Below are 57,671 nucleotides of genomic sequence, written 5' to 3' on the forward strand. Positions count from 1 at the left end.
GGATCCCTGAAAGGCTGATCCTGCGGACAGGAGAGAAGTATTGCAAATAAAAAAATCATAAAGGAGAGATGATGATGAGAAAGAAAACGAAAATGGCCTGGAGCGTTGCTCTTTCGGCCGCAATGGCAGCCGGACTGCTTGCAGGATGTGGAAGTAATGGAGGAGCGGAAAGTACGAGTGGAAGCACTGCAGCAAGTTCTGCCAAGACAGAATCTTCTGCCGGCGATACAGCAGATACCAGTGACCGCCCAACCTACAAAATTGCAACGGTAAGATGGACCGATACCTGGCCGACCGATTTCCTGCATGAAGGCGTCATGAAAGAAATCGAGGACAAGATGAATATCAACATCGACTGGCAGGTTTATTACAACAGTGACTGGTCCGAGCAGAAATCTCTGCTGCTGGCTTCCGGAGACCTCCCGGATGCATTTCTTGGCTCCATCTGCTTAACACAGGCAGATATGGCACAGAACAAATCGGCATTCCTGGATCTGACAGATCTGATCGAAAAAGATATGCCGAACCTGAAAGCAGCCTTTGAGGCTGATCCGGAACTGAAAGCAGTCTGCACCAGCCGTGACGGAAGAATCTACAGCTTACCGAAGAAGCTTCCGCTTCGTCCGAAGGTTTGCGGCGATGTTATGTGCATCAACCAGGAATGGCTGGATAACTTAGGACTGGAAACACCGAAGACCTATAAAGAGCTGGAAGAGGTTCTTGTTAAATTTGCAACAGAAGATGCTGATGGTGACGGGGATCCTACCAACGAAATCGGTATCACAAATTCAGCAGGCAGCGGACTGTTAAGCGGTGATCTGCGCCACATTCTTTCCCCGTTCGGAACCATGGTAAGCCGTGACGGAAACTACATGGGACTGAATGGCGAAGGAAAACCGGTCTTCATGCCGATGGAAGAAAATTACAAAGAAGCAGTAAAATGGATGCGTCAGTTATGGGAAGAGGGCGTTGTTGACCCTGAGTACTTCACACAGGATGGCTCCATGAAGACAGCAAAACAGCAGGCAGATGGAGGTTCTCAGGTAGGTCTTATCTTTGGATGGACTGCAGATGCTGAGGTTGGCCCGAACGTAAATCAGTTTAAGACCCTTGAGGCAGTAGAAGGCTACGATGGAAACCACTACGTAGAAGCAGCAACCAATTACCTTGATATCTCCGACCGTGAGCTCATGATCTCCAAAGACTGTAAAGATCCTGACACCCTGCTGAAATGGGCGGATGAATTTTACACCGATCTTGCATCGTTACAGACCTTCTATGGTACGATCGGAAGCCAGATCACAGACAATGGCGACGGAACCTACAATGTAGATGTGCCAAGCGATGGATCTTCTCTGGATACTTCCGCATGGTCCAACTCCTTACGTGACTTCGGACCAAAATACATGAACGGGGATTTCTATGACAAAGTTTCTCTTCCGGAAGATCAGGGTGATGGTATCAAACTGGCAGACGATGCAATCAACGAGAAATATGTTGATACTGAGAAAAACTGCGGATTCCCGATGGTTCAGTATACCGACGAAGACCTTTCCAGAATCACGGCAATCGGAACCGATATCTATAAATATGTAGAAGCACAGTATGCACACTGGGTAGTAGACGGCGGCATCGATGATGAATGGGATTCCTACATCGATCAGCTGAAAGCTATGGGTATTGACGAGTTCCTCCAGATTCAGACAGATGCTTACAATGCATACAAAGAAAATCTGGCAAAATAAACAGAAAATAACATTACCTGTAAGAAGCAGGCGTTGATCCGGCGGATCAATGTCTGAGGTGCAAAACAGCAGGAGAAACGGCAGGCCAGAAATGACCTGCCGTTTTTGACAAAAGGAGGATTTTTACATGTTTTTGGAAAAAGAGGGTAAGTTAATTTATTCCTACGATGGCGAGACCGTCTGCATCGAAGCGTGGGGGAAAGATGCACTGCGTGTACGCGCGACAAAAAATCGAAGCTTTACCGGCCGTGACTGGGCGCTGGAAGCAAAGGACGCGCATGCGGGAGAGGTTGAAATCTTTGAGGATCCATCAGCAAAAGGCGGAGCCTTTGCCAATATGTATGAGGGAACGGATACTTCCTACGGAAAAATCACAAATGGAAAGCTTCATGCAGTGATCGATTCCGGCAGCGTCATTACGTTCTATCATGAGGATGGAAGAGTTCTGTTAAAGGAGCATTTCCGCCGTCTGCGCGATGAGGAAAGCATGCCGCTCAACATCATGGGACGCGAGTACAGCAACGGCGTCGGGGATAATTTCCGTATTGTAGCGCGGTTTGTAGCAAGAAAAGGTGAGAAAATCTTCGGAATGGGACAGTATCAGCAGCATGAGCTGGATCTGAAGGGCTGTATGCTGGAGCTGGCACAGAGAAACTCACAGGTCAGTGTTCCGTTCTATCTTTCCAGTATCGGCTACGGCTTCTTATGGAACAATCCGGGCGTCGGACAGGTGATGTTTGCAAACAATGGAACGGAATGGGTAACGGAATCCGGGAAAGAAATTGATTACCTTGTGATTGCAGGTGACACCCCTGCCGAGATCGAGGAGAATTATATGACGCTGACCGGAAAACCTCCGATGATGCCGGAATACGGCATGGGCTTCTGGCAGTGTAAGCTCCGCTACTGGAACCAGGAACAGCTTCTGTCTGTAGCAAGAAAATACAAAGAACTCGGTGTACCGCTTGATGTGATTGTCGTCGATTTCTTCCACTGGACGAAGCAGGGCGAGTTCAAATTTGATCCGAAATACTGGCCGGATGTGCCGGGTATGTGCCGCGAATTAAAGGAGATGGGAATTCAGGTTGTTGTATCGGTATGGCCGACCGTCGATATTTATTCCGAAAACTTTGAGGAGATGAAAGAGAAGGGCTATCTGGTTCGCACGGAGCACGGTGTACCGCTGACGATGCTCTGCGGTGGAAATGAAGTCTTCTTCGATGCAACCAACCCGGATGCAAGAACGTATGTCTGGGAAAAAATCAAGAAAAATTATTACGATCAGGGTGCAAAACTCTTCTGGCTGGATGTGGCAGAGCCGGAATACAGCGTTTACGATTTCAAGAACTACCGCTATCAGCTCGGAAGCGTACAGGAGGTCGGAAATATTTATCCGAAATATTATCTGAAAGCGTTCTATGATGGCATGACGGCAGAAGGCGATACTATGCCAATCAGCCTGATCCGTTCTGCCTGGGCAGGCAGCGCGAAATATGGTGCGCTCGTATGGTCAGGCGATATTGTAAGTACCTTCGAGTGCTTCCGGCGCCAGGTACAGGCAGGGCTTAACATGGCGATTGCCGGTATTCCGTGGTGGACCACCGATATTGGCGGTTTCCACGGCGCCAGAACCGACGACCCGGATTTCCATCGTCTGTACATCCGCTGGTTTGAGTACGGATGCTTCTGTCCTGTCATGCGTCTGCATGGAAACCGCAATCCACAGGAGGGCTACGGTGCAGAGCAGATCGGCTCCGGCAGCGATAATGAGATCTGGAGTTTTGGCGATAAGGCATATGAAATTTCAAAGAAATATATTTTCCTGCGTGAGCGCCTGAGAGATTATATCCGGACACAGATGAAGAAAGCACATGAGGACGGAACTCCGATGATGCGGCCTGTTTTCTATGATTTCCCGACAGATCAGGAAAGCTGGAATGTGGAGGATGCTTATCTGTTCGGACCGGATCTCTATGTTGCACCTGTGATGGAGGATCACGTAACGGAGCGCGAGGTTTATCTCCCGGATGGAACAGCATGGTTTAACGCATGGACCGGAGAAAAGTATGAGGGAGGACAGAACGTAACGGTTGCTGCACCGCTGGATACTATTCCGGTATTCGTAAAAGAAGGAGCGGATGCAGAAAAGCTGCTGAACATTTTCTCTGAATAAGAGAATGTTACCGCTCACCGGTAGCAGGCGAACGGCAACAAAGAATCCTGTTCTCACCATGTGAAACACGGACTTTGCATGCACAAAGCGAAAAAATGTGATATAATGGGCTGTGTTACAAAGAACATAGCTGCAAATATATTCTGTGAGTGTAAAATGACTGCCGGAGCTGCGCGGTAAGGTGCGGCGTCCGGCAGTCGCTCTGCAGACAGAAAAAAGGAGGGGTGGATGCGCTTATGAATCTCTGGCAGAAAGGAAAACGAAGGATGCTGCGCAGCGTTCGAATACGCAGTTTGAAGGATACGTCCCTGCGGCTTGGAACTCCGGTTTTTCTGGTCCTGATGGGGCTTGTTGTCTGCCTGCTCTGGGGCGTTTGGGAAAACCGCAAGCTGGCAGATAAATATATTGCCGATACGGCAAAGCTCTATGTCGATCAGATCAACCGTGATATGTCGCAGATCAACAGTGAACTGATCTATCTGCTGGATTCTGACAGCAACATCAAAGAAATCCCGGATCAGATAACATCGACAGATGCTCAGTATTATGAAATGGAGCAGACGCTGCGGGAGCGAAACCGTGTGCTGAAAATCCGTTACCATGAGGTACAGACCTTCTTCGTCTACGGTCAGAAAGCCAATGTTCTGATTACGGACAGTGGAACTATGTTTACCGAGAGTAAGGGAATGACAACGCTGAATCAGATGCTGATGTCATATCTGCAGATTATGACATCAAAGGATTCGATCAGCACACAATGGACTGTGATTACGTTTGGCGACGACGACTATATTGTAGGCTGGTACGCGAAAAACAAAAAAGTTATCGGCTGTGTCATCAATCTGAACCTGATTTTCCGAACCATCCGCGCCAAAACAGAGGAGTATGATGTCATTCCGTTTATGGTGGATGCCAGAGGCCGTGTCATGACGCAGGCAGATACGTCGGAAAAATATAAAAATGAGATTATCGATTTTTCCAAAGCGGGAAAGAAGAAGAAAAATGCGACGGTCTATTCCTACCAGCTTGGCACGGTCGGAAAAATCAATCTTATGGTTCTGCCGGGAGGAGGTATTCTTGAGAATGTACTGATTATGCAGATTGCATTTGTCGTCCTGATCGCGGTTCTTCTGATTGTCTGCGCATTGGAAATTACAGCATATTACCACCGGATTCTGGTACCGCTGGAAAAATTCGGACAAAAACTGGAGGAGCTGGAAAAAGAGCAGAGTCTGAATGACGATGGAAGCAACAATCTGTTAGAGCTGGAGTCTGTGAGCGGCAAATTCAAGGAACTGCTGCGGAAAATACAGGGATTGAAAATTGCGATCTACGAAAAAGAGCTTGCCGAACAGAAAGCCGAGCTGGAATACACGCAGGAACAGATCAAGCCACACTTCTTTCTGAACTGCCTGAGCCTGATCCATGGCATTGCGGATAAGAATAACGAAGGCGAGATCGTTGAGATCACAACGGTGCTGTCCGACTATATGCGCTACATTTTCCAGGATTCCAAGAAGCAGCGCGATGTGGAGGAAGAGCTGGAACACATTGAGGCATATATCCGCATCCAGAAGCTGCGGTACGGAGAAGAAGCCTTTTCCTTTGAAGCAACGACGGATGGTGATATCGGAGAATGGAAGGTTCCGTCTCTTCTGCTGCAGACACTGGTGGAAAACTCCGTAGTACACGGTGTATCCCTGGACCGGAAGAGTGAGATTTCCCTATATCTCACAAACGAGACGTACGAGGACGGTGAGTACCTCTACATCTGTATTTCCGACACCGGAAACGGATTTTCGAAAGAGGCACTGGATGCAATCGAAAACGACACGCCTATCATCTACCACGGCCGTCACCATGTCGGCATCTCCAATATAAAACGCCGCCTGGCGCTGATGTACGGCGAACGGGCGAGCATTACGTGCTCCAATATGGATGAAAATTACGGAGCCGTCGTAGAGGTGCGGCTGCCGAAAACAGAATAAAGCGAAAAGAAAAAAGGCGGGAACCCGGAGAAACATAGAGGGTTCCCGCCTTTTTGCGTGAAAAAACTGCAGGAGCTTCCGGAACCTGATGGCTCCGGGAAGCTCCTGCAAAGGGGGAGATGATTCAAAAACTGTTTTCTGTATCAGATACGGGAAACTCCGTCATCGGTATAACGCTCATAGGAAGCGCCTTCGTATCCGACCATGCGGATGCTTTCCTCTTTGATATCCGGTACGGATTCTGCAAAATCGGCAACCGGGATTGCGCAGCCTTTGCGGATGAAGAGAGGAACCTCATTCAGGGCAACTTCTACGTAGTGGATACCTTTCGGAAGAACCTCCTGGAACATGTTTCCATTGCCGAGGAATTTTACAAACATCATTTCTTCCGGCAGATATACATAACGGCCGATGGCATTCTGGGTGTAAACCGGTGCGATCATGATCTCATTACCGATCATCAACTGATCTTCTGTATTTCTTGCCAGTTTGTCGTCCGGATAAACGAAGGCAAGCGGTTTGAAGTACATATCGTCGTTTAAAGCAGCCTTCATGTACTCGCTGTACAGATACGGAACGAGGCGGTAGCGGACGCCGATGACGTTGCGGAAGTCCTCGATATGCTCAAACTGGTAAGGTTCCTGCTCACGTGTTCCGAGTGCAGCATGGTTTCTCATCAGAGGAGTGAAAACACCAAGTGCCAGCCAGCGGAGCAGCAGGTCTCTTGTGGTATTTGCACCGAATCCGCCGAGGTCGGCTCCGGTATAGAGGAAACCGCACATGTTGAGGGACGGCATCATCTTCAGGTTCAGCAGGATGTGTGACCACCACGAGCAGTTGTCTCCGGTCCAGATTCCGCCGTAACGGTGCATGCCGATGTAGGAAGAACGGGAGAACATCAGGATTCGCTTATCCGGGGAAATTCGTTCAAAAGCTTCACCGGCAGAACGTGTCATGTTGTAGCCAAACAGATTGTGTACCTTGTCATGGCGGACCTGTTCGCCGTTTACGTTGTGATAGAAGCGTTTATAGTCCTCATGGTTGTTTGCCAGTGCCTGAAGCTTTCCGCCTACCATGTAGTGCGGAACCTCCGGGTCACCTTCCACATATTTCTTTGCAGTCTCCTTGAAATCAGCAAGGCCTTCCTGGGAATAGAAGATGGATGGCTCGTTCATGTCATTCCAGAAGGCATCGATTCCCTTGGAAACGAGAACATCGTATTTGTCACCAAACCATTTTCTGGCATCTGCATTTAAGACATCCGGGAAATGAGTCCAGCCTGGCCATACAGTAGCTTCGAAGTAGGAGCCATCCTCACGGCGGCAGAAGTAGCCCTTTTCACAGCCCTCTTCGTAAATGTCATAACCCTCTTCGACTTTCACACCGGCATCGATGATCGGAACGAGATGGATCTTTTCTTTTTTCATATCCTGTACAAAGCCCTCGAAATCCGGGAAACGTTCTTCATTTACGGTGAAGTCCTTGTAATCCTGCATGTAGTCAATATCCATGTAAACCATATCGAGCGGCACATGGTTTTCGCGGTATTTTTTCACTACCGTGCGGAAATCATCCTCTGTTTTGTAGCCCCAGCGGCTCTGACCGTAACCGAAAGCAAACTTCGGAGCAATGTAGCTGCGTCCGATGATGCCGCGGAACTGTTTTACGATATCAAGATCGGAATCACCGGTGATCATGTAAACGTAGAGATCTGCGTTTTCGCAGGAAACGGTCATCGTATCGGAAGTTGTGTAGCCGATATCGAAACGCAGGGTGCCCGGATAATCGAAGAAGAATCCTACGTGTGTCTTGCCGGAGATGATGATGAAGTTGTGTGCTGCATACAGAGAGGTTTTGCTCTCTACGTGGTTTGGATCATCAGCGCAGTCACTGATGTAAAGAAAGCCGCGTTTGTTGATACCGCGGTTGGCTTCGCCAAGTCCGAATACCATGTCATCGTCAGTAAGTTTTGTGGTGAAGGAGAAGCCGTTCTCGGTGGAGAAGGTACCGTAATCCGGGTTTCCTTCGGAAGAGGGGATCTCTTTTACAACAGCTTCGGTTTCAAATGGGGTTCCGTAGACAAATTTTTTTACCATGTCATCCTCCTTGTAAAATAAATGGAAAATATAGTGTTTTGGTTAGGTTTAGCGCAACACCTTTGTGATTTTATTATAACAGGGATCGGAAAAATGTCTAGCAAAATTCTTCCTTTTTTTTAACAAAAAAACGTGTACAGAAAAAAATCCGGTTATGTTGGCAGGACTTCTGCGCGTTTCCGGAAATCTCTCGGCGTACAATGGTAAGTACGCAGAAAGATTTTGGAATAATAGCTCTGATGATTGAAACCGCATGCGGTACAGATTTCCGCGATGGACATTTTGGTTGTGTTTAGCAGATGACAGCTCACTTCCAGACGGTAATGATTCAGAAAATCAATCGGGCTCTGGCAAAGATAGCGGCGGAAAATCTGACAGCATTTATTGCGGCAGACTTTTCCGGCGGCGGCGATCTCTTCCAGATTGATGGATTCACTGTAGTGGCTGTAAATATAGGAAACCATATCGCGCTGGATCAGAAGATCTGGATCCTGTGAGACGGCGGTGTTGCCGTCCGGCATCATCGGATGCGTGCGCAAAAGACGGCACCACAAAAGGGAAAGCAGAGCAGCAGCCTCGATTTCGTAGGCGGTTGGCTGTTCCTTCTTCAGCCGGAGAATTTCCGGGAGGGTCTGCAGCGCTTTTGCATCTTCCGGATTTTCCGGCTTCAGATGAAGATATTCCAGAGCCGGATTCGAAAGAACCGGCGTAATATAAGACTGGTACAGAACGCTGTTCGCGGTGAGGATTTTCGGATGGCACAGGATACAGATAAAGTCACATTCCTGGCCGTTTTCAGAATATCCGTAGTGCATCTGGCGGGAATTGACGATAATCGCCTCCCCGGCGTTTAAAAGGACTCTTTTTCCATTGATATAGTAGTTCATCTGACCGGAGCGGATCTGTACCCATTCGATATCCTCATGCCAGTGGCAGAGCGCCCGGTGATCTGGATAGGAAGAAAGCAGTCCTTCCCGGATATAAAGCGGAATGCCGACTTCATCGTAGCGGACGATCTCGGATGCGTCCTGCATGACTTTTGTAATTGGGTCATTCATCATAAAAACCTCCGTGAAAAAGTACAATTATTATAAAAAATAAGGAATATTGTCGTAGAAAAAACGCAAAACCTAAGATAATATGATTATAACATATACGTGTATGGAATAAAACAGAAAAAAGGAAAAAGAAATGAAAAATCAGAGGGAAATCAAGAAAAAAGATCCAGAATTCTACCGGAAACTTCTTGCACTGCTGATCCCGATGGTTGTACAGAATCTGATGAATGCACTGGTAAGTGCGTCCGATGCGTTAATGGTCGGTACGCTGGACCAGAATTCCCTGTCTGCAGTTTCGCTTGCCACACAGATTTCTTTTGTCCTGAATCTCTTTTATGCGGCGATTACGATCGGAACAACGGTCATGGTCGTTTATTTCCTGCTGAATCTGGATGAAATGATTAAGCTTCCTGGCGTATACAGACACTATAAAAAATATCAGTGGGTGAATAATATTACCAGGGAGGATACAGAATAATGAAAAACGTAGAGAGAAGAGACAGACAGTTACCGTACATTTCCGATGCAGAGGTCATGGAGCAGCAGATGAATGCGAGAAGACTGACGCAGAAACTGAACACCATCGACCGTTCGGATTTTGACGGAATCGCAGCCATTGTAAAAGAACTGTTTGGAAAATCCGAGGGTGCATTTGTCAATCCGCCATTTTACTGTGACTATGGCTTTCATATTGAGGTTGGAAAAAATTTCTTTGCAAATTATAACTGCACCATTCTCGATGTGGCAAAGGTAAAAATCGGAGACAACTGCCAGATGGCGCCGAACGTTGCCATCTATACTGCAGGTCATCCGGTGCATCCGGCGGCAAGAAACAGTGCGTATGAATACGGCATTGAAGTTACCATCGGAGATAATGTCTGGATTGGCGGAAATACCGTTATTTTACCAGGCGTACATATCGGAGATAACGTTGTTATCGGCGGCGGAAGTGTTGTAACAAAGGACATTCCGGACTGGTCGATTGCAGCAGGAAATCCGTGTAAAGTCATTCGGAAGATTACCGAAGAAGATAAACAGTACTATTTCAGAGATAGAAAATTTGATGATGAAGCATGGGAGGTCATCAAAAATCTGTAAAAACGAAAAGCTTTCTTGGGCAGTTATGCGATGAAAAAAACTCTGTACCGTATCCATCCGGGAATTTCCGGGGATGCGGTGCAGAGTTTTTTTGCGATAGGGAGACAGGAGATTCTGCCAGATTTTGCTGTGGCAAAAAAATGTGAATCCTGCTTTTGTGCAGCAAAAAATGCCCAGAGCCGGAATCGAACCAGCGACACGAGGATTTTCAGTCCTCTGCTCTACCAACTGAGCTATCTGGGCATTTTGATTTCCTGTTGGAAACCTCTGTTAATATAACATGGATTCGCGAAAATTGCAACTGTTTTATCGAAAATCGCGAAAAAATTGTGCTTTTGGAGGAATGGCGGTGTATTTTCGTTCGAGAATGTGGTAGTATAAAAGATATGCAAAGAGATGTACTCTCGGAATCTTTCTGCAAAAATCATCTCTCAAAATCAAGCACAGAAAGGCTCCGAGAGTACAGAGAGGAACAAAGGAGAAATGGTAAAAATAGTATGAAAATGATTCTGACTGCGGTCAACGCAAAATATATTCATTCCAATCTCGCAGTTTACACGCTGCAGGCGAGCGCGGAGAAAGCCGGTGTGTTCCCGGAGATCCGTGAGTTTACGATCAACCAGTCAAAAGATTCCATGCTGCGGAGTCTGTTTCTGGCGCATGCGGATGTCGTCTGTGTGTCGTGTTATATCTGGAACATATCTATTGTGGAAGATTTGATTACAGAATATCACAAAATCAGCCCGGAAACGAAGATCTGGCTTGGCGGGCCGGAGGTGTCGTACCACGCGGAGGAGATGCTGGAGCAGTATCCGTTCCTTGACGGAATCATGAAGGGTGAGGGCGAAATTACCTTCCGTGAACTGGCAGTGTATTACCAGAATCAGGAGAACGGCACGGAGGGGAAAACGCTTGAAGAGATCCACGGCATTACATACCGTGATGCAGAAGGAGCCATCAAAAGCAACCCGTGGCGTCCGGTCATGGATCTGTCCGAGGTGGATTTTCCGTATGCGAATCTGAAAAAATTCGAGAACCGCATCATTTATTATGAGTCAAGCCGCGGTTGCCCGTTTTCATGCAGTTACTGTCTTTCTTCTATTGATAAGCGGCTTCGGTTCCGAAATCTGGATCTGGTCAAAAAGGAACTCGCCTTTTTCCTGGAACAGAAAGTACCGCAGGTCAAATTTGTGGACCGTACGTTCAACTGCAAGAAAGACCATGCAATGGCGATCTGGAAATTCATTGCGGAGCATGACAACGGCGTGACGAATTTCCACTTTGAGATTGCCGCTGATCTGATTACTGAGGAGGAACTGGAACTCTTAAATACCCTGCGCCCGGGGCTGGTACAGCTTGAGATCGGCGTTCAGTCTACGAATCCGCAGACGATCAAGGCGATCCACCGGAAGATGGATTTTGGAAGAGTCACAGAGATTGTAAACCGGATTGCGAAGGGAAGAAACATCCATCAGCATCTCGACCTGATCGCGGGCCTGCCGTATGAGGATTATGACAGTTTCCGCCGTTCGTTTGCGGATGTCTATGCACTGCGTCCGCAGCAGTTACAGCTGGGATTTTTGAAAGTGCTGCGCGGTTCTTTCATGTATGAGCATACCGAGGAATATGACTGTCATTATCAGGAGCGCGAACCATATGAGGTACTGTACACGAAATGGCTGCCGTATGACGATGTGCTGAAGCTCAAAGACGTGGAGGAGATGGTGGAAGTCTACTACAACAGCGGCCAGTTCGTCCACACACTGCCGATGATCGAGCGTCTGTATGAGAACCCGTTCGATTTCTTCCAGGAGCTCGGCGATTTCTACCGGGCAAAGGGCTACAGTGAGGCGGCACATAACCGGATTCAGCGGTATGAAATTCTGCTCGGGTTTTTGCAGGACGAAAAACAGCAGGACGAAGCATTCTTCCGTCAGATGATGGTGCTCGATCTGTATGCGCGTGAAAATATGAAGACACGGCCGCGCTTTGCAAAAGATCCGTCCGAATGGAAAAACGAGTCGCGTGACTTTTATCAGAAAGAAGCCGAAACGAGAACGCTTCTGCCATCGTATACGACATACGATTGGAAGCAGCTGCAGCGCATGACGCATGTGGAAGTTTTTGATTACGATGTGCTCGGAAACGGGGAAAAGGCGCGTACGGTACTCCTGTTTGATTATCAGAAGCGCGATCCGCTGACGGGAAATGCGGAGATGATCGACTGCAGTGAGCTTTTTTACGCTTGACATTTCAAAAGAACATGAGATACTAGAAAAGGTAATAAAAGATGAAAATACAAGATTTTGTAGTGCTCGATCTTGAGACAACGGGTCTTTCTGTAAAGGAAGACCAGATTCTGGAGATCGGTGCAGTAAAAGTGCAGGGCGGAGAGGTCACGGCATCGTATGAGACTTTCGTCAATCCGGGCAGAAAAGTGCCGGAGCGGATCACGGAACTCACCGGAATCCGGGATGAGATGATTGCGAATGCGCCCGATGTGGAGACTGCTGTCCGCGGCTTTCTGGATTTCTGCGGCGGCCTGCCGCTTCTGGGGCACAATATTCTGTTCGATTACAGCTTCATCAAGCAGGCAGCGATAAATGCCCGTCTGGACTTTGAAAAAGAAGCGTGGGATACGTTGAAAATTGCACGGAAAGCCCTCCCGGATCTGGAGAGCAGAAGCCTTGAAGCACTCTGCGGCTACTATCAGATCCCGCGGGAACACGCACACCGTGCAATGGACGATGTGCTGGAAACGCTGGCACTGTTCCGAAAACTGGAAGAAGGATTTTCGGAAGATCACCCGGAATGGTTTGCCGCAGCGCCTCTGAAGGCCAAAATGAAACGTGAGGTTCCGGCGACGGAGGCACAGAAAAAATATCTGGCGGATCTGATTCGGTACCATGAGCTGGATCTCGAACCGGAGTGGGGAGCACTCACAAAAAGCCGTGCATCCCGCATGATCGATCAGATTATTCTGGCACATGGAAGAATGGAAAAACGACAGAGAACTGAGAAAAAATAGAAGAGAAAAAGAAAGGATGGAACGATGAGTAGTAAAGTCAATCGAAAAGCCCCGACAGAGGCACAGAAAAAGAAGAAAGATCCGCTGGCAAAGAAGAGAAATGCAGCAAAGATACTGGCATTGATTCTTGCAGTGGTTATGGTGCTTGGTATGGTTCTTCCAGCACTTTTATGGCTGGTGTAAAGAGATTCTGTAAAAGACAGAGTGAAATGGGAAACGGATCAAGAAGAGGCACAGTATGAAAAACAGCAGAAAAATGAGAGGCCTGCTGGTGATGCTTATCGCATTCGCATTCTGCTTTCTGGCAGAACCAGTCAAAGCGGATGACCGGACAGCGCTGGACGGAATCTATGTAGAAGACATTTCCGTCGGCGGTATGACCGAAGAGCAGATCACACAGGCAGTAAACGACAAAATTGAACAGTTAAAACCCTCGGTTATCAACCTGTTTGCCGGAGAGCAGAATGCACAGGTGACAGCAGGGGATCTCGGACTTTCCTGTGCCAACCCGGAGGTGGCAAGAGAAGCCGTCACAATCGGGCAGGAAGGCAATGTACTGAAGCGGTTCCTGACACAGAACCGGCTCAAAAATGGAGAGACGGTGACGTTTTCCCTGAAATATACAGTCGATGGCGAGGCAGCGCGCCAGGCGGTAGAAAACAACACAGCCGTGCTGAACCGCGAGGCAACAGATGCAACGCTGACCCGCGAAAACGGCGAATTTATCGTCAATCCGGGTCAGACCGGATGCAGCGTCAACGTGGATGAGTCCACGGCGAAGGTTGTCAATTACCTGACGACAAGCTGGCGGGGCGGCATCGGCGGCGTAGAACTGGTAACAGAAGAAACACCGGCAGGCGGTAATTCGGAGCAGCTTGCACTTGTCAAAGATCTGCTCGGCGAGGGTACGACGGAGTATGGCAACGGTACGAGCGGCAGAAAACAGAATGTCGCAGTCGGCGCAGAGAAGATTAACGGAACGCTGGTACAGCCGGGCGAGGAATTTTCCGTAGAGGCGGTCGTTGTGCCGTTTGATGCGGAAAATGGTTATGCACTGGCAGCATCGTATGAGATGGGCAAGGTCGTCGATTCGTACGGCGGCGGTATCTGCCAGGTTTCCACAACGCTCTATGTTGCTGTCTTAAAAGCAGAGCTTGAGGTGACGGAGCGGTACAGCCATTCCATGATTGTCCACTATGTGGATCCGTCGATGGATGCGGCGATTGCAGAGGGATTGAAAGACCTGAAATTCATCAACAATACGGATGCGCCGATTTATATTGAGGCGAGCGCGGACGGAAGCACCCTGCATTTTGCCATCTACGGCCATGAGACGAGAGATCCGAACCGCACGGTCCGCTATGAGAGTGAGACGACAAACACGGAGGATCCGACGCCGAGCCTGACGGAAGATGCGAATGCATCGTTTGGAACAATTGAACAGACATCGTACGGCTATCAGGGTTCGACGGCGCGGCTGTGGAAGATTGTGAATGACAATGGAAATGAGACGAAGGAGCAGGTGAATTCCAGCACTTACCGCATGACATCGGATGTCTATACCGTGGGAACAAAGACGGACAATGCAGCGGCGCGTGCGGAAATGCAGGCGGCGATTGCGGCAAATGATCTTGCAAAAGCAAAGGAAGTTGCAGCGAAATACAGCCAGAGCAGTTCGTCATCGAGTTCTTCGGAGAAGAAGGAAGACAGCAGCGATACAGAGAAAACGGAGGACGATGAGGACTAGGCGTTTTCTGGTTACTGTTCACTTAGCAGTGAAACACTTGCTGTTTCGTTGCGTAAGAACATGACGTCTGCTTTTTCGTTTGAAACAGGAAGTTCGAGGAGGACGAGGGATGCGAAAGGGTAAATTACAGCAGAGCGTGCTGGTGCGCTCGGTGTTTAAGATGCTGGGGCAGAAAAGAGAGGACGCAGCAGGGCCGGCGGTCGGACGTGGGGTATCGGCATTTGCAGGAGAAAAGGAGACGCTGGTGTTTTCGTGTGCGCCGGTGCTGGTGAAGGATCCGGAGGACGCGGTGCTCGCGGTCTGCCGGGTGTGCAACAGTGTGGCCGCGGCGGGGGCATCGGCAAAAGGAGTGCTGGTGTCGCTGATGCTGCCGGAGGCGATGGAAGAAAAGGATTTAAAGGAGCTGATGCGGGCGGTTGACGGTGCGTGTGTGCGGTATGGAACTGCGGTGATCGGCGGGCATACGGAGGTGACGGACGGGGTTTTGTATCCGGTGCTTACCGTGACGGCGGCAGGCGGGACAACGCGTGCGGGGCTGTTTGATCCGTCGTGTGTGACAGCGGATTTGGATCTTGTCGTGACGAAGGGGATTGCGCTTGGCGCGGTGTCTTATCTGGCAAAGACAAGAAGGGATGAGCTTCTGACGAGATTTTCTCCGGGATTTATCCATGGGGCGGCGGATTTTTCGGAGGATTACTCTGTCTGCCGTGAGGCGGAGATTGCGATCGAGCACGGTGCGGCTGCGATGCAGGATCTCTCGGAGGGCGGAATTTTCGGGGCGCTCTGGGAGATGGCGGACGGCGCGGGTATCGGGCTTGATGTGGCGCTGAAGAGGATTCCGATCCAGCAGGAGACGGTGGAGATCTGTGAATTTTTCGGGGTGAATCCGTATCAGATGCTTTCGACGGGGGCGCTGCTGATTGCGGCGGCGGACGGCGAGGGGCTGGTGCAGAAAATGGCACTCGAAGGGATTCCATCGGCGGTGATTGGGCGGACGACATCCGGGAAGGAGAGGATTCTCCGGAACGGGGAAGAGGTCCGGTATCTGGATAAGCCGCAGATGGATGAGATGTACCGGGTTGGCAGATAAGGCTTAAATATACGACAGGAGTGATTGGTAAAATGGCATATTTGAATATTGTTCTTCATGAGCCGGAGATTCCAGCAAATACAGGTAATATCGGACGGACGTGTGTGGCGACGGGGACGAGGCTGCATCTGATTAAGCCGCTGGGGTTTGATATTTCGGACAAGGCGGTCAGGCGCGCGGGGCTGGATTACTGGTCGAAGCTGGATGTGACAGTGTATGAGAGTTACGAGGATTTTCTGGAGAAAAATCCGGGGGCGAAGATTTACTATGCGACGACGAAGGGGCCGCAGACGTATGTGGATGTGCAGTATGAAGAGGACTGCTTTATCATGTTCGGAAAGGAAAGCGCGGGGATTCCGGAGGATATTCTGTACGATAATCAGGAGACGGCGGTGCGGATTCCGATGATTAATGATATTCGGTCGCTGAACCTTTCAAATTCCGTGGCGATCGTACTGTACGAGGCACTGCGGCAGAATAGCTTTGACCATATGCAGCTCGCGGGGCATTTGCGGACGCATGAGTGGAGGTAGACGGACGGGACTCTGGTGATCGTAGACGGAGCTGCATTCTTTTTATAAGGAAGAAGTTAAGATCATTTCCAATTCGGCAAAGACCTGCTCTGCGTAAAGCCGTTTGATTTCGTGGCGGGTCATGCCGGAGACGTTGGTCTGGAAGGTGAAGGTGTGGGCTTGGGCTTTGTATAAAATACAGAAGTAGACGACGCCCTGTACGCTGTCAGCGTTGTTGGGGTCGAGATTTCCGGTTGTGCCGGTGATTCCGATGGCGATGGCGGTGTGCAGGTTTTCTTGTACTGTGCGGGCCATGGCTTCGGCGCATTCGGGGGAGTAGACGCCGTGGATTTCGATGACGGAAGGGTCGACGCCGACGAGGACTTTGGTTTCGTTCAGATACGTGACGTAGCCGCCGGGGAAAATGGCGGAGGCGCCTTCGGTGTCGGTGATCAGGGAGGCGATCAGGCCGGAAGTGCAGCTTTCCATGGTGGAAATGGTGGTGTGGGATGCAATGAGTTGTTTGATGATGGAATCAATGGTGTTTGGGTTCATAGTGAAAATTACCTCCAGAGTTAGTTTGATATGTCTGGCAAAAAAGCCCCTCGGCGGAGGGGCTTATTTTGGTGCTTCGCCTTTGGCGAGTGTAAAGATAAATTCGGTACCAACGCCCTCTGTACTGATGACATTGATATTCTGGTTATGCGCAGTGATGATCTCTTTGACGATTGAAAGCCCAAGTCCCGTTCCTTTGCGGTCCTTGCCGCGGGAGGCGTCGAGCTTGTAGAAGCGCTCCCAGATTTTCGTGATGCTTGCCTTTGGAATGCCGCAGCCGGTGTCCTTGACGGAGACGAAGACTTTACCGTGCTTCTCCGTTGTCTCAACTGTGATGGTGGAATCGTTGTTGCTGAATTTGATTGCATTATCAATGAGATTGTACAGCACCTGCTGGATTTTTCCCATATCGGCGCAGACGTATAAGGTGCGCGATGCGAGGATCAGTGAAATGGAAATCCGTTTTTTTGTGCAGGTTCCCTCAAACGAAGCGGCGGTATCCTTGATGACGGCGTTGATGTCAAACGAGGTCAGATCGAGCATATTCCCTTTATCGTCGATGTCGTTCAGCGTCAGCAGGCTCTGCGTCAGCTTGTGCAGCCGTTCTGTCTCAAACAGAACGATTTTCAGATATTTTTCCTGCATTTCCGGCGGAATCGTTCCGTCTAGGATTGCCTCCACGTAGCCTTTGATCGAGGTCAGCGGTGAGCGGAAGTCGTGAGAGACGTTCGCCACAAATTTCCGCTGGTATTCGCCGGTCTTGTTCAGCTCGCCGGACATGTAGTTCAGCGTGGAAGCGAGATACCCCATCTCATCGTGAGATTTAACATCAATTTTGTGGGTCAGGTTGCCGGAGGCATACTCCTTTGCACCGTTGATGATCTTTTTCAGCGGCCGGTACACGACGAGGGAGAAAAAGATCAGAATCACAAACGAGAGTCCGAACACGAGCAGGAACAGAAAATCAATCCGTGCCAGCAGACTTTCCCTCTGCTGATAGACGTCCTGCAGCGGAAGGTGGATGGCGACATAGCCATTGATCCGGAAATCGGAGGTGACGGGAACCATGACGCTCAGCATCTTGTCTTCGAAATAGCCGAAAAACGTTCCCGTGCTGTAATACTCGCTGCCGAGCGCAACCGGATCAAAACCGTCGATGATCTCCGGGTTTTCCTCATCGAGTGCAGCTGCCGTGTTCAGCAGAATTTCCCCGTCTGCGCTGATGAGCCAGATCTGGGAATTGTGATAGGAAGCCAGTGCACTGAGCGAATTGTAAAGATCCGTCAGGGAACGCTCACTGTGGTAATAAAGGTCGCCCTGTTTGGAAGCGATCTGCGTGGCCTCCCGGTACAGACTGGTGCTCGCGCTGGAGACCAGACTGTCCTCCACCATGCGGGAGCCGACCGTTGAGATCAGCGTAAAGCCGGCAATGGCGAGAATGACATAAATGAGAATTAATTTCCGGTAAAGCGTGCGTCGCATTATTTTTTAACCTCAAACTTGTAACCGATGCCCCAGACCGTCGTGATGGCCCAGGAGGCATGGTCCTTGATTTTTTCGCGGAGACGTTTGATATGAACGTCTACCGTGCGGGTATCGCCGATGTACTCATAGCCCCAGATATGGTCGAGGAGCTGTTCTCGCGTAAAGACCTGGTTTGGTGAGGAAGCAAGGAAGTAGAGAAGCTCCAGTTCCTTCGGCGGCATATCGACGGTGCGGCCCTGGTAAATGACGGAATAGTTCGTCTGGTTGATGATAAGATCCGGGTACTCGACACATTTTCCTGCGGTCGCGGACACCGGGATCGTGCGTGATGGCTGAAATCTCCGCAGCACTGCTTTCACACGGGCAACGAGTTCCTTGGAATCAAATGGTTTGATGATGTAGTCATCCGCGCCGAGTTCCAGGCCGAGGACTTTGTCGAACACCTCGCCCTTTGCCGAGAGCATGATGATCGGAACATCGGAATCGTGCCGGATTTCGCGGCAGACCTGGTAGCCGTCCATGCCGGGCAGCATCAGGTCGAGCAGAATCAGGTTCGGCTGGAAGGAGTGAAACTCCCGGACAGCCTCTTCTCCATCGTTTACAATTTTTGTGTCATAGCATTCCTTGGTCAGATAGAGAGAAATCAGTTCTGCGATATTGTTATCGTCATCGACGATCAGAATTTTCTGTTTGGAAGCCATAAAAGATTCTCCTTCACTGGGGACAGGACGGAACCGCATACAGTATGCGTTCCGTCCCATATTTTCCTGAGTTTTTATTTCTTAAACGTAACAATCGTAACGCCGGCATCGCCCTCGCCGAATTCCGCTAAATGGAAGTCCGCTACGTGTTTCTGGCGGCGCAGATAATTGTGAATGCCTTTCCGCAGTGCGCCCGTTCCTTTTCCGTGGACAACGCGGACACTCGGCAGATGGGAGAGATAAGCGTCATCGAGATATTTGTCGAGTTCGGCAACCGCTTCATCCACCGTTTTTCCGAGCAGATTGATCTCGGTAGAAATCGTGGCAGCCTTGGAAAGCTTCGATTTTCCGCTGCTTGTGCGGGAGATGGACGGGCCGGTGATGACAGCCTCGTCGATCAGCACAAGGTCGGAGATATGCACTTTGGTCCGCATGATACCCATCTGGACGAAGAGATTTCCCTTCGAATCCGGGCGGGTGCTGACAGTACCTTTGAGATTCATGCTTAAGACTTTGACGGCATCGCCGAGATGAAGATCCTGCGGGCGGAGATTTCCGGTGCGCTTCGGTACTTCCTTCGCCTTTTTCTTATCGAGCTTGTTCATCTTTTCACGCAGAGTGGTACGTTTCTGCTCCATTTCGCGGACGGAAACATTCTCTTTTCCAAATTTCTGGAAATCGCGCATCGTCTGGTCGGCGTATTCCTTCGCCTCGCGGAGAATTCTCTGTGCCTCCTCGGTTGCATTGGAGATCATCTTTTCTTTTCTTGCGTCGATCTGTTCCTGATTCTTGGCAAGGCTCTGCTTCAGGGATTCGACTTCCGCGCGGGTGCGGGCAAGCTCTTCTTTTTCGCGTTCCAGCGTGATCCGGTTCTGCTCGAGAGTGGTCAGAACGTCCTCAAACGATTCATCCTGCTCGCTGATTTCGTCTTTTGCCTTGTTGATGATGTAGTCCGGCAGGCCGAGTTTGCTGGAAATCGCAAACGCATTACTCTTTCCAGGAACGCCGACGAGCAGGCGGTATGTCGGGCTTAAAGTCTCGACATCGAATTCACAGCAGGCATTCTCCACGCCCGGTGTGGATAAGGCATAGATTTTCAGTTCACTGTAGTGTGTCGTTGCCATGGTGCGGATGCCGCGCTCGTGGAGCGTAGAGAGGATCGCGATGGCAAGCGCCGCGCCCTCTGTCGGGTCGGTACCGGCGCCGAGCTCATCGAACAGGACGAGGGAATTGCGGTCTGCCTTGTCGAGGAAGGAAACCACATTCGTCATGTGGGAGGAGAAGGTACTCAACGACTGCTCGATGCTCTGCTCATCACCGATATCGGCGTAAACCTCGTCGAAAACGGAAAGGGAGGAGCGGTCGAGTGCCGGAATGTGAAGTCCGGACTGGCCCATCAGTGTTAAGAGTCCGACCGTCTTTAAGGAAACCGTTTTACCGCCGGTATTCGGTCCTGTGACGATCAGAAGGTCGAAATCTTCGCCGAGCGACAGATCAATCGGAACGACTTTTTTCGCATTGATCAGCGGGTGGCGTGCCTTGCGCAGGTGGATTTTACCTTCGGTGTTGAAGATCGGCTCATTGGCGTTCTGCTCCATTGCAAGAGCGGCGCGCGCGAAGATGAAGTCAAGCTCTACCATGTTTTCGAGGTCGTAACGGATCTCATCGCGGTGCAGGTCTGCCTGGGCACTCAACGTAGAGAGGATGACCTCGATTTCTTTTGCTTCTTCAATTTCCAGCTCACGGATATCGTTGTTCAGTTTGACAACGGCCATCGGCTCGACAAAGAAGGTGGAACCGGTCGAGGACTGGTCATGTACCATGCCAGGAACCTGGCCTTTGTACTCGGATTTGATCGGGATACAGTAGCGGCCGTCGCGCATCGTGATGACGGCATCCTGCAGATACGTGCGGTAGGAACCGTTGACGAGCGAGATTAACTGGCTGTGGATTTTTTCCTCACACGATTTGATGGAACGACGGATGCGGCGTAGATTCGGGCTTGCATCATCGCTGATTTCATCCTCGGAGAGAATACAGCGGCGGATTTCCGTGGAAAGCAGCGTCAGAGGCTCCAGTGTTTCGAAGAGATCTTCGAGGCTGTCCGGCGTCTGGTCCGCATTTTCGCGGCGGCCGTACGCTTTGACGCGTGCCGTGTTTTCCAGAAGTGCGGCGGTCTGCAGAAGCTCCGTGATGTTCATGGAGCTGCCGATTTCGAGACGCTTTAATGCGCCGCGGATATCTTTGGCATCACCAAAGGAAATGTGGCCTTTTTTAAAGAGCCGGGTGAGCGCGTCGTGTGTCTCGTGCTGCATCCGCGTAATCTGGGAGAGGGAAGAAGAAGGAACGAGCTTCAGACATTTCTTCCGGCCCAGCGGAGAACTGGCATACGAAGCCAGTTGTTCAATAATTTTGTCGTATTCGAGCGTTTTTAATGCTTTCTGATTCATAATACTTACCTTTTCGTAATTCATAATTCAGTCATTGTCTACAGATAACGCGGTATTTTTGATGCAATACCGCACGGATCTGATGTTACAGTTCACAGGTACCCTGCGAACTGTAACATTCGCAGCCCTCATTTAAAGTTTTGCTTCGCAAAAGGAGGGCTGCTCACACCTGAATCACTTTCTTACGCAGCGAAACAGCAAGTGTTTCACTGCTGAGTGAACAGTAGCGATCTGATCATATATCTGCACGGGAAGTACAGACCGGAAGTGGAATGTGGGTCACAGGTTTTTCCACTCTCCCAATTATACCTTAAAAAAGAAAAGAAAGAAACCCCAAGAACGAGAAAATGCAGGATGTTGCGCAAATGAGAAAAAAATGTAACAGTCTTCATAAAATGTTCATATCTATCTGGTAAAGTTTTTTATATATGTGAAGATTGCGGAAGCGCATATGCGCAGAGCAGTTCGGTATGGAATACAGATGTATGGAGAAAGAAATGTATGGAAAATGACCCAAAACCTTACAAATTCATGAAAGAGAGCATCAAAAAGCAGCCGCCCGACTGGAAAAAGATTGTTCTTCTGATTGCCGGATGGCTGGCACTTGCGGCGCTTGGCGGTCTGGTTGCGGCCGCGGTATTTGCGGTGACAGAGCCAAAGATTGCAGAAGCAGTTACCAGGGAAGAGCTGCCGGCGAAAGTGGATATCCCGGGAGATGAGGATCCAAACAGCGGACAGGAGCCGGATGAGACAATTACCGCATCTTCGGCGAGTGCGTCGGTAGACAGCAGCGGCTCCGGTTCGGAAATCAGCAGTTCTACAGTGGATAGCAGTACTTCAGAAAGCAGTGTATCCGAAAGTACGGTTTCCGAAAGCACAGAGGAGAATGGAGCGGCAGAGGGAACGGAAAGCAGCACTTCCGAAGAGCCGGAGGAGGGCAGCGAGGTTTCCAGTGTCGATGGGGAAACGGATGCGGAGGAAAAGAACAGCAGCCTGAAAAATTATGAAGCGCTCTACCAGGATATGCTGGAAGTAACGGAAAAACCAAAACGAGCGCTGGTTACCGTCATCGGCATTACCAATCAGATGGACTATTTTAACCAGAACTATGAAAACCAGCAGCAGATTTCCGGTCTGATTGTTGCGGACAACGGGCAGGATCTCTTTATTCTGACGGAATACCGCATCGTGGAAAATGTGGAGCGGATTCAGGTCACCTTCTGGGACGAGACGATGGTGGATGCCACATACCAGCGCCACGATCCGAGCACCGGCCTTACGATTGTGAAGGTGGATGAATCGAAGCTGGATGAGGAAACACGGGACGGTCTTGCGGTTGCGCCGCTCGGCAGTTCGTATCTCGTCAGCCAGGGTGACCCGGTCGTGGCTGTCGGAAGCCCGGTCGGCTACAGCAATTCGATTGCGTATGGTGTGGTGACTTCGGTTACGAACAAGATTTCCGCGCTGGACAATGAGTACAATCTGCTGACCACCGACATCCTCGGCAGCACGGACGGCAGCGGCATTCTGGTAAATCTTGACGGCGAAATCGTCGGCATTATTGCGCAGAGTTACAGTGCCAAGGGAAACAACGTGGTGACGGGCATTGCGATTTCCCAGATCAAAAAGCTGATCGAAAATCTTTCCAACAACGTGAGCCGCGCGTATATCGGCATCCGCGGACAGGATGTCACAGAAGAACTTTCCGATAAAACCGGCATTCCAAAAGGCGTTCTCATCAGCCGCGTCGCAGACGATTCTCCGGCGATGATGGCGGGCATGAAAGAGTACGATGTGATTGTAAAGGTCGGGGAGCACAAGGTTGAGACGATCAAACAGTACCATGAACAGCTTGGCAAATACAGCACAGGAGACGTGGTTACCGTGACGGCGATGCGGAAAGGCGCTGAAGGGTATGCGGAGATGACGTTTGATGTGACGATGGGGGAAGTATAAAAAACAGAGGCTTTCGGGAGCAGAAAAAGCCGGTTTTAGCCGGTGGGGCTTCCGGAAGCTTTTCTTTTCGAATGGTTTTCCACTGGCGGATGAAAAAATACGTGCATTCTGCAGGAAAATCTGGTAGAATTGGTAAGGCATGCAGGAGCACAGGCTTTGCATCATAAAAACGGCATCATAGAAACAAAAACGGAACACTGTGTCCGCATTTATTTTAGAAAAAGAGGATTTATTTTTATGAAGTATATCAACGAACTCCGGGAAGGAAACCGCATTTCCGGAATTTATCTCTGCAAACATAAACAGTCGGCTGTTACCAAAAACGGAAAACAGTACGAAAACGTGATCTTACAGGATAAAACCGGTACGATCGATGCGAAAATCTGGGATCCGAATTCTATGGGAATCCGTGAATTTGAAGCACTGGATTATGTAGATATTATGGGAGATGTTTCCAGTTTCAATGGAGCACTTCAGGTTTCCATTAAAAATGCAAGAAAAGCGGAAGAGGGCGAATATAATCCGGCGGACTATCTGCCGACGAGCCGTTACGACATCAATACGATGTATCAGGAGCTGCTCTCCTGGATCGGAACGGTGAAAAATCAGTATCTCTCCGAACTGCTGACGTATTATTTTATCCAGGATCAGGAGACCGCAAAACGGTTCCGCATGAGCTCTGCAGCAAAAAGCGTGCATCACGGATTCGTCGGCGGCCTTTTAGAGCATACGTTAAGTGTCACCCGTTTCTGCGATTTTATGGTAAAATCGTATCCGATTCTGAACCGCGATCTGCTGATTACGGCAGCAATTCTGCACGATATCGGAAAGACGAAAGAACTCTCCTTATTCCCGCAGAACGATTACACCAATGACGGACAGCTGCTCGGCCACATCATGATCGGTGCGGAGATGGTACACGATGCGGCGCAGAAGATCGACGGTTTCCCACAGGAACTCGAGAATCAGTTAAAGCACTGCATTCTGGCGCACCACGGCGAGCTGGAATACGGTTCCCCGAAAAAACCGGCAATGGTAGAGGCGGTAGCGCTGAACCTGGCGGACAATGCCGATGCCAAAATGGAAACCCTGACCGAGCTGTTTGACGCAGCGCCGGCCGGCAATGAGTGGCTTGGCTACAACCGGTTTTTTGAGTCCAACATCCGCAGAACAGGAGACTTTTCATGAACTATCAGAAAAATGATGTACTGACGGTGAAAATTGAAGATATGGGACACGACGGAGAGGGTATAGGCAAATGCGAGGGCTATACCCTCTTTGTCAAGGACACCGTCATCGGCGATCTTGCCGAGGTAAAAGTGATCAAAGCAAAGAAAAATTACGGCTACGCGCGCCTGATGCGCCTGATCGAGCCGTCCGCGCACCGCGTCGAGCCGGTCTGCCCGGTTGCACGTCCGTGCGGCGGATGCCAGTTGCAGATGCTCGACTATGCGGAGCAGCTTCGCTTTAAGGAGAAGAAAATCGCCGGAAATCTCCAGCGCATCGGCGGCATGGCGGAGATCCCGATGGAGCCGATCGTGGGGATGGAAAATCCGTTCCGCTATCGAAACAAAGCCCAGTTTCCGATCGGGCAGGATAGAAATGGAAAGCTGATTACGGGATTTTATGCGGGAAGAACGCATCAGATCATGGAAAACCGGAACTGTTATCTCGGCGTGGAGCAGAACGAGGAGATTCTGAACCGCATTCTTGCCTGGATGGAGGAGAACGGCGTTCCGGCATACAACGAGGAGACCGGCAAAGGCCTGGTGCGCCATGTGCTGATCCGGTTTGGATTTATGACGAAAGAGATTATGGTCTGTCTCGTTGTGAACGGAAAGAAACTGCCGGCCGAGGAGAAACTCATCAAATCGCTGACAGAACTCGAAGGCATGACAAGCATTACCCTAAGCGTAAACCGTGAGCGGACCAATGTGATCATGGGAAAAGAAATCCGCTGCCTGTGGGGACAGGGGTATATCACCGACTATATTGGAACCGTAAAATATCGGATCTCCCCGCTGTCCTTCTACCAGGTCAACCCGGCGCAGACGGAAAAACTGTACGGTCTTGCCCTGGAATACGCAGACCTCACCGGAAATGAGACGGTCTGGGATCTCTACTGCGGCATCGGAACGATTTCCCTGTTCCTCGCGCAGAAAGCCAAAAAAGTCTACGGTGTCGAAATCGTCCCGGAGGCAATCGCGGATGCGAAGAACAATGCGAAAATTAACGAGATCGAAAACGCTGAATTTTTCGTTGGAAAATCGGAAGAGATTCTTCCGGCCTACTACGAACAGTACGCCAAAGACCACCCGGGCGAACACGCCCACGCGGACGTCATCGTCGTCGATCCGCCGAGAAAAGGCTGCGAAGAAAACCTCCTCCACACCATGGCCAGCATGCAGCCGGACCGCATCGTGTATGTATCCTGCGATTCCGCAACGCTGGCACGAGATGTGAAGGTGCTTGGGGAGCTGGGGTATGAAGTAAAGAAAGTCCGAGGGGTTGACCAATTCCCGATGACGTGCCATGTGGAGACGGTTGTTCTTTTGTCCCAACAAAAACCAGATGACACGATAGAGATCGACTTAGACCTGGACGAGCTGGATGCCACCAGTGCCGAGTTGAAAGCAACCTATCAGGAAATCAAAGATTATGTGCTGAAAGAATTTGGCTTGAAGGTTTCAAGTTTATATATTTCTCAGGTAAAACGCAAATGTGGAATTGAAGTGGGAGAAAACCATAATCTTCCAAAATCAGAAAATGCAAGAGTTCCACAATGCCCGAAAGAGAAAGAAGATGCTATCAAGGCTGCCCTGAAATATTTTGCGATGATTTAAGGACATCGCTGATTTCAAGGAGGAATAACACATGAAAAGCACATTTGAAAAAATGGGTGGAACCTACACACTTGGCGCAGACGGAATTTACTATTCGAATCTTGTCAGTACAGATGAAGAACCGCATTATGGGAAATATGGAATGATGCGGAAAACATATCTGAAAGAGCATCGTCCGGCAATGTATTCACTGTATATGCTGGAAGACAGACTGACAGAACATCTGAATACTGTGGACGATGAAGCACAGGAGAGAATGGATATTCTGATGAGTCAGATGATGGAGAAGCAGGGCATTACGGAAGAATTGAAAGCTCGTGACCAGATGGAATGGGTTAGAGCGGTAAATAATGCCCGGAATGCTGCAGAAGAGATTGTGTTGAAAGAATTAGTGTATATTTAAAGCGTGGAAAGCTCCTTCGGGAGCTTTTCAGTGTTTGTAAGAGTTTATATAAAATGGGCTAAGAAGGTGGTATGATCAAAATAACAGATTAAAATTTATATTAAGAAATGAATTTAAAATTTTTAATTATGAAATAAAACGTAAGATAATTTCAGAGGTGAGAATAATGGATAGAATTGCATTAGTAATCGGTAATTCTGATTATTCAAATGTAGGGAAATTGAATAATCCTAAGAATGATGCTGACGATATTGCTAGTATTTTGAATAAATTAAATTTTGATGTTACAAAAATAATGGATGCAAATTTAATAGATATTCAAAAATCTGTTAATGATTTTTTACAGGCATTAGATGAATATGCTGTAGGGGTATTTTTTTATGCAGGGCATGGTATGCAAATCGACGGTAAAAATTTTATCGTTCCTATTGATTTAAAGTTAAGTGATAAAAGCAAGACAATGGTCTCTTGTTATTGTTTAAATTCGCTGTTAGAAGGTGCATCTTCATATAAGGGAAAAACATTAATATGTATATTGGATGCATGTCGAGATAATCCTTTTGCTATGGGGAGGGGATTTTTAACAGGCTTTGCGCCATTTAATAATCCACCTAAAGGTACTATGATTGCTTATTCTACAAGCGCTGACTGTAGTGCATTTGATGGACAATGTAGTAATGGATTATATACACAAGTTTTAAAAGATGCTATGCTTATTCCAAATTTGAAAATTGAAGAAATGTTTAAATTTGTTAGAAATAAAGTGTCAGAAATATCAATTAGCCAATACGGAGAAGAACAGCTTTCATGGGAATATTCTTCGTTAGTGGGAGACTTTTATTTTTCTGTTACGCCACAACCAGTCAATGAACAGGTTACTGATGAGAAAATATATGAATTCATATGTGCTCGTCGAAAATCTTATGAGAATGCTTCGGATAATATTTATGATATTGAATGTTTGCCATATATAGATGCCTATAATAAATATCATATACCAATTATTAAAATTTTACGTGCATATTCAAGAGTAGATTATTCAAAAAGAGGATTTCAGTTTTCGGATGCTACTATAGATCAGTTAAACAGCAATTATTTGTCATCATGGGGATTTATACAGAAATATGGTAGATGGTATTATAAAAATCATTACGTTGAGATGGGAGATTTATTGCCATTGCCCGAGGAATTAGAACCTAAACAACCTATTAATGGAAAGGAATTGAAGATTGAAGCTTCATTGAGCTGGAAAATGAATGATGGAAAGATAAGATTTCAAGTATCTTCTAATATTCCAGAGGAAACCCCATTAATGTTTACATTACGTGGCAAAGAATATACAGCTCAATGTAAATCTGTAGCAGGTAATAGAATTTCAATAAGTGAATGGTTTAGTGACAGAGGTAATCCTATGAAAAATGGATTTTATACTATAGATGTGTCATGTCCGATATATAGTGTATTGCCAGAAAAGATAAAGAAAATATTTGGTGAACGTAATAGAAATATATGTGGACAATATGTTAAATTTGAACCAGTGGGAGGAAATACGATTCATTTTTCGTATGGATTAGTTCTTAAAAATAGTAAAGTTCAAGTTATTGATATGCAACAAAGAATCTCAGCATTATAATGAATGTGGTTTTATACAAGAAAACATGGCAGATTGTAACTGGTTAAAGTGAATTGGGCGTATGGAACTTTTAAATCCATACGCCTTTTAAACAAGAGAGTTGTAAGAGCATATTATCTACTCGATGATGATTATAATTCCATATCATATGACCTTTTCTTAGCTCTGGCAGGCTGATTTCGCCGCATCTCCTGTTTCCTCTGATATTCAAGTTCCCAGGCACGATGGGAAAAAACATCAGGATCTTCCACATTGAGATAATCTACCTCATTGGCGGCAATATCACGGCGGTGATAGTCATAATACTTACCAAAAGTACCTTTGAGCTGCTCGATCAGCTTATCCCGGAAATCAGGACGTATCTGGATTCTGGTGTCCAGCAATTCTGTATACTGTTCAGGTTCAGGACGAAATTTTTCTTCCCGGAAAGCAGCGGCGTCTTTTTTAAGCTGCTTTTTAAGGGAGATGTCCTGAGAATCCAGGATATCAAGATTGCTATTCATCTGGTCATATTTTTTGGATAGATTCGTCATATCTTTATCAGTGGAGCATTGTGCCTGGAAGATTAGTTGCTCTTTCCTTGATTTCAGTTCTTCAATTTCTTCCGTAACAGTGGTAAGCTGCTGATTCAATTTTATATGCTGGATGGGATTCAAAATACTGGTTTTCTCTTTTTCTACATTCAGCTCTTTCCGTTCTGTAACTTTAGCTTTGAGTTTCTTTTTAACGGTGTTGTATTTATTCAGTATTGGATTAAAATGATTCATCCAATCATGAATTACTTCTTTTTGCATCTCATTATGAAGTAAATGATATTGTGTAAAGATCATATGATTTCGGATAGTTTCCATTGTTTCTGCAATTACAGGAATAGAATTTTTGACAGCTTGAGCCAGTTTCTCTACCTGAGCTTTTAATTCCCGGAGCATTTGGTTATCTGCACGAATCTGGCGGTTGATTTCACAGCGGTCAGCTATCATTCCTTTCTTTTCCATGTTTTGAGCAATATAGCCTTCGTGGATGGTCGGCTGTTCGGTGATTCCCTGATCTGCAAAGCTGCGGTGATCAATGGATGCATTTATCTGATTGTGGGCAAGCATTTCATTTACAGTATCTGCCCAGTTTGCTCTCCAGATACAGAGTTGCTCATCACTGTTCCATTGTTCAGAAATGGGATTCTGTCTGCCATAGCGGCTGCTTTTTGGATGCTTGTCGATGCGGTCATAGCCTTTTTCCTGTGCGACAGATGCGGTCATATAAACTTTCTTTTTCCCAACTTTATATCTGTATTGCTTTTCCCAGCCATCTTTTTGAGCAGCTTTGAATTCAGTAGCTGTAAATCCTTTTTCTTCTCCATTTTTTATGCAGAGATATTCTTTTTCTGTTTTATACTGCCATGTTCCGTTTTCGTTCAGTGGACGGACGGTAAGCAGAATGTGTGCATGAGGATTGTGTCCATCCGTATCGTGAATAGCAAAGTCAGCGCACATGCCCATATCTACAAAGTTCTTTTGAATAAAATCTTTTAGAAGAGAAATATTACTGTCCTTATCTAATTCAACGGGAAGTGCGACAACAAATTCCCTTGCCAGTCGGCTGTCTTTTGTTTTTTCTGCAGCTTCCACAGCATTCCAGAGTTGTTCACGGTCTTTCCATTCTGGTGAAGCCATCGGTGGAAGCAATACTTCCTGATAAATGAGTCCATGCTTTCTGGTGTAATCATGCTGGATGTCATCGTAATCATTGTACATCCGGCTGCAGCTCATATAAGCAGAAGCTGCGACAGCGGAACGTCCGGAACCACGGCTGACAACTTTGGCTTGCATATGATAAATTGCCATATCTGGCACCTCCTTTCGATGTTGCCTGCAACAGCGGAAAAGCCCTCGGCAGGGCGCACGAGCCCCGTAGGGGATACCACCGCCCGATTTATCGGGTGGTGAGTAAGTGCGCCCTTCGGGAGTAGAACTTGTGCGTTTACATTCCTCGTAGCCGGATTATCAGCTCCCGTTTCAGGGAATCCAAATCCATTTCTTTAATATGGGGAACAATACTTTCCAAAATGGCTCCTTCCTGGACTAATCGGTGTGTTCTGGCATCACGTTCTTTTTTGCGATTTCTTGCTTCGGCTTCTTCTTGGCGGTGTCTTGCCTGTAAAAGTGCTTTTTCTTCCGGTGTCATGATTTTTTTATCTGCCATATCTGGCACCTCCTTTTTATGCCCGTATCCGGGCAGTATTGGTTTTAAAATCTTATGGTTTGGTACTATAGTTTCGGATAACTGACAGTGGCATGTTTCTGGTGATAAATAAGGAAAGAAAGTAGTACCACTGTCAGTGAAGAATAATTATCGTGTTATGCTTCTTTGCTTCAGTTCTGGTTCGGAGCATGATTGTTTAACAGAATTCTTTTTGCCTGTTTTAAATTAGCTGTTGCATTGTCCTGACGAATATTCCGGTTATTGATACGGACAGGAATACATCTCTCCAGAATACGGTCATAAATTCGTTTGTGTGCGATATCAGCGGCGTTATTCAGCTCGGATAAAGTGAGATTGGTCGTTATGATCAGAGGCTTTTTACTGCGGTAACGACTGTCGATCACATTGAATACCTGTTCCAGTGCAAAGTCAGAGTTCCGCTCAATTCCGAGATCATCAATAATCAGAAGACTGTAGCGGTTTAAGCTGTTGATGAACTGGTTTCTGTTTTCAAAATGCATTCCGGTAAGGGTATTCAGAATCCGGGAAAAGTTGGTCATCAGTACAGGAACGCCTTTTTCCAGAAGGGCATTGGCAATGCAGCCTGCAAAAAAAGATTTTCCAGTACCGACATCACCCCAGATGAGAAGTCCGGAAGCGTTTGCTTTCATCTCTTCCCAGTTGCTTATATAATTGTGTGCCAGTTTTATTTCCGGATTGATGCCGTTATCCCTGGCAAAAGTGTAGTCATAGAGTGCTTTGTCCTGTAAGCCGCTGGTTTTAAGATGCTCTATTTCCATTTGTTTTTCATGAAGTTTTCTCTGGGTCTCTTCCTGCTCAAAGATTTCCTGCTGGCATTTACAGCGGATGGAAGGAATAAGAACCTTTCCCTGTAATTCATGCCGGCATTGTCTTGGCGTATTGCATTTGGAACAGTAGATCAGGTGGTCTGTTTCGTTAAAATATTCATCAGGCTGAAGTTCTCTGTTTGGTGTTATAGCATTTTCTTTTTCTGTAAATCTTGTCATAGTGTTTCGTATTCCTCACTTTCGTAATTCCTTTGCCGGGAAGCAGGATGATCCTGTCTTGCCCAACTGATGATGGTAGCTGCATGGTTCTGATATTGCTTTCCGGTAGAAGCCATATAACCGGATAAGCGTTCAATATAATCCTGCCAGTCAGGGATTGTCTGCCGGATATCTTCAAGCTCTTTTTCTGACAGAAAAACATTTTGAAATTTTCCATAGGGTGAGAGTGGATCCTTACTCCCTCTTTTTTTAAAATTGTTCTTTTTTATCTCTTTCTTATTACCAGACAGTTTTCTGTCTGTATCAGGGAAAGAATCCTGTCTGTCAATAGGACAGTTTTCTGTCTGTCTTAGGGAAAGAAATCTGTCTGTATAGTGGATGGTTTCTTTTGGGAGTTTTACATAAATCCGATTAGGTTGTCCGGGTCCCTGCCGTTTTCGGAAGATAAGCTCCTGTTTTTCCAGTACTGCCAGAGCAGTTTTAACAGTCATCTGGCTTTTGTGGAGAACTTCTGCCAGTGCTTCAATCGTAAAGTAAATGAACACATGACCATCTGTATCTGACCAGCCCTCATTTTTCTGGGAAAGCCTTGCCCGGTCGAGCAGGATAATATAAAGCATTTTGGCAGTTTCGTTTATTTCCATGTCCAGAAGGAAACGAGGAAACATCATATAAGATGGCAGGTTGGTGTCTGCTGTCAGAAAGTCAGTCATGTGTTCACCTCCAATCAAAAGGGTTTATTCTCCAAGAAAATCCCAGTCTATATCACTATCTGGCTGTGAATTTTCAGGTGCTGGAAAGGGGCCCTGATTTGGGGCTCCCTTTGCACCATGCCTGCAGTCAGTCCGGAAAGAAAAAGTGGCAATGACTGTTTCAGGCTGTATTCCACTGCATCTACAATTTGTTTCACAAAAAGTTCTTCCCGCTCTCTTGTTTCCAGATAAGGATCAGCCTGTGTGCGATAGTAGCGGTCAAAATAATCTACCAACGCAAGAGAGATTACCTGACTGTAAGATTTAAAATCCTGCCTGTCCATCGTCTGTAAATATTCCCAGGCTCTCCGTTGCTGTTCTTTGTCCAGATTAAAACGCAGGTTTGTGTTGCGGATATTGTTCTGCATGATTTATCCCCTCCTTTTCAGGCTCATATAAGCCAGAGATTCATAACCTTTGGCGGTGGCACAGATGTCATCAATGATAGTGACTCGTGATTTGTCATAAGTTCCGAAGTTACGGATCAGACATCCACCGCCGCCAACTACATACAGGCGCATTAGGTCAGGATTGTATTCATATTTGCGGAGTGTGGAAAAAAGTTCTGCCACATACTGTCTGGCAATAGAACTGATACAATCCAGATATGGTGCTGGAATGTCAGCTGTTCCAAACCGCAGAATCTGTTCTACTGTGGATTCTTCAATCTTCACTCCAAACTTGTCCAGAACAGCGTTCTTTGCAGCAATCATGCATTGGTTTACACCAAGTTTTTCTGTCCAGCATCGGCTTTCCTGAGCTTTCTTATTGTTGACATACAGAATGTTCATGGTTCCGTTTCCGATATCTGCAAGGAGATTGGTTCCCTTGAAATTTCCTAGTTGGTTTATGATAGCCGGATATCCCTGTGGGTAAAGGCTACGTCCCACAAAGTGGAGATGATATTCTTTGCCGTTGAAACGATAATGGACTTCTGGATTCTGGAGCAGATAGGAACGAAAAGCTTCTCTTTGATTTCTGATCCATGTCAGAGGAAGTCCGGCAGCCAGATGAACATCTGCTTCACGGATGGAAAAGACATTCAGTTCCCTTGCAATAGCCATTAGCGTCAGAAGATAATATTCTTCGTCCATAGCTTTATCCGGGATAAATTCTTTGTGTCCTTCGCCAATCCGGTAGTAAATGCCGTTATATTCCAGAATATTTCCGGTGAAGATTGGTTCTGTTTCATAGGCTTTGATTCCGGTTGGTGTGACTGTGTTTGCTGTTTTCATGTTGCCGTAGCCATGATCTACAGCGATGATTTTTGTGTTTCTGAGTTCTCGCATAAAAAATACCTCCGTTTTCGTATTGATTGATTCAGCAGGTCATACCGGTGTGGTACTGCTTTGCTGTGAGATAAGCATACGAAAATCGGAGGTAAAAGACATTGAGTGGAAATTGAGCTGGAATTGAGAAAAAAGATATATTGTGCGTACGTTCTTCATGTACTCTTGTTGTGATTTCATTGTTTTTTTATCGTATAATATGGATACTGGAGGTGGTTTGGATGAAATACAAGATTTTAGTTGTCGATGATGATAAAGAATTGGTGAAAATGCTTTGTAGTTATTTTAATATGAAACAATATGAAACCATTACGGCTACAGATGGAATGGAAGCATTAAATAAAATAAAAATGAAACCGGATATTATTTTGTTGGATATCAATATGCCACGCATGGATGGGATTGAAGTATGTCGTCTGATACGCAGTAAAGTGTTATGTCCAATTTTATTTCTAACAGCAAGAGTTGACGAAGATGATAAAATTAATGGGTTGCTTTCAGGTGGGGATGATTATATTACGAAACCATTTAGTCTTCGGGAGTTGGAAGCGAGGATTGTCACAAACATAAAGAGAGAAGAAAGGCATCAACAAAAAACGGAATACCGTTTCATGGATGAAATGCTGATTGATTATTCTGAAAAAATAGTAGCTATAGCTGGACACAGGATGGAGTTCACAAAAATTGAATATCAGATTATTGAATTCTTATCCATGCATCCAGGGCAGGTGTTTGATAAAGAACGTATATATGCACAAGTCTGTGGATATGATGCGGAAGGGGACAGTAGAACGATAACGGAATTAGTACGGCGTATAAGGAAAAAAATAGCGGATTATTCAGAAAAAGAATACATAGAAACTGTATGGGGGATTGGATACCGATGGAAAAAATAAGAAACTTGTCACTGAAAAAAACAATTCTGCTTTATTTTGTGATCAGCTTAACGGCAGCATTTCTGTTATCTGGATTTACAGTTCATTTTGCAAGAAATATGCAGAATAAAATATGGGAAAAATATATTGATTATGCAGATTATACGGACGTGTTTCAGCAATATGGAAAGAAATACGAGATTGAGATATCAAGACCTAATCAATCACAGATGAATCGTTTGGACCATCATCTTTCGGAAATGTGTGACTTTATGGAAACATATTCGGTACTGATTTTTTCGATTGTTGGGAGTGTTGCTGCGGTATTCTTTTTTTATAAAAATAAGTTAAAGACGCCTCTACAGGAATTAAAAGATGCCTCACAAATGATTGCAGATAATGAACTGGATTTTCATGTGTCCTATGAAAATAAAGATGAGATGGGAACGTTGTGTAAAGAATTTGAAATGATGCGAAGTGCTTTAGCAGATAACAACAGAAAGATGTGGCGAATGATTGATGACGAGAAGGTCTTGCGGAATGCAATTGCACATGACATACGTTCTCCACTTTCCATATTGCGAGGGTATCAGGAAATGCTCTTAGAGTTTGTTTCTGCTGAGAGTATAAAAACAGAGGATGTTATTGATATCTTACAAACAGGCATGTATCAGATTGACCGTATAGAGCATTTCACGGAAAACATGAGAAAAATGTCCCATTTAGAACAGAGGGAACTGCAATGCTCAGAGATAGAATTATCGGAACTGGCAAAAAAGATTGAGGCAGAAGCTGCCATGCTGTCCAAGAAGGAAAGTAAATTATGTAAGGTAGAAAGAGTGCAGGAACAAAACATTGTGAAAGTGGATGAGGAACTTGTCATGGAAGTGGCAGACAACTTACTGGAAAATGCGGTTCGATATGCACAAAAAAGTATTGTTTTGCAGATAAAGAAAAAGGATGGTTTTCTTATAATTTCTGTTGAAGATGATGGAATAGGATTTGTGGATACTGAGGAAAAAGTAACAGAACCATTTTATCATAAGAATCCACAAGATGATTTAAAGCATTTTGGCCTTGGTATGTATATTTCTCGTATTTTCTGTGAAAAGCATGGAGGAAATTTGAAAATATATAATGCCAGACAAGGCGGTGCTCATGTAGAAGCTCTTTTCAAAGCTGAATAAAAATACTTTATAAGGCTGAAATCACAAATAAAGTGGTTTTAGTCTTTTTTATTGTGAATTTATTGAGAATTGATTTGTATGATGTTGTTAAAGAAATAAAGAAAGGAAGAGATACAATGAAAACAATCATAAAAAGAAGTATACTTGATTATTTAAAGAACCCTGTTTTGTGGATTGGCTTGATTATTATAGTTGCCAGTATGTATCAATGTCTGTCATCGTATTTGCAAATTCATTATATCAAACAGAATGAACAGATCACACAAAATGACGTAGCATTGGAAGATGCCGATGTCATGGATGGGTACATTCCCACATCTGATGATAAAGAAAGAAGAAGGGAGTGGGAAGATACGATCAAAGAGACGTTAATGGACACCTCCCAAAATGGTTTTGGATTTAGCAGGCAGGAAGCGGATCATGTAATGAAAGAAATTCAGAATATGGATGTAAAGACTGCTTCTGAGTTTTTGGAATCCCAATATGGCTATTATAATGCAATATATGCTTATGAGGACCTTGAAATTCATAAGGGGACAGCAGAAGAAATCAATCATTATATCGAGCGGAAATTATCCGAACATTCTTTTTCCTGGTACTTTGCCAAAAAGTTCACGGATTTTGCAGGATTGCATATGGCCTTTTTTGCAACAGTCTTGCTATCATTTTTATTTATTCAGGATACACGAAAAAGTACCTATGAATTATTACATACAAAGCCTGTTACGGCAATCCAATATATATGTGGGAAAGTAATAAGCGGATTCATTAGTATGCTGGGAGTATTAGTGATTTTGAATGTTATATTCTTTATGCTGTGTTTGAAAACGTCTTTAGAATCGGGATTTCCGGTAACACCAATTGATTTTTGCGTGAATTCTCTGATCTATATTGTGCCGAATCTTTTGATGATATGTTGTGTCTATACAATTACAGCATTAATATTTAAAAATCCGCTTCCGGCAGCACCAGTTTTGTTTTTACACATTATATATTCAAATATGCTGACCGAGAAGAATGATATTTATTATATGAGACCGTTCTCTATTATGGTGCGATTTCCTGGCAGGTTTTTTGAAACACATGCAGCCAAAATGTCAAATATAAATCAGATTATGCTTGTGATCGCATCTGTTATATTAGTATGTATTTCTGTTACAATCTGGAAAAGGAGGAGGGTTCATTGAAAACGGAACTCAAAAACTGCCTGTCGTTATATAAGATTTTTTATTCATGTGCCTTTATACTGATATTGTGTGTTATTCATCCGATTATATACTATGAAGAAATCGGTTCAGCAATTCAGTCTCCAATAGCATTTTTAACAATTATTTTTTGTAGTGACACATATTTGATGGAAGTAAAAAGTAAGCGTGCCGATGTATTTCATTTGTATGACCAAAAAAAGCAGTTAAAAGTAATATCGCAGAGAGTGAGCGTTCAAATATTATATTTATTAATACTTTCTTGTGTTGGATATGTTTTGTTTTTCTGGCAAAAACCGGGCAGTGTAAACGAAGGCATTTCGGGTATTCAGATATTTCTTTTATATTTCATTGCAATGTTTGGAACTATCTGGTTTTGGAGTATATGCTCTGTGATTTTGTGTACATTGCTTCGAAATATGTGGGCAGGTATTGGATGTTTATTTGGAATTGTCATTGGACTTATATCAAAAGCGGGAAGTTCATTTTTCGGAAATCTGGGATTGTTTTCTTTCAGCTTTTGTGAACCTACTCAATTAATGTCCGAGAGTTGGATTTATGGAACGCTTGTGTCTTTTATAGCGGGGCTGTTTTTATTTGCAGTATTACCAATTACTTTAAAGAAAAGAGGATAGATTATGAGTATTAGAATAAATGATTTAACAGTTAGATTTAAAAATGGTGTAGTTGCAGTAAATAAGGCATCTCTTGAAATACCTAAGGGAATTTACGGACTTTTGGGTGAGAATGGTGCTGGAAAAACCACTTTGATGAGGGTTCTTACAACTGTTTTAAAACAAACGGAAGGAATGGTTTCCCTTGATGGAATTCTGTATAACGAGGGAAATTATGAGAAAATACAGAAAAAGATTGGTTATCTTCCACAGGAAATCGACTTATATCCGAATCTTACGGTGAAAGAATGTCTTGTATATATGGGGGGACTGTCAGGAGTATCCAGAAATGACCTCGAACAAAGAATTACCTATTATCTGGAAAAGACTTCTCTTACAGAGCATCAGAATAAAAAAATGCGGCAATTATCTGGTGGTATGAAGAGACGTGTCGGACTCATACAGGCGCTTCTTAATAATCCGGATTTTTTGATTATTGATGAACCTACCACTGGGTTAGATCCGGAAGAAAGGATTAGGATCCGCAATCTTCTGGTTGATTTTTCAAAGGATAGAACTGTGCTGTTTTCCACTCATGTAGTAGAAGATTTAGCAGCAACCTGTACACAGCTTGCCATTATGAAAAAAGGAAGTTTTTTATATTCCGGAAGCGTGAGTGGGTTGCTGGAAAATGCAAAGGGTTGTGTTTGGAATTGTACGGTACAAAATGCAGAAGAAGCCCGTTTGTTAGAAGCCAATTATTCTATTTCATCTAAGCAGTATGTAGAAAATGGAATTCATATGAAAGTATTAAGCAAAGGAAAGCCAAATGAGAATTGCGCCCCGGATAATGATATCACTTTGGAAGATGCATATATTTATTTGACGAATAGTTGAATATAACGGCGGGCAAGTTGCCCGCCGTAAATTGTACTTATTTTGTTAAAAGACCGGATAGAGTTTTTCAAATGGAAAATCCAATCTGTGGATATAACTCCTGAATCTCCAGATATTTTGCTTCAATCATTTCAGGCTCATCAGCCCAGATCTTTTCATATATTTTGAAAGCTTTTTTAAAATGTGTTTTGGCGTGTGAAAGATTGGCGGTCATCAGATAAATGGTTGCAAGGGTTTCCTGTACTTTGGCATAATCCAGACATTCATCGGAATGGTATTCCTTGATGATGCCGGATAATTTTTGCAATTCGGAGATCCCTCTTTCGGGTTCCTGCTGTTCTGTCAGGAACATTGCATAATTGGCAATCTGAGGTATGCTGTCATTTATATGAAGCAGGTTAAATTGGTCAAGCAGTGAGATACTTTTTTCCATGTGTTCTCTTGCGAGATCGGGATGACCGTTCATGCGGTAAAGTCCACCGAGATTGGCATGAAGGTTGGAAACAAGGCGAGCATTGTCAGCAGTGATATTTTCTATCTGGGCAAGTGCATCCTTTTCCAGTTTTATTGCTTTTTCTGGCTTGATTTCAAGAGTAGCCTGAAAATCCAGTAACAATGCCCGGTCAGAATCGGTGCCAATGTCTTTAGGCTTCAAAAAATTTTTTAATTCCTGAATGATTTCTTTCATACCTTTCTGGTAATTATAATTATCCATATATGGAAAAATATTTTCCAGAAAAAGTAGATATTTTGGTATATCATCTTTTTCAATCAATTCTATGATGTTTCCTGCTGTCTGAAACAGCTTCTTGTAATAATCGACTTCGATTCCATGCATTAAACATATTTTCTGTAAAGAATCCAGTAATATGTGACAGCTACTTACAGATGGTTTTGTCTCTGAAAGGGCAATTTCCTTAATCATAGGATGCAGGGAGATTGTGTGACGTGTAGTTGTCTGCACAAAACCAGTTTCAATCAAGTCGTTAATTTCATTTAAGGTAGGCAGTTCCAGCCATTTGGCGAATATGCGGGCAGAAATACCAGTGTAAGGAAGAAAACACAAATTGCACATGATATCCTGCTGTTTTCGGGATAAAGCATATAGTGAAAATAGAGTATGGATATGACTATAATAAGTGGCTTTACTGCTTTGACCATCCTTGATTATCTTAATTTTATCTTCATTATCGAGAGATGCTCTTTCTTCCTGAAGTCTTGCTAATAACTGACCTGGAGTTGAAATTCCATTTTCCAAAAGTTTTGCAGCCAGTTCTACAGCAAAAGTATGATAGTGTACGGTCTCTATGATTTTTTCGACGGTCGAACGATACTTGTCTGCTTCTGAATAAAATGCAGATGTCAGTTGGAAAAGAATGTTTATATCCTTTATTTCTTTTAATTGAAAAGTACAGTATTCATTCAGATTACTTCTGGTCGTAAATAAAATCTGACAGCGGTATTTTAATACTACTGACAGAAAACTGTCCTGTGTAGCTGTGACATTAAAATTATCTATGATAAGCAGAGTATCGGATTTCAGGGAACGCAGAAAACGGTTATGTCTTTGAAACCGTTCCTGTTCGTTGATTTCTGGTGGATCATCAATAAAATCCATGTCAGTAATGTCCTGATGAAGATCACCTGTATATTCTACATATAGAATGTTAGTGTAATACTTTTTGTAATGTTTTGCGTAGGCTTTGGCAAGTTCGCTTTTACCAATACCGGAAATTCCGCAAAGAAAAACATGACGGTTTTCCTCAAGCATGGTATATAATTCTTCTAGTTCTTTATCTCTTCCGATAAAATGACGGCATGGTTTCGGAACCTCACTGTCCATAATATAATCCAGCACAATGGGTGACAGGGCACCTCCGGCAATTAATTTTTGATTTTTAGTATCACGTTTGATAAATTGTCGCTCCATGCCAAAAGAAATCAGCTTTGCAAGAAAAAGCAGACGTGAGCTGGCTGGTTTGTACAGAGAAGCCAGATTTTTCTTTTTGGCATCGGAGATGGTGTCATCTTGTATAAATAATGTGTATATATCCTGCATAGCCATATTGCAGTCAGACATCAATGGAAGCAGATTCTGGTGAATGGTTTCTGCCAGTTTTTTCTGATTACTGGGTTTGGAATAGTAGGCAGATATTTTGGGACTGATCTTTGCTTGACCGGTCAGCCAACGACAAACCAGACCATTATCCATAGAAAAATCCTGATTTGCCGGATCATCCATAAAATCTTCAAATAATTCGTATAAAAAATCAGGCTGACTCATTTGATTACTTTCGCTGATATGATTTTTTAAGCAAGTGCTAATAGAAGAAAAATCGCATCGATTCAATAGAAATTCCCCTTTCGTAGTTAAGATTAAGTATATCTATCATAGCACGAACATATATTCGATTCAAGAAAATGCGGATATTTTTAAATTGATTGTGTCAATTTACAATCAATTTTTATTCAATGTGGTTTTCCGGCAGGTTCTGTAAAATAAGCTCAGATCAAAACAATAACGGGAGGAGCTTATGCAACAGAATATTGAATTTGAGCGGTGCATTGATTTTCTGGTACGGATGATTGATAAGTACGGCGCTGAAGTCCTCCGGGAGTTGGAGGAAGAAAAACAGAATAAGGAAGAAAAAGAAGCGGCAGTTTCCTGAAATACAAAATGTAAATCAGACTGTCGCTTTTTTCATGTATTTTTAAATCAAATAAATTTTAAAAGCTGATGCAGAGTGTGTGACTCATTATTCTGGGAAGCGGTAATACGAGTATCAAATGGCTTGAAATGATTCTGTGTATAAAAGCTCAGAAGAAATTCATTATCTTCGCATTCAAGAAACTCCATAACGCCGCCTACGGAATATTTGAGACTGGATATGGTTTCCAGTGCAAATCCCAGTAGAATATTTCCAGGGATTCGTTTATTCTTTGGAAGAGAATAGTTCTTTCCCAACTGGGCAATCAGGTAAGCTGCGGTAGTATAGGATTGTGTTTCTTCATCCAAAATACTGACACGGGACAGCTTTTTTGCCATTGTCTTGCTGATATTTGAAGCACGGACAGAGATTGGTTTTACTGTAAGTGAAAAATAACCAACCAGTGAAGCATCTTCAGCATCAAATACCAGATAAGTGATAGATTGATCTTTTTTGGTAAACTCAATCGCATTATGTAATAAAAAGTATTCCACATCGGGATTTTTGGGACAAGAAAAATCGGAGAGTAAGTCGTAAAGACTTTCCTCTCCGATATATGTCGGTTCGTCTTTATCCAAATATGCCCGAATATTAACGGTAAAATATTTATCAGACATGTTTTTTCTTCCTTTTTGACATTAAAGCTAAGATTTCCTGTGGGTTCGTTAACTGACGTCCGGGAAGTGTCTGCTTTGGTGTGCGGTCACGGTCGGCTTCGTCAATTGCTGCGACAAAACGCTTTATGCTATTTGGATTGGATACGACAAAATTATGAGTAATACTTGAAGTAGCCATACTAACACCTCCTCTTTTTTGGCTTTTTTGTGTATTTATAGTATATGCAATGTGTGATAAAAACACAATATCAAAAACAAAAATTATTTCTAAATAATTTTCAAGCCGGACATTTATTAGACGCTTCCGGTAAGCGAACAATATTTTCGAGCCAATCATTTATAAGTCGCCGATGGTGGGCGGGCAATATTTTGATAACAGAAATGCTCTGTATCTAACTTAATTATATGATTGGCGAAGAAATGCGTCAATACGGAAAATAAGTATTGAAAGTAGTTGGAACAAGTACTAAAATAAGGTTGGGACAATAAAACAGAGTTATACTGCGAGGAAGATTATGAAGAATAAAAAGATTAAATGCGATATATATACCAGAGTATCCACAACCATGCAGGTAGATGGCTACAGTCTGGATGCTCAGAAAGAAAAACTCAAGAGATATGCGGAATTTCAAAACATGGAAATCGTAAATGAGTATTCCGATGAAGGTAAGTCTGGAAAGAGCGTAGAGGGCAGACCGGAATTTCAGAGAATGTTAGATAATATTGAGAATGGAACAGATGAGGTACAGTTTGTATTGGTGTTCAAGCTTTCCAGATTCGGTCGTAATGCGGCAGATGTATTAAACTCTTTGCAGAGGATGCAGGATTTTGGAGTGAATCTGATCTGTGTTGAAGATGGGATTGACAGCTCAAAAGATAGTGGAAAGCTGATGATTTCTGTTCTGTCTGCGGTGGCAGAGATTGAACGGGAGAATATCCTTGTTCAGACAATGGAAGGACGTAAGCAGAAAGCAAGGGAAGGAAAATGGAACGGCGGGTTTGCTCCATATGGCTATGAATTGGTAAATGGAGAATTGCAGATCGCAGAGGACGAAGCAGAGATTATTCGTCTGATCTATGATAAATTTATTCATACAAATATGGGAATTTCTGCGATTGCTGCATGGCTGAACCAGCATGGATATAAAAAGAAAAAACGACAGAATAATACACTGGACGCATTTGCCGCTTCATTTATAAAAGGCGTTCTGGATAATCCGGTATACTGTGGAAAGCTGGCTTATGGACGAAGGAAGAATGAGAAAGTATCTGGTACAAGAAATGAATACCGTATTGTAAAGCAGGAAAATTATATGCTACACGATGGTATCCATGAAGGAATCATTTCGGAAACAGACTGGGAGCTGGCACATCAAAAACGGGAAAAAACAGGTGTAAAATATGAAAAGACACATAGCCTCGATCATGAGCATATTTTATCCGGAATATTGAGATGTCCGTTATGTGGAAGCGGTATGTATGGAAACGTGAACCGAAAGAAAAAGAAAGACGGAACCTTATATAAGGATTATTTCTATTATGCCTGCAAACATCGTCGCCTGGTAGACGGTCATAAATGTGGATATCGTAAACAATGGAGCGAAGAGAAGATTAACAATGCAGTAGAAGAAGTTATCCGGAAACTGGTGAAGAATCCGAAATTTGAAGAAGCAATTCTGAATAAAATTGGTTCAAGAATAGATACAGAAGAAATAGAAAAAGAGATTGAAAGACTGGAAAAACAGTACAGGCAGCTGACCGGAGCAAAAGCAAGACTTGGACAGCAGATGGATAGCCTGGACATCATGGATAAATTTTATGAAAAGAAATATCAGGATATGGAGACAAGGTTATACCGTCTGTATGATGAAATTGAAGGCGTGGAGAACAGTATAGAAGAAGTCAAGAACCGCCTGCTGAATATTCAGCAACAGAAAATATCAGAAGAAAACGTCTATCAATTTCTTTTATATTTTGATAAACTATATGATAAGTTCACCGACCTGGAGAAGAAAGAATTTCTTAACAGCTTTGTGGAACAGGTGGACATTTACGAGCAGGAGCAGCCAGATGGCAGATTCCTGAAGCACATAAAGTTCCGTTTTCCGGTGTATTTTGGAGACAGAGAGACACAGGAACTTTGTTGGGACAATGAAAGTACCGTTGAGACTGTGTGTCTTTTGGGCAAACGAAAACCAGATGCCACGGTAAAATTCAGCGTGGATATGGATGATTACTATCGTATTAAAGATGGTAAAGAGCCTAAATAAAATCGAATAATACACTGAATTAAAGCAGGATAGAAGCTGTTGATGCGTTAGAAGATAACGTGTCAGCGGCTTTTTCTTTTTATCTAAAAATCTATTAGTCAAATCTGAAAGGAGTCAATTCTATGGCAAAGAAAAATGCAAGGAATATGAAGGTTTGTGGACAGAGCGGTTATAAATATGAGACAGTTCCGGCAATTACATTAAAAGGAAAGTGGCTGGAAGAACTGGGATTTCATCTTGGGGATTATGTGCAGGTGAAATGTGAAAATGGTCAGCTGATTATCACGCCGGATGTGGATAAAGCACAAGAGCAGGAAGCGAAGACCGCATTTATGGATGAGGAGATTAAGAAACTGATAATCAGATACCAGAATGAAAAAGAAGAAATTACTGCAAAATATGTGGCAGAGCAGAGTGCAGGCTGTTATGGAAAGAAAGCATGAGAGGGGGAGAATGTATGGCAAGGATTATAATGTGTGGATCATTTAAAGGGGGAGTTGGCAAAACTGCCAGCTCCTGGAATTTGGCGTATTCACTGGCTGAGATGGGAAAAAGGGTTCTGGCTGTTGATTTTGACAGCCAGGCAAATCTGACAACCTGCTTCGGAGTAGAAGATCCTGCGGCTGTGCCGGTGACGATTGGACATCTGATGATGAATCGGCTGGAAGATGAGGAAATGCCGGATCCGTCAGAGTTTATACAGAGTAGAAATGGTGTGGACTTTATTCCATCATCCATGATGCTTTCAGCAGTGGACAGTAAGCTAGATGGGTTCAGAGAAGATGCTGACTGGTATTCTGGAGCCACTGAGAGGGCTGTATGACTATATTATTGTAGACACCTGTCCATTGCTCGGAACATTGACGATTAACGCATTGACGGCGGCTGATGAGGTGATTATTGCCGTCAATCCGCAGCTTTTGGCAACGATGGGATTGCAGGATTTTATCCGGACAGTGAAGAAAGTCAGAAGCAGACTGAATGACCGCCTGCAGATTGCAGGGATCCTGCTGACTATGTGTGATGCCAGAACAAATCTCTGTAAGGTAATCACAGAACAGCTGACGGATACTTTTGATGGACAGATCCGGATTTTTAAGAGTATCATACCAAACACAGTAAAGGTGGGAGAATCAATTTATTACAGTGAGCCGCTTCGGGAGTATGCACCGGAGAATAAGGCTTGTAAAGCATACCGGAATCTGGCAGAGGAGGTGGTTGGGGATGAAAGCTAATGCACCAAAAAGAAAAGTATTTCAGGACGCACTGGATCTTCTTTCTGAGGATCCGGTGAAGGATACGCCAGTGCCTGTGAACGGGATCGTTTCTATTCCTGTTGAGGAAATACATCCTTTTCATGATCATCCGTTCCGGCTGTATGAGGGAGAACGCCTGGAAGATATGGTACAGAGCATCAGGGATCATGGTGTGCTGAATCCGGTGATTGTGAGGAAAGCTGCAAGGGGCTATGAGATGCTTGCAGGGCATAACAGAACCAATGCGGCAAAGATAGCAGGATTGAAAGAGATACCTGCGATTCAGTATTTATCAGGTTTTGCCGAAGCTGATTGAATTGTGGGGGATGAACATCAGGACGGATGTGGAGGCTAAAAAAAACTTCATGCAACAGACCGTGAAAGGACAACTCCCCTGTTTCTTCTCCGGTGTGTGCAGCTGGGGATTTCCATCCGGGATCTGGATCTGCTGACTATCGGGATGGTGAATGATATGTTTGTGGAAAGCAGGAACGATGAGTATAAGGGATGAAGACAGGTTGCCACGCAGGAGGATTTTGACAGGTTCTGATCTGATGAAATGTGGTGACAGGATGTTTCAGAAATGGTATAATGGGTTTATCAAAGTCGGGACTTGGAGGAGATTCTTATTTATGAAAAAAGGAATAAATAAATCAATCTTATTTTATATTGCATCAGTTCTGTTTCTCGTAGCCTCAGCTATAGACTTTACGAGTGGAAATGAAAATTCTATGGCTATAGTATGGTTATGTCTTGGTTCTTCGTTTCTTTGCTTGGGTTCGACTCATAAGAAAAAGGAAAACAATACAGATGATAAATAATTTCCTGCTTGTATTGCTGGAAAATCGGGATTCATAGAGTCCTTTTGTGATTTGCAACTGCTGGTTGACAGATTTACAGCCTGAAATGGTGGAATGCAAACAGCAAAACTGTTATATTTAGCTCATAAAATCTGCAAAAGGAGGAAAAAATGATTTTAGCTGATAAGATTACAGAGGAAAGAAAAAAGAATGGATGGTCACAGGAAGAACTAGCCAATCAGTTGGGCGTATCCAGACAGGCAGTATCTAAGTGGGAAAGTGCAGGAGCTGTTCCAGATTTGCAAAGAATTTTACAGATGTCGGAGCTTTTTGGTGTTAGTACAGATTACCTATTAAAAGATGAAATGAAAGCAGAAAATATCACCTATCACGAAAGTACTGAAAGCTATGCAGAACCGTTGAAAAAAGTAACTATGGAGAATGCAAATGAATTTCTTGACATGAAAAGAAATGGATCCAAAGTAGTGGCAAACGCAACAAGTATGTGTATCTTAAGTCCAATATTATTGATTGTTCTTGTGACAATGGCAGAAGATAGCGTATTTCATGTTTCGGAATCTCTGGCAACAGTATTTGGATGTGTTTTTTTGCTTGGAATGGTTGCGGCAGCCGTCTTTTTGTTTATTACATATGGAATGAGTGAATCACATATGGAACATTTTGAAAAAGAATGCTTTGAAACAGAGTATGGTGTATCTGGAATGGTACGAGAAAAAAAAGATTCCTATGAACCAATTTTTATCAGAGGAACGGCTGTTGGGGTAGTGCTTTGTATACTGGCAGTGATTCCGACAATTATTGCCGAATCTATGGAAGCGTCCGACTATTACTGCGGTCTTTCCGTTGGATTACTGCTATTCATACTTGCAATAGGAGTGAATCTGTTGGTTCGTGTTGGGATGGTAAAAAGCAGTTACGATACCCTTCTTCAGGAAGGGGAATATACAAAAGAAGAAAAACTGTTTAAGAAAAAGACTGACACGTTTTCTGGTGTATATTGGTGCTTGACTACAGCGATTTACCTTGCATGGAGCTTCTGGACGATGAGCTGGGATATTACATGGATTGTATGGCCGGTTGCAGGTGTTTTGTTTGCAGCATTGCTTGGTGTGGCGAAAATGGTGTTAAAGAGTGGCAGTGAAACTCAGCACTATATTTAAGATGGAGTTAAGTTTATTTTCCGCATATTATACTCATCCAGAAATTCAAGTTTGGAGAATTGAAAAAAACGGAATTTATCTATTAAGACATATAAACTCTTGACAATAAAGCTCCTATATAGTATGTTTTTAATAAACTACTATATAGGAGCTTTTGTATGGAAATGAATGGAGGATTTCTTGTCACCAAAATAAAACAGCTTGGAGACCGGATTTTTGAGAAGATTCTCAGTGAAAAGAATATTGATGCGTTTAATGGAGCCCAGGGACGTATTCTTTATGTGCTGTGGCAGGAGGATGGTATCTCAATCAGGTCACTCTCGACTAAATGCGGATTAGCGATAACATCTCTTACTACGATGCTGGAAAGAATGGAAAATCAAGGGCTGATAAGCCGTGTTCAGTCTGAAACGGACAAAAGGAAAACACTCCTGTTTCTGACTGAGAAAGCACATGCCTTAAAGGGCGAGTACGATTCTGTATCTGATGAGATGGGCAGTATTTACTACAAAGGTTTTTCAGAGGAAGAAATTATCCGGTTTGAGGAATGTCTCGACCGCATCAGAAAGAATCTTGAGGAGTGGCAGAAGTCATGAGTATTTGTATCAAAGATCAGATTCAGAACATGAATATCGTCATTGGCTGCACAGTGGGGTGTACATATTGCTATGCCCGCAACAACGTGAAACGCTGGCATATGATTGATGACTTCGCTGACCCTGAATTCTTTCCGGGTAAGCTCAAGATGATGGAAAAGAAACGTCCGCAGAACTTTCTTCTTACTGGGATGAGCGATCTCTCCGGATGGAAGCCGGAATGGAGAGACGAGGTATTTGCAAAGATCCGTGAAAATCCACAGCATCAGTTCCTGTTCCTTACCAAGCGACCTGATCTGCTGGATTTTGATACCGATCTGGAAAATGCATGGTTTGGCGTTACGGTGACGAGGAAAGCCGAACTGTGGCGTATCGACGCCCTTCGGAAAAACATCAGAGCAAAGCATTACCATGTTAGCTTTGAACCGTTATTCGACGATCCCGGTACAGTTGACCTTTCCAGAATCAACTGGATCGTTGTCGGCACTATGACCGGGGCTCAGAGCAGGAAGATTCATACGGAGCCGGAATGGGCATGGTCTCTGACGGATCAGGCACACGCACTCGGCATTCCGGTGTTTATGAAGGAAGACCTTGTCCCTATCATAGGGGATGAAAATATGATTCAGGAAATGCCGGAAGAATTTAATAAAGTGTTAGAGGTACAGAAATCATGGAAGAAGTAATAAATGGAATCCTCATTCGTGAGGTGGAAACAAAGAACATCATGACTAAGTCTAGTCTGCCGGTAGGCGGTTACTCGGTCAATCCCTATGTGGGCTGTACACATGCCTGCAAGTATTGCTATGCTTCTTTTATGAAGCGCTTTACCGGGCACAAGGAGGAATGGGGCACTTTCCTTGATGTGAAGCATTGGCCGGAAATTAAAAATCCGAAGAAATATGCCGGACAGCGGGTGGTCATCGGTTCTGTGACAGATGGCTACAATCCACAGGAGGAGCAATTCGGGAATACCAGAAAACTTCTGGAGCAGCTGATCGGCAGTGACGCAGATATTCTGATCTGCACAAAGTCGGATCTTGTGGTACGGGATATTGATCTGCTGAAGAAGCTTGGACATGTAACCGTTTCATGGTCGATCAACACACTAGATGAAAATTTCAAGAACGATATGGATTCTGCTTCGAGCATTGAGCGCCGTATCTCTGCTATGAAGCAGGTATATGAAGCAGGTATCCGTACAGTCTGTTTCGTATCCCCGGTATTCCCCAGTATCACGGATTTTGAAGCAATCTTTGAGCGGGTAAAGGATCAGTGCGATCTGTTCTGGCTCGAAAATCTCAATCTTCGAGGCGGTTTCAAAAAGACAATTATGGATTATATCGCCGGAAAATATCCTGATCTTGTACCACTTTACGACGAGATCTATAACAAGCATAACCGCAGCTACTTTGAAGCACTTGAAGTAAAAGCTGAGAAAATGGCTAAGAAGTATGATTGTGCCTTTGTGGATAATGAAATGCCTTATGGCAGAGTCCCGCAGGGACATCCGGTGATCGTAGATTATTTCTATCATGAGGAAATCCGTGGGACAGAGAATACCGGAAAAAGAAATCGCTAACTTCAAGTTTGCAGGGAAGGTGGCTATCATGGAGATGAAGAGAAATGGATGAGAGGAAAGCGTATTGGTTTGAACAGCCATATATGCCGCAGATGAAAAATATTGCGGTGGCTCCTGTTATTCTGGAAGATGGAAGACTGTCCTTCTGTGTTCCAGGGGATGATGGTCCTCCGTGGTCCGGGGTGTGGAACCTGACTGGAAAGGTTGTTTTGGACGGGGATGATTATTTTGAGTTCCAGTGTGATGATGAAGTGATGCACAGACGGGGTGGAACATATAAATTTCATGCTTTGGATGTTGATACATTCAGCAGGGAAACGTGTCAGTGGATATCACAGGGAAAAGAGATTGCAGACTGCTGTAAAACAACAGAAGAACTGCATGAATGGTACCTGAAACATTGGACTTATAACAGATAGAATGATTATATTTACGAAGGCATCGGTCACCTGGTTGGCTGGTGCTTTTTTCGTGGGGAAATGGAGGTGGCGGGATGTATCCGGTATCGGATGGGTTTCTGAGAGCTGTGAAGAGCAATACAAGAAAATATTACTGGACGGGTACGATCGTTACCAGAGGCGGAATGACGTATGAGTTCGGGGCGAAGGAGATTGTGAAGGGTTCCGGGTATATTTCCAGGCAGTGCTGTGGAAGCACGGAAATTGAACTGGGGACGGTGTATGCGGCGGAGATGGGGATCACGCTTCTGAGTGACATTGACAGGTATACGCTGGAGGATGCTCAGGTGACGCTGGTGTTTCATCTGGTGCTGGCGGATGATTCGGTGGAAGATGTGCCGATGGGAGTTTTTGAGGTCAGTGAGGCGAACCGTCTGGCAAAGTGCCTGGAACTGAAAGCCTATGATTTTATGCTGCGGTTTGATAAGAGTTTCAACGGGTTTGAGACTGTGGGGACTGCTTATGATTTTATTGCTTTGTGCTGTAAGCGGTGTAAAGTGGAGTTTGCGAATAAGAGGGCGGAGATTGATGCCATGCCGAATGGCGGGGTGACGCTTTCTGTTTATACTGAAAATGATATTGAGACCTGCCGGGATGTGCTGTTTTATGTGGCACAGGTTCTGGGAGGTTTCTTTATTATTAACAGGGAGGGAAAGCTGGAACTGAGAAAGTACGGGAAGGATCCTGTGATGAAGGTGGAGCAGAGACACCGGTTTTCTTCCAGCTTTTCGGATTTTATTACCAGATACACGGCAGTGAGTTCCACCAACAAGCAGACGCAGATTGCAGAGTATTATGCTCTGGATCCGGATAATGGGCTGACCATGAACCTGGGTGTGAACCCGCTTCTGCAGTTTGGGTTAAAGGAGACTAGGGAGATGCTGTGCAGGAATATCCTGGCAGATCTGTCTGTGATCCGGTATGTGCCGTTTGATTCGGATACCATCGGGAACCCTGTCCTGGATCCAGGGGATGTGCTGACATTTGCGGGAGGACAGGCGGATGAGGGACAGATCACCTGTATCACTTCCATCAGACAGAAAATCGGGGGAAAGCAGAGCCTGAAATGTGTGGGGAAGAACCCGAGGCTGGATCAGGCGAAGTCAAGGAATGACAAGAATATTTCGGGACTGCTGAATCAGATTGAAGACAATGCGAAGACCGGGAAGATCGGGATCCATACGTTTACCAATGCTTCCGCGCATGAGATCGGGCAGACGAAGGTGAAGCTGATCAGTATCCAGTTTGCTTCTTCTGAGGAAAACCACATGCAGTTTTTTGCGCAGGTTGTTGTGGATGTGGCTGCGGATCCGGTGGAACGGTCTGCGGAGGCTTCCGGGACTGTGGTGATTCCATTTCCGGGCGGAAGCGGCAGTGGAACTGGAAGTGGTACGGGTGGTTCTGATGGAACCGGGGAGACATCGGATGCAGGAAGTTCTGAAAATGATGCGGCAGGGAATGAAGTTGGAAATACTTCTGGGAATGAGAATACAGGGAGTACGGATGATGTCGCTGGTGGCTCGGATTCCGGATCCGGAACCGGGAGTGGTTCGGAGGTTTCTGTGGATGTGAGCCTGCCGGTGAAGTGGCAGGAGGACGGACAGGCGGTCTGCCATGTGGTCTTTGAATTTAATAATGAGGAGATTGTGGAGCATTGTCCGGTGGAGACCTGGCATTCCGGGAAACATATTTTGTCGCTGTATTATCCCATTGAGAAGATCGTTGCCAATTATACGAATACATTCAATGTGTATCTCTGGATGGAGTATGGCAGCGGTACGGTTGATGTGGGAGACTGCATTGCTTCTGTCAGCGGACAGGCAATGGCGGTTGGGGAAGCCTGGGACGGAAAGCTTGAGGTGGAGGATTATACCACGAGATTTGCCATTGGCGGAGGACTGGATGTGAATGGTTTCCGGGAATCGCTGTCCATGCAGATGAAGGAGACGGTGAACAGAGGATTTGAAGTGTATTTTGCTGAGAGAGCGGGAATCAGCGGTTTCTGCAGGCCGGTAGAAATGGAGGGTGTGTGATGAAGTTGAAAGGTGAAATGGTCATTGAACTGACCGATACGAATACGGGTGCGGTGGAGACAGTTCAGGAGACGAACATGATCACGGAGGCAGTGAATAATATTCTGGGGCTGAATCCCATGGGGATTTATCTGAAAGCCAGCGGGGAGTATGACAATTCTGTTTTGTGGAACGGGACGCTGCTTCCCATCTGCCCGAACATGATCGGCGGGATCCTGCTGTTTCCGGCAGTGCTGGAAGAAAAGGCGGATCATATTTACGAGCAGGGGAAGAACCTGCTTACGGCAGTTCTCAGAAATGGGAGCTGCTTTTTTCATGGGAGGAGGATTCTGGCATGAAGGAATTTTGGAACTTTATTCAGATGGTTTTTATGGCTGTAGGCGGATGGCTGGGTTGGTTTATGGGAGGCTGTGACGGGCTTCTGTATGCACTGGTCGCTTTTGTGGTGATTGATTACCTGACCGGGGTGATGTGTGCTTTTGCGGACCATACGCTTTCCAGTGAAGTGGGCTTCCGGGGGATCTGCAGGAAGGTGCTGATCTTTCTGCTGGTGGGAATGGCAAATATTCTGGATGTGGCTGTGATCGGGAACGGATCCGTGCTGAGGACAGCGGTGATCTTTTTCTATATTTCCAATGAGGGTGTGAGTCTGCTGGAGAATGCAGGGCATCTGGGGCTGCCGATTCCGCAGAAGGTGAAAGAGGTGCTGGAACAGCTGCATGACAGAAGTGAAAAGGGGGATGGGGAATGAGCTGGTGAAAAGTAGCAACAAAAAGAGTGTGGAAACTGTAGCAAAGGAAGTCATTGCCGGAAAGTGGGGGAACGGCGGGGACAGAAAGAAGAGACTGCAGGCTGCGGGATATGATTATGGGGCAGTGCAGAGAAAAGTGAATGAGTTGATGAGATAGTAGGAAGCCTGCTGTTGTCTGTGGAGAAATCTGCGGATGATGGCAGGCTTATTTTTTTGTTTGAGGTTTCAAACTTTTATGTGACAAACATAACTGTCTGTGCTATTATAAAAACGATATAAGCGAAAATGACTTTTGCGGAAACGAAAGTATCTTTATATTTTTTTATCCGTATACTTCCTATAATGGGAATGAATACTTGCAAAGTTGATTACTAATATTTTTTCATTATTACAGGTACAATAAGAACATGTAATAGCGGAAATGAGGTATAGTTACTTGCAGATAGAGAAGTATATTGCGGATAAAATAACATCTTTGTGTGAAAAGTGTGATATCAGTAAATATAGATTATCGCAGCTGTCGGGAATTTCCCAGTCATCACTGGGAAGAATCATGGCGCAGGAAAACCTGCCGTCGCTGATTACACTTGAAAAAATATGTGCAGCTTTGGGCGTGACATTATCACAGTTTTTTCAGGAAGGTAATTCAGAGAATCTGACAGAAAAACAGAAAGAAGTTTTAAGGATATGGAACAATCTGAGTACAAATGAGCAGGAAACAGTAATGTCAATGCTGCGTGGACTTCGGAAGTAGGAGAACAGTTCGAGTATATGTATCGGCTGTTCTTCTTTTGTTTTTAGGCGTTAAAACGGTAATGTTTTTCTTGTACATAGTCGAGCATTAGAGTATAATAAAACCAGTTTTTTTTCATATGTTTAAAAGCTATAATAAGAAAAACGGCAAAACAGATGAAAGTCTGCGACGCAAAGCTATAGGGCCTGTAAAATGGTAGCCAGTTGCCACGTTAAAGATGCATTGTCTGCAATGACAATGCTTTTTTCATTTTTGGAGATTAAAAAGAAACTAAAACAGGCAATAATTGGTGGCTGCTAAAATATAAAAATGAAGTAGATAAAAACGCAGGTGTAAAGAAAATCGGTTATGTGGAAGAAAATTAAGTCAGCACAGGAACAAAAAAATACATTTAGGATAAAAAAAGAGTTATGGATACCGGTATTTGTATTGATGATCGGTTTGGTTGTTCTGGTGAATATAGGCATTCGTGCGGATAGCAGTCAAAGGGATTTGATAAGGTCAAGAGCTGAATTAAACGCAGTAACGTATGCAGATCATATGAAGGCTGATATCGTGAGGGGAATTGATATTACAAATACTTTTGAACAGATTGTTATTAGTGAAAACGGAAAAATTTCCATGTTCTCGAAAGTTGCGGAGAATATGATGGCAGATTATGTCCAGAGTATTCAGATCGCACCAGACGGCGTAGTGACTGAGATTTATCCGGAAGACGGAAATAAGGCTGGAAAGATAGATCTTATTCATGATAAAGAACGAGGAAAGATATCTTGTTATGCCAGAGACAATGATGTGATAACCATGCAGGGACCATTTTCTTTGAAACAGGGTGGAACGGGGATTGCTGTAAGAAATCCGGTGTATGTGGAGCAGAAAAATGGCGAAAGGACATTTTGGGGATTTACAATTGTAATTATTCGTGTACCGGATATATTCGCTGATTCTATAAAGTCACTTACCGATTTTAGCTATGAATATAAGTTGTCTAAAAGTATTGCACCGTGGGATGAAACATACGAAGAAGTGTATGGCTCAGTTGTGGAAATGATTGATCCTGTCACATGATATACGTACTCCTATGAATGCAGTTATTGGTATGACGTCATTAATAAGACATGATGCAGGAAATAAAGATAAAGTAATAGAGTATGCAGATAAAATAGATATTTCATCCCAGCATCTGTTAGGGATTATTAATGATATTCTGGATATGAGCAAAATTGAGGCAGGAAAAACAGTTTTTAAATACGATGATTTCTCTATTCTGAATTTTATACAGGAAATCAATAATCTATTTCATTCACAGATAGATGAAAAGAAACAGATTCTTACAACAAAGAAAAATATCCGACATGAGTGGGTGAACGGGGATCAGCTTCGCCTGATGCAGATTTTCAGCAACCTGCTTTCTAATGCAGTGAAGTACACGCAGGAAGGTGGAGAAATTCAGTTTCTGGTAGAAGAATGTGAAACAAATTCATCCGTCTATGCAAAGTACCGTTTCTTAGTCAGGGATAATGGAATAGGAATGTCAGCAGATTTCAAAGATAAAATCTTTGATGCTTTTACCCGTGCCGAAAATTCTGTGACGAATAAGATCCAGGGAACCGGTCTTGGAATGGCTATTACCAGAAATCTGGTTGAAGCAATGGGAGGTACCATTGATGTGGAGAGTGAACTGGGACAGGGAAGTTGTTTTGAGGTTCTCATAGAGCTGAGAATTGCAGAGGATAGAACAGTTGCTCTGGCGGCACAAGAAGACACAGATGAGCAGGATGGTAATATTCTGCAGGGAATGAGGTTCCTGTGTGCAGAGGATAATGAGCTGAATGCTGAGATCCTGACGGAACTGTTAAAGATTGAAGGTGCAGAATGTACCATCTGTGAAAATGGGGAAGAGGTTTTGAAAGCATTTGAACAGTCTGCTCCGGGGGATTATGACATGATCCTGATGGATGTGCAGATGCCTGTTATGAATGGTTATGAGGCAACAAAGGCAATCCGCAGAAGCTCCCATGAACTGGCAAAGACGATTCCGATCATTGCCATGACTGCGAATGCATTTTCCGAGGATATTCAACATTCCCTGGCAGCTAGTATGAATGCACACGTTTCAAAACCAGTTGAGATGAAAGTACTGGAAAAGACAATCAGAAGCATAAAATCCGGCGGGGGGGGCACCGAACCGCAGGGCATTGAACAGTGACAAATGGTTTTGATACAGTAGTGTAATTTTATTAAATCAGAAGGTTGACAAAGAGATGTATAGAGAAATATATTTGACAGACAGACAGACAGACAGACAGACAGACAGACAGACAGACAGACAGACAGACAGACAGGAGATTTAATATGATTTCGAGAGCAAAGAAATATGTGGCAGTATTACTGGCTTTTGTATGCGTGTGTATGATATTTTCTCCCCAGACTGCATATGCAGCCGAGGACAGTTCGCAGCATGAAACTGTCAAAGTCGGTTTCTTTGCCATGGATGGTTATCATGTGATGGATGAAGAAGGCAACCGCAGTGGGTATGGCTATGATTTTCTTCGGCTGATGGCCCGTTATTGGGATGTAGATTACGAATATGTCGGATATGATAAGAGCTGGGATGATATGCAGCAGATGCTTGAAGATGGCGAGATTGACATGGTAACATCTGCCCGCAAAACACCGGACAGAGAAGAAAAGTTTGATTTTTCACGTCCGATCGGAACCAATTATGGGATGCTGACCGTCCGCAGTGACAACAGCACGATTGTGGACGGCGATTACAGCACTTACAACGGTATGCGTGTGGCGCTTTTGAACGGAAACACCCGGAATGAAGAGTTTGCGGATTTTGCAGACAACAAAGAATTTACATATGTTCCATCTTATTTTGATACGACCGCAGAGATGGAGGAAGCCCTTCAGAGCGAAAAAGTTGATGCGATTGTTACCAGTTCTCTGAGAAAAACAAACAATGAGCGAATCGTGGATAAATTTGGCAGCAGCGATTTCTATGTCATTGTTAAAAAGGGCAATACAGAATTGCTGAATGAGATCAATTATGCGATCGATCAGATGAATGCGGTTGAGGGTGACTGGAAAACGACGCTTTACAATAAAAATTATGAAAGCATAGAAAATAAGAATCTGGAATATACGGAGCAAGAAAAAAGTATTATTGCACAATATTCCAAGGACAACCCGCTTCATGTTCTGTGTGATCCGACCCGTTATCCATATTCTTATAATGAAAATGGTGAGATGAAGGGTATTATCCCGGATTACTTCCGGAAAATTGCAGACTATGCCGGGATTTCCTACGAGTTTCTTACACCTGCTACCAGAGATGAGTATATTGCTTATCAGAAAAATACGGAAACCACAGATATGAGTATCGATGCACGCCTGGAAACAGATAACTATGCTGAGACGAAAAAATGGGGGCTTACTGCACCTTTCATTACAATGCAGCTGGCAAGGGTGACACGGCGTGACTTTGATGGAAAAATCAATGTTGTTACTACGGTTGACCAGACAGCATCAAATTCCATTGAAGATGCAATGGCACCAGGCGCAGAAAAACTGATGTGCAGTACCCGACAGGAAATGATGGAGGCTGTCCGTAAGGGAAAAGCCGATGCTGCCTTCGTCTACTATTACATGGCACAGGCGTTTGTGAATAGTGACACCACAGGCACCCTGACATATACTTTGCTGGAACAGCCTACATACACCTACCGCATGGTAATATCATCAACAGAGAATCATGCACTGGCTGGCATCCTGACGAAAGCAATGTATGCCATGCCCCAAAATCTTGTCGAAGATATAGCAGCACGGTATACCACATACAAAGCAGCAGATCTGACATTTGTTGACTGGATCCGTCTGCATCCTGTTGTTACTGTTTGGGTTCTTCTTATTTTCGGATGGCTGCTGACTACTATGGCTGTGATAGCAATGCGTCTCAGTGCAAGAAAAAAAGCTCAGAAGGCAGCCCAGGAGACGGCTGAGGAAATGGCGGAACTGGCAGAGCATGCGCAGGCTGCAAACAAGGCAAAAAC

54 protein-coding genes, 1 tRNA gene, 2 pseudogenes and 1 riboswitch (2 of these 58 running past the window's edge) are annotated in these 57,671 nt (G+C 44.7%); of the genes and pseudogenes, 41 read left to right on the plus strand and 16 right to left on the minus strand.

What is annotated here, in order from left to right; all coding sequences use genetic code 11:
- The 4 genes from DW743_RS05005 to DW743_RS05020 form a co-directional block, all read left to right on the plus strand.
- Positions 1 to 18, plus strand: partial view of a carbohydrate ABC transporter permease gene (locus DW743_RS05005; RefSeq protein ID WP_117760703.1) — the 3' portion only. The gene continues 894 nt to the left of window position 1, outside the view; only the last 18 of its 912 coding nucleotides appear in the window; its start codon lies beyond the left edge, outside the window; it ends in the stop codon at positions 16 to 18.
- 56 nt (positions 19 to 74) lie between these two features.
- The gene (locus tag DW743_RS05010) at positions 75 to 1,745 is read left to right on the plus strand and encodes an extracellular solute-binding protein (protein WP_158568350.1); all 1,671 of its coding nucleotides are present in this window, start codon (positions 75 to 77) and stop codon (positions 1,743 to 1,745) included.
- Positions 1,746 to 1,872: 127 nt separating this feature from the next.
- On the plus strand, positions 1,873 to 3,918 hold the full coding sequence (locus tag DW743_RS05015; RefSeq protein WP_117760707.1) for a glycoside hydrolase family 31 protein: 2,046 nt from the start codon (positions 1,873 to 1,875) through the stop codon (positions 3,916 to 3,918).
- A 236-nt stretch (positions 3,919 to 4,154) separates the two neighbouring features.
- Positions 4,155 to 5,906, plus strand: coding sequence for a sensor histidine kinase (locus tag DW743_RS05020; RefSeq protein WP_117760709.1), 1,752 nt, complete (start codon positions 4,155 to 4,157; stop codon positions 5,904 to 5,906).
- Positions 5,907 to 6,049: 143 nt separating this feature from the next.
- On the opposite strand, the gene DW743_RS05025 is transcribed toward DW743_RS05020, so the two are convergent.
- Together DW743_RS05025 and DW743_RS05030 are read right to left on the minus strand one after the other, a co-directional pair.
- Positions 6,050 to 8,002, minus strand: coding sequence for a glycoside hydrolase family 31 protein (locus tag DW743_RS05025; RefSeq protein WP_117760711.1), 1,953 nt, complete (start codon positions 8,000 to 8,002; stop codon positions 6,050 to 6,052).
- 152 nt (positions 8,003 to 8,154) lie between these two features.
- Positions 8,155 to 9,063 carry an AraC family transcriptional regulator gene (locus tag DW743_RS05030; RefSeq protein WP_117760713.1) on the minus strand — a complete coding sequence of 303 codons (909 nt, stop codon included), beginning with the start codon at positions 9,061 to 9,063 and terminating at the stop codon, positions 8,155 to 8,157.
- Positions 9,064 to 9,193: 130 nt separating this feature from the next.
- Between DW743_RS05030 and DW743_RS05035 the strand changes: the two genes are divergently transcribed.
- Together DW743_RS05035 and DW743_RS05040 are read left to right on the plus strand one after the other, a co-directional pair.
- Complete coding sequence (locus tag DW743_RS05035; protein ID WP_117760715.1) at positions 9,194 to 9,538, plus strand: MATE family efflux transporter; 345 nt, start codon at positions 9,194 to 9,196, stop codon at positions 9,536 to 9,538.
- Positions 9,538 to 10,158, plus strand: a complete 621-nt coding sequence (locus DW743_RS05040; protein WP_022462409.1) for a sugar O-acetyltransferase — start codon at positions 9,538 to 9,540, stop codon at positions 10,156 to 10,158. The genes DW743_RS05035 and DW743_RS05040 overlap by 1 nt, the downstream gene beginning before the upstream one ends.
- Before the next feature lie 170 nt (positions 10,159 to 10,328).
- Here DW743_RS05040 and DW743_RS05045 read toward each other — a convergent pair.
- Positions 10,329 to 10,401: transfer RNA gene (locus tag DW743_RS05045), tRNA-Phe, on the minus strand.
- 254 nt (positions 10,402 to 10,655) lie between these two features.
- Here DW743_RS05045 and DW743_RS05050 point away from each other — a divergent pair.
- The 6 genes from DW743_RS05050 to trmL all read left to right on the plus strand — a co-directional run bounded on the left by DW743_RS05050 (position 10,656) and on the right by trmL (position 16,556).
- Positions 10,656 to 12,407 carry a B12-binding domain-containing radical SAM protein gene (locus DW743_RS05050; RefSeq protein ID WP_117760717.1) on the plus strand — a complete coding sequence of 584 codons (1,752 nt, stop codon included), beginning with the start codon at positions 10,656 to 10,658 and terminating at the stop codon, positions 12,405 to 12,407.
- 41 nt (positions 12,408 to 12,448) lie between these two features.
- Positions 12,449 to 13,186: a 3'-5' exonuclease gene (locus DW743_RS05055; RefSeq protein ID WP_055220616.1), complete on the plus strand. Its 738-nt coding sequence runs from the start codon at positions 12,449 to 12,451 to the stop codon at positions 13,184 to 13,186.
- 24 nt (positions 13,187 to 13,210) lie between these two features.
- Positions 13,211 to 13,369, plus strand: a complete 159-nt coding sequence (locus tag DW743_RS17920) for a hypothetical protein (RefSeq protein ID WP_158565857.1) — start codon at positions 13,211 to 13,213, stop codon at positions 13,367 to 13,369.
- A gap of 55 nt (positions 13,370 to 13,424) precedes the next feature.
- On the plus strand, positions 13,425 to 14,933 hold the full coding sequence (locus DW743_RS05060) for a VanW family protein (RefSeq protein ID WP_117760719.1): 1,509 nt from the start codon (positions 13,425 to 13,427) through the stop codon (positions 14,931 to 14,933).
- A gap of 109 nt (positions 14,934 to 15,042) precedes the next feature.
- Positions 15,043 to 16,023 (plus strand): AIR synthase-related protein, encoded by a 981-nt coding sequence (locus DW743_RS05065; protein WP_117760721.1) that lies wholly within the window; start codon positions 15,043 to 15,045, stop codon positions 16,021 to 16,023.
- Positions 16,024 to 16,055: 32 nt separating this feature from the next.
- Positions 16,056 to 16,556, plus strand: coding sequence for a tRNA (uridine(34)/cytosine(34)/5-carboxymethylaminomethyluridine(34)-2'-O)-methyltransferase TrmL (gene trmL, locus DW743_RS05070; RefSeq protein ID WP_117760723.1), 501 nt, complete (start codon positions 16,056 to 16,058; stop codon positions 16,554 to 16,556).
- A 42-nt stretch (positions 16,557 to 16,598) separates the two neighbouring features.
- Here the strand turns inward: trmL and DW743_RS05075 are convergent, their stop codons facing one another.
- The 4 genes from DW743_RS05075 to DW743_RS05090 form a co-directional block, all read right to left on the minus strand.
- Positions 16,599 to 17,090, minus strand: a complete 492-nt coding sequence (locus tag DW743_RS05075) for a CinA family protein (RefSeq protein WP_117760725.1) — start codon at positions 17,088 to 17,090, stop codon at positions 16,599 to 16,601.
- Positions 17,091 to 17,153: 63 nt separating this feature from the next.
- Positions 17,154 to 18,572 carry a sensor histidine kinase gene (locus DW743_RS05080; RefSeq protein WP_022461606.1) on the minus strand — a complete coding sequence of 473 codons (1,419 nt, stop codon included), beginning with the start codon at positions 18,570 to 18,572 and terminating at the stop codon, positions 17,154 to 17,156.
- On the minus strand, positions 18,572 to 19,276 hold the full coding sequence (locus DW743_RS05085; protein WP_022461607.1) for a response regulator transcription factor: 705 nt from the start codon (positions 19,274 to 19,276) through the stop codon (positions 18,572 to 18,574). Before DW743_RS05085 ends, DW743_RS05080 begins: the two co-directional genes overlap by 1 nt.
- A 74-nt stretch (positions 19,277 to 19,350) precedes the next feature.
- Positions 19,351 to 21,726 (minus strand): endonuclease MutS2, encoded by a 2,376-nt coding sequence (locus DW743_RS05090; RefSeq protein ID WP_117760727.1) that lies wholly within the window; start codon positions 21,724 to 21,726, stop codon positions 19,351 to 19,353.
- Positions 21,727 to 22,227: 501 nt separating this feature from the next.
- Here DW743_RS05090 and DW743_RS05095 point away from each other — a divergent pair.
- The 5 genes from DW743_RS05095 to DW743_RS05115 all read left to right on the plus strand — a co-directional run bounded on the left by DW743_RS05095 (position 22,228) and on the right by DW743_RS05115 (position 28,561).
- Positions 22,228 to 23,682, plus strand: a complete 1,455-nt coding sequence (locus DW743_RS05095) for a S1C family serine protease (RefSeq protein WP_117760729.1) — start codon at positions 22,228 to 22,230, stop codon at positions 23,680 to 23,682.
- A 237-nt stretch (positions 23,683 to 23,919) separates the two neighbouring features.
- Positions 23,920 to 24,870, plus strand: a complete 951-nt coding sequence (locus DW743_RS05100) for a 3'-5' exoribonuclease YhaM family protein (protein WP_055228015.1) — start codon at positions 23,920 to 23,922, stop codon at positions 24,868 to 24,870.
- A complete protein-coding gene (gene rlmD / locus DW743_RS05105; RefSeq protein WP_117760731.1) occupies positions 24,867 to 26,525 on the plus strand; it encodes a 23S rRNA (uracil(1939)-C(5))-methyltransferase RlmD in 1,659 nt (552 codons plus the stop codon). Before DW743_RS05100 ends, rlmD begins: the two co-directional genes overlap by 4 nt.
- Before the next feature lie 31 nt (positions 26,526 to 26,556).
- Positions 26,557 to 26,928: a TnpV protein gene (locus tag DW743_RS05110; RefSeq protein ID WP_117760733.1), complete on the plus strand. Its 372-nt coding sequence runs from the start codon at positions 26,557 to 26,559 to the stop codon at positions 26,926 to 26,928.
- Positions 26,929 to 27,094: 166 nt separating this feature from the next.
- A complete protein-coding gene (locus DW743_RS05115; RefSeq protein ID WP_006859000.1) occupies positions 27,095 to 28,561 on the plus strand; it encodes a caspase family protein in 1,467 nt (488 codons plus the stop codon).
- 131 nt (positions 28,562 to 28,692) lie between these two features.
- Here DW743_RS05115 and mobQ read toward each other — a convergent pair whose 3' ends face one another.
- The 6 genes and pseudogenes from mobQ to DW743_RS05145 all read right to left on the minus strand — a co-directional run bounded on the left by mobQ (position 28,693) and on the right by DW743_RS05145 (position 33,829).
- Complete coding sequence (mobQ, locus tag DW743_RS05120; RefSeq protein WP_117760735.1) at positions 28,693 to 30,402, minus strand: MobQ family relaxase; 1,710 nt, start codon at positions 30,400 to 30,402, stop codon at positions 28,693 to 28,695.
- A gap of 136 nt (positions 30,403 to 30,538) precedes the next feature.
- Positions 30,539 to 30,760: a DUF3847 domain-containing protein gene (locus DW743_RS05125; protein ID WP_005348485.1), complete on the minus strand. Its 222-nt coding sequence runs from the start codon at positions 30,758 to 30,760 to the stop codon at positions 30,539 to 30,541.
- A gap of 170 nt (positions 30,761 to 30,930) precedes the next feature.
- The gene (locus tag DW743_RS05130) at positions 30,931 to 31,788 is read right to left on the minus strand and encodes an ATP-binding protein (RefSeq protein WP_117760737.1); all 858 of its coding nucleotides are present in this window, start codon (positions 31,786 to 31,788) and stop codon (positions 30,931 to 30,933) included.
- Positions 31,785 to 32,501 carry a replication initiator protein A gene (locus DW743_RS05135; protein WP_117760739.1) on the minus strand — a complete coding sequence of 239 codons (717 nt, stop codon included), beginning with the start codon at positions 32,499 to 32,501 and terminating at the stop codon, positions 31,785 to 31,787. Before DW743_RS05135 ends, DW743_RS05130 begins: the two co-directional genes overlap by 4 nt.
- A 24-nt stretch (positions 32,502 to 32,525) precedes the next feature.
- Positions 32,526 to 32,908, minus strand: a pseudogene (locus DW743_RS05140) (adenylate cyclase).
- Positions 32,909 to 32,911: 3 nt separating this feature from the next.
- A complete protein-coding gene (locus DW743_RS05145) occupies positions 32,912 to 33,829 on the minus strand; it encodes a ParM/StbA family protein (RefSeq protein WP_117760743.1) in 918 nt (305 codons plus the stop codon).
- 221 nt (positions 33,830 to 34,050) lie between these two features.
- On the opposite strand from DW743_RS05145, the gene DW743_RS05150 reads away from it, so the two are divergent.
- The 5 genes from DW743_RS05150 (at position 34,051) to DW743_RS05170 (ending at position 38,607) form a co-directional block, all read left to right on the plus strand.
- Positions 34,051 to 34,725: a response regulator transcription factor gene (locus DW743_RS05150; RefSeq protein ID WP_014080778.1), complete on the plus strand. Its 675-nt coding sequence runs from the start codon at positions 34,051 to 34,053 to the stop codon at positions 34,723 to 34,725.
- Complete coding sequence (locus tag DW743_RS05155) at positions 34,713 to 35,891, plus strand: sensor histidine kinase (RefSeq protein WP_009265791.1); 1,179 nt, start codon at positions 34,713 to 34,715, stop codon at positions 35,889 to 35,891. Before DW743_RS05150 ends, DW743_RS05155 begins: the two co-directional genes overlap by 13 nt.
- Before the next feature lie 116 nt (positions 35,892 to 36,007).
- A complete protein-coding gene (locus tag DW743_RS05160; RefSeq protein ID WP_117760745.1) occupies positions 36,008 to 37,078 on the plus strand; it encodes an ABC transporter permease subunit in 1,071 nt (356 codons plus the stop codon).
- On the plus strand, positions 37,075 to 37,731 hold the full coding sequence (locus DW743_RS05165; protein ID WP_238033586.1) for a transporter: 657 nt from the start codon (positions 37,075 to 37,077) through the stop codon (positions 37,729 to 37,731). The genes DW743_RS05160 and DW743_RS05165 overlap by 4 nt, the downstream gene beginning before the upstream one ends.
- A gap of 3 nt (positions 37,732 to 37,734) precedes the next feature.
- Complete coding sequence (locus DW743_RS05170; protein ID WP_117509305.1) at positions 37,735 to 38,607, plus strand: ATP-binding cassette domain-containing protein; 873 nt, start codon at positions 37,735 to 37,737, stop codon at positions 38,605 to 38,607.
- A gap of 67 nt (positions 38,608 to 38,674) precedes the next feature.
- Here DW743_RS05170 and DW743_RS05175 read toward each other — a convergent pair whose 3' ends face one another.
- Positions 38,675 to 40,891: a tetratricopeptide repeat protein gene (locus DW743_RS05175; protein WP_117760747.1), complete on the minus strand. Its 2,217-nt coding sequence runs from the start codon at positions 40,889 to 40,891 to the stop codon at positions 38,675 to 38,677.
- Positions 40,892 to 41,141: 250 nt separating this feature from the next.
- On the opposite strand from DW743_RS05175, the gene DW743_RS18630 reads away from it, so the two are divergent.
- On the plus strand, positions 41,142 to 41,276 hold the full coding sequence (locus DW743_RS18630; protein ID WP_005348500.1) for a hypothetical protein: 135 nt from the start codon (positions 41,142 to 41,144) through the stop codon (positions 41,274 to 41,276).
- A 47-nt stretch (positions 41,277 to 41,323) separates the two neighbouring features.
- On the opposite strand, the gene DW743_RS05180 is transcribed toward DW743_RS18630, so the two are convergent.
- Together DW743_RS05180 and DW743_RS18325 are read right to left on the minus strand one after the other, a co-directional pair.
- Positions 41,324 to 41,932: a hypothetical protein gene (locus DW743_RS05180; protein ID WP_055195104.1), complete on the minus strand. Its 609-nt coding sequence runs from the start codon at positions 41,930 to 41,932 to the stop codon at positions 41,324 to 41,326.
- Positions 41,925 to 42,110: a hypothetical protein gene (locus tag DW743_RS18325; protein ID WP_009245306.1), complete on the minus strand. Its 186-nt coding sequence runs from the start codon at positions 42,108 to 42,110 to the stop codon at positions 41,925 to 41,927. Before DW743_RS18325 ends, DW743_RS05180 begins: the two co-directional genes overlap by 8 nt.
- A 337-nt stretch (positions 42,111 to 42,447) precedes the next feature.
- Between DW743_RS18325 and DW743_RS05190 the strand changes: the two genes are divergently transcribed.
- The 18 genes and pseudogenes from DW743_RS05190 to DW743_RS05280 all read left to right on the plus strand — a co-directional run.
- Complete coding sequence (locus tag DW743_RS05190) at positions 42,448 to 44,202, plus strand: recombinase family protein (protein WP_243004543.1); 1,755 nt, start codon at positions 42,448 to 42,450, stop codon at positions 44,200 to 44,202.
- A gap of 122 nt (positions 44,203 to 44,324) precedes the next feature.
- Positions 44,325 to 44,645 (plus strand): SymE family type I addiction module toxin, encoded by a 321-nt coding sequence (locus tag DW743_RS05195; protein WP_117760749.1) that lies wholly within the window; start codon positions 44,325 to 44,327, stop codon positions 44,643 to 44,645.
- 29 nt (positions 44,646 to 44,674) lie between these two features.
- Positions 44,675 to 45,437 (plus strand): annotated as a pseudogene (locus DW743_RS18870) (ParA family protein).
- Positions 45,427 to 45,774, plus strand: coding sequence for a ParB N-terminal domain-containing protein (locus tag DW743_RS05205; RefSeq protein WP_243004544.1), 348 nt, complete (start codon positions 45,427 to 45,429; stop codon positions 45,772 to 45,774). The pseudogene DW743_RS18870 and the gene DW743_RS05205 overlap by 11 nt, the downstream one beginning before the upstream one ends.
- 316 nt (positions 45,775 to 46,090) lie before the next feature.
- Positions 46,091 to 46,279, plus strand: a complete 189-nt coding sequence (locus DW743_RS05210; protein WP_117509428.1) for a hypothetical protein — start codon at positions 46,091 to 46,093, stop codon at positions 46,277 to 46,279.
- Positions 46,280 to 46,428: 149 nt separating this feature from the next.
- Positions 46,429 to 47,439, plus strand: coding sequence for a helix-turn-helix domain-containing protein (locus tag DW743_RS05215; protein ID WP_117509301.1), 1,011 nt, complete (start codon positions 46,429 to 46,431; stop codon positions 47,437 to 47,439).
- Between the two features lie 158 nt (positions 47,440 to 47,597).
- On the plus strand, positions 47,598 to 48,035 hold the full coding sequence (locus tag DW743_RS05220) for a radical SAM mobile pair system MarR family transcriptional regulator (RefSeq protein WP_007884694.1): 438 nt from the start codon (positions 47,598 to 47,600) through the stop codon (positions 48,033 to 48,035).
- Complete coding sequence (locus DW743_RS05225) at positions 48,032 to 48,721, plus strand: radical SAM mobile pair protein A (RefSeq protein WP_117509300.1); 690 nt, start codon at positions 48,032 to 48,034, stop codon at positions 48,719 to 48,721. Before DW743_RS05220 ends, DW743_RS05225 begins: the two co-directional genes overlap by 4 nt.
- Positions 48,709 to 49,617 carry a radical SAM mobile pair protein B gene (locus DW743_RS05230; RefSeq protein ID WP_055228656.1) on the plus strand — a complete coding sequence of 303 codons (909 nt, stop codon included), beginning with the start codon at positions 48,709 to 48,711 and terminating at the stop codon, positions 49,615 to 49,617. Before DW743_RS05225 ends, DW743_RS05230 begins: the two co-directional genes overlap by 13 nt.
- Before the next feature lie 44 nt (positions 49,618 to 49,661).
- Positions 49,662 to 50,036: a hypothetical protein gene (locus DW743_RS05235; RefSeq protein WP_055228657.1), complete on the plus strand. Its 375-nt coding sequence runs from the start codon at positions 49,662 to 49,664 to the stop codon at positions 50,034 to 50,036.
- Positions 50,037 to 50,110: 74 nt separating this feature from the next.
- The gene (locus tag DW743_RS05240) at positions 50,111 to 52,108 is read left to right on the plus strand and encodes a hypothetical protein (RefSeq protein ID WP_117509299.1); all 1,998 of its coding nucleotides are present in this window, start codon (positions 50,111 to 50,113) and stop codon (positions 52,106 to 52,108) included.
- Positions 52,108 to 52,446 (plus strand): hypothetical protein, encoded by a 339-nt coding sequence (locus tag DW743_RS05245; protein WP_055228658.1) that lies wholly within the window; start codon positions 52,108 to 52,110, stop codon positions 52,444 to 52,446. The genes DW743_RS05240 and DW743_RS05245 overlap by 1 nt, the downstream gene beginning before the upstream one ends.
- Complete coding sequence (locus DW743_RS05250) at positions 52,443 to 52,859, plus strand: phage holin family protein (RefSeq protein WP_055228659.1); 417 nt, start codon at positions 52,443 to 52,445, stop codon at positions 52,857 to 52,859. Before DW743_RS05245 ends, DW743_RS05250 begins: the two co-directional genes overlap by 4 nt.
- Positions 52,860 to 52,863: 4 nt before the next feature.
- The gene (locus DW743_RS05255) at positions 52,864 to 53,016 is read left to right on the plus strand and encodes a hypothetical protein (RefSeq protein ID WP_330418075.1); all 153 of its coding nucleotides are present in this window, start codon (positions 52,864 to 52,866) and stop codon (positions 53,014 to 53,016) included.
- Positions 53,017 to 53,280: 264 nt separating this feature from the next.
- On the plus strand, positions 53,281 to 53,613 hold the full coding sequence (locus tag DW743_RS05260; protein ID WP_173827298.1) for a helix-turn-helix domain-containing protein: 333 nt from the start codon (positions 53,281 to 53,283) through the stop codon (positions 53,611 to 53,613).
- Positions 53,614 to 53,748: 135 nt separating this feature from the next.
- A riboswitch (cyclic di-GMP riboswitch) is annotated at positions 53,749 to 53,824 on the plus strand.
- Between the two features lie 137 nt (positions 53,825 to 53,961).
- Complete coding sequence (locus DW743_RS18330; RefSeq protein ID WP_243004545.1) at positions 53,962 to 54,681, plus strand: CHASE domain-containing protein; 720 nt, start codon at positions 53,962 to 53,964, stop codon at positions 54,679 to 54,681.
- Between the two features lie 31 nt (positions 54,682 to 54,712).
- A complete protein-coding gene (locus DW743_RS05270; protein ID WP_243004546.1) occupies positions 54,713 to 55,822 on the plus strand; it encodes an ATP-binding response regulator in 1,110 nt (369 codons plus the stop codon).
- A gap of 146 nt (positions 55,823 to 55,968) precedes the next feature.
- Positions 55,969 to 57,671, plus strand: the 5' portion of a protein-coding gene (locus tag DW743_RS05280; protein ID WP_117760755.1) for a transporter substrate-binding domain-containing protein. The gene runs 1,129 nt beyond the window's last position; the window shows 1,703 of its 2,832 coding nt (coding positions 1-1,703); its start codon is at positions 55,969 to 55,971; the stop codon falls past the right edge of the window.

The sequence above is a fragment of the Blautia sp. AM28-27 genome (assembly GCF_003480905.1).
GTDB classification, from domain to species: domain Bacteria; phylum Bacillota; class Clostridia; order Lachnospirales; family Lachnospiraceae; genus Fusicatenibacter; species Fusicatenibacter saccharivorans.

What these genes read in the sequence shown, in the direction of transcription:
- DW743_RS05245 (WP_055228658.1), top strand. Translation starts at nt 52,108, where the DNA reads ATGAAGTTGAAAGGTGAAATGGTCATTGAACTGACCGATACGAATACG.
- DW743_RS17920 (WP_158565857.1), top strand. Translation starts at nt 13,211, where the DNA reads ATGAGTAGTAAAGTCAATCGAAAAGCCCCGACAGAGGCACAGAAAAAG.
- DW743_RS18630 (WP_005348500.1), top strand. Translation starts at nt 41,142, where the DNA reads ATGCAACAGAATATTGAATTTGAGCGGTGCATTGATTTTCTGGTACGG.
- DW743_RS05180 (WP_055195104.1), bottom strand. Translation starts at nt 41,932, where the DNA reads ATGTCTGATAAATATTTTACCGTTAATATTCGGGCATATTTGGATAAA.
- DW743_RS05155 (WP_009265791.1), top strand. Translation starts at nt 34,713, where the DNA reads ATGGAAAAAATAAGAAACTTGTCACTGAAAAAAACAATTCTGCTTTAT.
- DW743_RS18330 (WP_243004545.1), top strand. Translation starts at nt 53,962, where the DNA reads ATGTGGAAGAAAATTAAGTCAGCACAGGAACAAAAAAATACATTTAGG.
- DW743_RS05010 (WP_158568350.1), top strand. Translation starts at nt 75, where the DNA reads ATGAGAAAGAAAACGAAAATGGCCTGGAGCGTTGCTCTTTCGGCCGCA.
- DW743_RS05160 (WP_117760745.1), top strand. Translation starts at nt 36,008, where the DNA reads ATGAAAACAATCATAAAAAGAAGTATACTTGATTATTTAAAGAACCCT.
- DW743_RS05060 (WP_117760719.1), top strand. Translation starts at nt 13,425, where the DNA reads ATGAAAAACAGCAGAAAAATGAGAGGCCTGCTGGTGATGCTTATCGCA.
- DW743_RS05270 (WP_243004546.1), top strand. Translation starts at nt 54,713, where the DNA reads ATGACGTCATTAATAAGACATGATGCAGGAAATAAAGATAAAGTAATA.
- DW743_RS05090 (WP_117760727.1), bottom strand. Translation starts at nt 21,726, where the DNA reads ATGAATCAGAAAGCATTAAAAACGCTCGAATACGACAAAATTATTGAA.
- DW743_RS05080 (WP_022461606.1), bottom strand. Translation starts at nt 18,572, where the DNA reads ATGCGACGCACGCTTTACCGGAAATTAATTCTCATTTATGTCATTCTC.
- mobQ (WP_117760735.1), bottom strand. Translation starts at nt 30,402, where the DNA reads ATGGCAATTTATCATATGCAAGCCAAAGTTGTCAGCCGTGGTTCCGGA.
- DW743_RS05175 (WP_117760747.1), bottom strand. Translation starts at nt 40,891, where the DNA reads ATGAGTCAGCCTGATTTTTTATACGAATTATTTGAAGATTTTATGGAT.
- DW743_RS05085 (WP_022461607.1), bottom strand. Translation starts at nt 19,276, where the DNA reads ATGGCTTCCAAACAGAAAATTCTGATCGTCGATGACGATAACAATATC.
- DW743_RS05215 (WP_117509301.1), top strand. Translation starts at nt 46,429, where the DNA reads ATGATTTTAGCTGATAAGATTACAGAGGAAAGAAAAAAGAATGGATGG.
- DW743_RS05195 (WP_117760749.1), top strand. Translation starts at nt 44,325, where the DNA reads ATGGCAAAGAAAAATGCAAGGAATATGAAGGTTTGTGGACAGAGCGGT.
- DW743_RS05035 (WP_117760715.1), top strand. Translation starts at nt 9,194, where the DNA reads ATGAAAAATCAGAGGGAAATCAAGAAAAAAGATCCAGAATTCTACCGG.
- DW743_RS05020 (WP_117760709.1), top strand. Translation starts at nt 4,155, where the DNA reads ATGAATCTCTGGCAGAAAGGAAAACGAAGGATGCTGCGCAGCGTTCGA.
- rlmD (WP_117760731.1), top strand. Translation starts at nt 24,867, where the DNA reads ATGAACTATCAGAAAAATGATGTACTGACGGTGAAAATTGAAGATATG.
- DW743_RS18325 (WP_009245306.1), bottom strand. Translation starts at nt 42,110, where the DNA reads ATGGCTACTTCAAGTATTACTCATAATTTTGTCGTATCCAATCCAAAT.
- DW743_RS05210 (WP_117509428.1), top strand. Translation starts at nt 46,091, where the DNA reads ATGAAAAAAGGAATAAATAAATCAATCTTATTTTATATTGCATCAGTT.
- DW743_RS05030 (WP_117760713.1), bottom strand. Translation starts at nt 9,063, where the DNA reads ATGATGAATGACCCAATTACAAAAGTCATGCAGGACGCATCCGAGATC.
- DW743_RS05040 (WP_022462409.1), top strand. Translation starts at nt 9,538, where the DNA reads ATGAAAAACGTAGAGAGAAGAGACAGACAGTTACCGTACATTTCCGAT.
- DW743_RS05240 (WP_117509299.1), top strand. Translation starts at nt 50,111, where the DNA reads ATGTATCCGGTATCGGATGGGTTTCTGAGAGCTGTGAAGAGCAATACA.
- DW743_RS05015 (WP_117760707.1), top strand. Translation starts at nt 1,873, where the DNA reads ATGTTTTTGGAAAAAGAGGGTAAGTTAATTTATTCCTACGATGGCGAG.
- DW743_RS05190 (WP_243004543.1), top strand. Translation starts at nt 42,448, where the DNA reads ATGAAGAATAAAAAGATTAAATGCGATATATATACCAGAGTATCCACA.
- DW743_RS05130 (WP_117760737.1), bottom strand. Translation starts at nt 31,788, where the DNA reads ATGACAAGATTTACAGAAAAAGAAAATGCTATAACACCAAACAGAGAA.
- DW743_RS05145 (WP_117760743.1), bottom strand. Translation starts at nt 33,829, where the DNA reads ATGCGAGAACTCAGAAACACAAAAATCATCGCTGTAGATCATGGCTAC.
- DW743_RS05235 (WP_055228657.1), top strand. Translation starts at nt 49,662, where the DNA reads ATGGATGAGAGGAAAGCGTATTGGTTTGAACAGCCATATATGCCGCAG.
- DW743_RS05100 (WP_055228015.1), top strand. Translation starts at nt 23,920, where the DNA reads ATGAAGTATATCAACGAACTCCGGGAAGGAAACCGCATTTCCGGAATT.
- DW743_RS05260 (WP_173827298.1), top strand. Translation starts at nt 53,281, where the DNA reads ATGAGGTATAGTTACTTGCAGATAGAGAAGTATATTGCGGATAAAATA.
- DW743_RS05150 (WP_014080778.1), top strand. Translation starts at nt 34,051, where the DNA reads ATGAAATACAAGATTTTAGTTGTCGATGATGATAAAGAATTGGTGAAA.
- DW743_RS05220 (WP_007884694.1), top strand. Translation starts at nt 47,598, where the DNA reads ATGGAAATGAATGGAGGATTTCTTGTCACCAAAATAAAACAGCTTGGA.
- DW743_RS05230 (WP_055228656.1), top strand. Translation starts at nt 48,709, where the DNA reads ATGGAAGAAGTAATAAATGGAATCCTCATTCGTGAGGTGGAAACAAAG.
- DW743_RS05055 (WP_055220616.1), top strand. Translation starts at nt 12,449, where the DNA reads ATGAAAATACAAGATTTTGTAGTGCTCGATCTTGAGACAACGGGTCTT.
- trmL (WP_117760723.1), top strand. Translation starts at nt 16,056, where the DNA reads ATGGCATATTTGAATATTGTTCTTCATGAGCCGGAGATTCCAGCAAAT.
- DW743_RS05065 (WP_117760721.1), top strand. Translation starts at nt 15,043, where the DNA reads ATGCGAAAGGGTAAATTACAGCAGAGCGTGCTGGTGCGCTCGGTGTTT.
- DW743_RS05025 (WP_117760711.1), bottom strand. Translation starts at nt 8,002, where the DNA reads ATGGTAAAAAAATTTGTCTACGGAACCCCATTTGAAACCGAAGCTGTT.
- DW743_RS05205 (WP_243004544.1), top strand. Translation starts at nt 45,427, where the DNA reads ATGAAAGCTAATGCACCAAAAAGAAAAGTATTTCAGGACGCACTGGAT.
- DW743_RS05170 (WP_117509305.1), top strand. Translation starts at nt 37,735, where the DNA reads ATGAGTATTAGAATAAATGATTTAACAGTTAGATTTAAAAATGGTGTA.
- DW743_RS05095 (WP_117760729.1), top strand. Translation starts at nt 22,228, where the DNA reads ATGGAAAATGACCCAAAACCTTACAAATTCATGAAAGAGAGCATCAAA.
- DW743_RS05075 (WP_117760725.1), bottom strand. Translation starts at nt 17,090, where the DNA reads ATGAACCCAAACACCATTGATTCCATCATCAAACAACTCATTGCATCC.
- DW743_RS05115 (WP_006859000.1), top strand. Translation starts at nt 27,095, where the DNA reads ATGGATAGAATTGCATTAGTAATCGGTAATTCTGATTATTCAAATGTA.
- DW743_RS05050 (WP_117760717.1), top strand. Translation starts at nt 10,656, where the DNA reads ATGAAAATGATTCTGACTGCGGTCAACGCAAAATATATTCATTCCAAT.
- DW743_RS05110 (WP_117760733.1), top strand. Translation starts at nt 26,557, where the DNA reads ATGAAAAGCACATTTGAAAAAATGGGTGGAACCTACACACTTGGCGCA.
- DW743_RS05225 (WP_117509300.1), top strand. Translation starts at nt 48,032, where the DNA reads ATGAGTATTTGTATCAAAGATCAGATTCAGAACATGAATATCGTCATT.
- DW743_RS05135 (WP_117760739.1), bottom strand. Translation starts at nt 32,501, where the DNA reads ATGACTGACTTTCTGACAGCAGACACCAACCTGCCATCTTATATGATG.
- DW743_RS05125 (WP_005348485.1), bottom strand. Translation starts at nt 30,760, where the DNA reads ATGGCAGATAAAAAAATCATGACACCGGAAGAAAAAGCACTTTTACAG.
- DW743_RS05250 (WP_055228659.1), top strand. Translation starts at nt 52,443, where the DNA reads ATGAAGGAATTTTGGAACTTTATTCAGATGGTTTTTATGGCTGTAGGC.